This window comes from Rhodococcus sp. I2R (genome assembly GCF_020889545.1).
In the GTDB taxonomy this organism is placed as follows: Bacteria; Actinomycetota; Actinomycetes; order Mycobacteriales; family Mycobacteriaceae; genus Rhodococcoides.
This window is the reverse complement of sequence record NZ_JAHUTG010000006.1, coordinates 173,015-230,685: the sequence shown is the minus strand read 5'-3', so window position 1 is coordinate 230,685 and position 57,671 is coordinate 173,015. Positions and strand designations below refer to the sequence as shown.

Sequence of the window (57,671 nt, the reverse complement as noted above, 5' to 3'; positions counted from 1 at the left end):
GGACGCTGGGCCGTTCCCGACGGCATGTTCTCGGCCATCGGGACAGTGGCGACGACGTCCAGCGCCAGACCTACCTTGGCGGCGAGGATGACAGTGGCGACCACGGCGGCGGCGCCGGCCATGTCGGAGGTCATGTTCTCCATGCCGGCGGCGGGCTTGATGGAGATTCCGCCGGTGTCGAAGGTGATGCCCTTGCCGACCAGAGCGACCTTCTTCCCCTTCCGCTTGCCACCGGAATGGGTCATCCGGACCAGTCGGGGCAGGCGCGCGGACCCTTTTCCGACGCCGTGGATTCCGCCGTACCCACCCTTTTCCAGAGCTTTGTCGTCGAGTATCTCGACGTTCAGGCCGACCGCTGTGCCCAGCTCCTTCGCGCGCGCGGCGAAGGCTTCCGGATAGAGGTGGCTCGGCGGCGTGTTGACGAAATCGCGTGCAATGGCCACGGATTCGGCAATTGCCGTCGAGTGCGCCAGCTCGGCCTTGGCCTCACGGGATCGAGGACTGGCGACGAGCAACTCGACACGAGCAAGTGGACCAGCATCGGGTCCGGGGGCCGAGAGCGAGGACTTGAATTCGGTGAGGGTGTAGGCGCCGAGGAAGAATCCTTCGGCGGCTGCGCCCAGGTCGAGGGAGGACAGCGTGGTTGCCGCAGTCGACGTTCCCGCGAGGGCTCGCGCGGCAGTGCCTGCCGCACGTCGGATGCGTTCGGTGTCGATGTCCGCGGACTTGCCGAGACCCACAGCGAGGACGCTGCCGACATCGAGGGCCGCGGGGGCTGGAATGCGGGTGAGCTCGTCGGCCTTGCCGGTTGCACCGACCGCCTCGAACGAGTCGAGCAATTCCGAGGCCAGCGCATCATCGGAGATGTCGTCGGTGATGACGAGCTCGAGCCCGTCCTCACTGGTGCTCAACGCGACGACGAGTACGTCGACGTCCTTTCCGAGGCGGCCGGCCAGCACAAGCTCGGGTCCGAGGGTGCGGGGTGAAGTCGAAGGCACGGGGCAGCTCCTGATGGGGATCGATTGTGTCGGTCGAATCGATCGTAGTGACCGGACCCGGAGGTGATTCGTTCAACGGCTGCCGATCTCCGCTAGCGTTGCTCGATATGAGTGCAGAGGAACTTCTTCGCGGACCCGTCCACGTCGTTCACGCGGAACTGGGAGCGACATTCGCTCCGTTCGGCGGGTGGGAGATGCCGGTCTCGTACGCCGGCGTCGTCGCCGAGCACAAGGCGGTTCGGAGCACCGTCGGCCTCTTCGATGTCAGCCATCTCGGCAAGGTATCGATCCTCGGCCCCGGCGCGGCGGCCTTCGTGAACTCCTCGCTGACCAACGACCTCGGTCGAGTGGGTCCGGGCAAGGCGCAGTACACGTTGTGCTGCACAGAAACCGGCGGCGTCGTCGACGATCTCATTGCATACTTCGTCGGCGACGAGGAAGTGTTTCTCGTACCCAACGCGGCGAACACGGCGGCAGTTGTCGCGGCGATGACCGCGCATGCGCCGGCCGAAGTGCGAATAGTCGACCAGCATCGCGACTTCGGCGTGTTCGCGGTACAGGGTCCGAGTTCACAGTCCGTGGTCGAACAGCTGGGTCTGCCAGTGGACATGGAGTACATGGCTTTCGCGGACGCTCGGTGGGGTGAGATCCCGGTTCGCGTGTGCCGGACCGGATACACCGGGGAACACGGCTATGAGTTGATCGCCCCGTGGGCCGATTCCGAGGCGCTCTTCCGCGAGCTTCTCGCGGTCGTCACTGCCGCGGGCGGTCAGGCAGCCGGACTCGGTGCTCGTGACACCTTGCGTACCGAAATGGGATACCCGTTGCACGGGCACGAGTTGTCGCTCGACATCACTCCGTTGCAAGCGCGGTGCGGTTGGGCCGTGGGTTGGAAGAAGCCTGCATTCTGGGGGAAGGACGCACTCCTCGCGGAAAAGGAAGCCGGTCCGGCCCGTCAGCTTCGCGGCGTGAAAGCACTCGACCGCGGCGTCCTGAGGCAAGGGCAGACCGTCTCGCGCGACGGTGCACCGGTCGGCGTCACGACCTCGGGGACGTTCTCACCCTCGCTCAGCGTCGGGATCGCGCTGGCGCTGGTCGACACCGATTCGGCGTTGGCACCGGGAGACATCGTCGAGGTCGATGTTCGCGGGCGTGCCGTCAGGTGCGAGATCGTCGCGCCGCCGTTCGTATCGGTCAATACCAAGTGAGTGCACTCTCGTTAGATAGGATCCACCCCATGACAGGCGTCCCCGAATTCACCCGTGTGCAGCATCCCTCTCCGGCGCCGTCGGAGGCCCGGGACGCTGTACTGGCTGCGCCGGGGTTCGGGAAGTTCTTCACGGACCACATGGCGATCATCGACTACACCGCCGACAAGGGCTGGTACGACCCGACCATCGCGCCGTACGGGCCGATTCAGCTGGACCCGGCCGCGATGGTGCTGCACTACGGTCAGGCGATCTTCGAGGGATTGAAGGTCTACCGGCAGCCGAATGGCGACATCGCGTCGTTTCGGGTGAGCTCCAACGCCGAGCGGTTCCAGACCTCGGCTCGTCGACTTGCGATGCCCGAATTGCCTGCGGAACTGTTCATTGCCTCGATCGAACAACTCATCGCGGTCGATCATGAGTGGATCCCCGAAGCCGGCGGTGAAGACGCGCTGTACCTTCGCCCGTTCATGTTCTCGACCGAGGCCGGACTGGGAGTCCGGCCCGCCGACGACTACCGATACATGCTGATCGCCTCCCCGGCGGGGGCGTACTTCCCGCGCGGGGTCAAACCGGTCAGCGTGTGGCTGTCCACCGAATACGTGCGTGCAGCGCCCGGCGGCACCGGCGCAGCGAAGTTCGCAGGCAACTACGCCGCCTCGCTTCTCGCTCAAGCCCAGGCCAGTGATCAGGGGTGCGATCAGGTCGTGTGGCTCGACGCAATCGAGCGTCGGTACGTCGAGGAGATGGGTGGGATGAATCTCTTCTTCGTGCTCGGCTCGGGATCCGATGCTCGACTGGTGACGCCGTCGCTGTCGGGGTCCCTGCTCCCCGGCATCACTCGCGACTCGCTACTGTCCCTTGCGACCGATGCCGGGATTCCCGTCGAAGAGCGCCGCATCTCCACCGAGGAGTGGCAGAAGAAAGCTGAGTCGGGCGAGATCACCGAGGTTTTCGCCTGCGGTACCGCGGCCGTGATCACCCCTGTCGGCAGCGTGAAGTCCACGGACGGCGAATTCAGAATTGCCGACGGTGAGCCCGGTGAGATCACCCTTGCGCTGCGGGACACCTTGACCGGTATTCAACGCGGCACTTTCGCCGACACGCACGGTTGGATGACCAAGCTGGCGTGATCGGTGCGCGCTGCCGTTCGAGTCGTCCGAGATCAGGAAACCGCCACCCCTGAGATGTCGAGGCTCGCGGTCGACATCGAGAAGTCATTTTTCAGGAATGACTCCGACGAATCGTCGAGAATATGCAGCCAATCGCCGGGCAGCGGGGGCGCCATCGTTCCGGTCAGCGTGGATGCGTAGCTCGAATTTCGGTATCCCATAATGTCGTTATTCTTGTCGCGCTTCCACTGCTTGAAAAGCTCGCCCTGCTTCTCCACGTTGAATTCTGGATAGTCCGTGCGATCGACGAGATCGCGGACGTACGCCGTCTGGAAGTCGATCTCATCTGCCGCCGTGACGAGGATTTCCTCATTGCCCCGCCAGTCATCGATGTCCTTTTCTCGGACGTCGAAATTGGGAAGCTCGATACGGCCGAGAATGACGTCCCGCGCATACCAAGCTTGGGCGTCGAACATATTGAACGTGAAGTACTGGTCCTGCATGCCCAGATACATCAGTTTCGGGTTCTGCTGGAACGCGATTCCTTTGTAGATGTCGCGCGGGTAGAGGCGGTTCTTGGTCTGTAGCCTCAGCTCATCTGGCAGGAACGGAAAATTGTGCTGGTAGCCGGTGCAGAGGATGATGTCGTCCACCTCACGGGTACTTCCGTCCTTGAAGTGCGCGACATTGCCGTCGAGACGTTCCAGGAGTGGCACCTCGGAGAATGCTTCGGGCCAATCGTGCCCCATCGGAGCCGATCGGTAGCTGAACGTGACCTCGGTTGCCCCGTACTTGTAGCACTGTGTGCCGATGTCCTCGGCCGAATAACTGCTGCCGACGAGCAATAGGCGTTTACCCGCGAACTCGCGAGCGTCCCGGAAATCGTGGGCGTGCAACACCCGTCCCGAAAACTGGTCGAGACCTTCGAACTGCGGCGCATTGGGCGTCGAGAAGTGCCCGGTGGCGACGATGAAGTAGTCGAATTGCTCCGACTCGAGTTCGTGGCTGTCGTGGTTCATCACCGTGACCGTGAACTTTTCGCTCTCCTGCGAGTAGCTCACCCACCGGACGGCGGTGTTGAAGCGAATGTATTTGCGCACGTCGCTCTGCTCGACGCGGCCCATGATGTAGTCCTGCAGAACTGCGCGAGGCGGATACGACGGAATCGGGCGGCCGAAGTGCTCCTCGAAAGAGTAGTCGGCAAATTCGAGGCATTCTTTCGGGCCATTGGACCAAAGAAATCTGTACATACTGGCGTGGACTGGCTCGCCGTTTTCGTCGAGACCTGTGCGCCATGTGTAATTCCACATGCCGCCCCAGTCCTTTTGCTTTTCGTAGCACACCACTTCGGGTACTGTTTCGGGACTGGATGATCTTGCCGATTCAAATGCTCGCAATTGTGCGAGTCCGCTCGGGCCTGCTCCTAAAATCGCTACCCTTGGCGTCAAAATTAGCTCCCCTTTTTTGTTTGATAATCCCTCCTATTGTACGGCCTTGAATTCGCTTTCGATTATTGCGCTGACCTGCGGCGATAGAAAACAGGTGACTTGCATCTCAAGTCAGAACTCGTCCTTGACCGCGCCGTCCTCATCGAATCTTCACACAAACCCACCAGGGTATTTCACGGGACCGCTGTTGACTCGAGGGTGAGAGAAAGGGTGGTCTCGGCAATGAGACTTTGGAAGAAGACAGCAAGTGCGGTTGTTGCAGCGACGGCAATCGGCGTATCCGGATTCGGTATGGCGACGGTGTCGGCGCAGCCGACTCCGATTTCGCAGACCGGTCAATCGCTCTCCGAGCAGGAACGCTCGGATCTGACTCTGATGCGGGAAGAGGAAAGGATGGCCCGCGACCTGTACCGACAGTTCCACGACGCGTGGCAGGTTCAGATCTTCGACAACATCTCGACCAGCGAACAACGCCATTGCGACACAGTCGGGGTACTGCTCGAGCAGTACGGTGTACCGGACCCGTCGGCCGGACTGGCGGTGGGCGTCTACGCAGATCCCCAACTCCAGCAGCAGTACGACGCGTGGCTCGCCCAAGGATTGGCCACGGTCGAGGCGGCCTATGCCGCCGGAGCGGAACTCGAAGCCGCCGATATCTCCGGTCTGACGTCCGCCATGGAGGTCAGCGACGAGGATGCGATCGATCGCGTATACGAGAAGCTGCGTAAGGGTTCCGAGAACCACTTACGGGCATTCGAGGGTGCGGCATCGGGGGAACAGCACGTCGGCGGTGACCGCGGAAGTCGGGCCGGGCAGGGTCACGAGGGAAAGGGCGGGAACGGCCATGACCGCCAGGGTCATGGTGCGGCCGAATAGGCAACTGCAAGGTGAAGGTGGCACCGTGCCCGCGGCCGGGGGAGCTCGCGGAGAGCTCCCCGCCGTGGGCACGGGCGATTCCCCTGCTGATCGTCAGGCCGATCCCGGACCCCGGATCCTGGTCGACGCGGCGGCGCGCCGGGACGCGATAGAAACGCTCGAAGATGCGCTCGAGATCGCCGGCCGCCAGACCCTCGCCGGTGTCGGTCACCGATATCACGGCGGCGTCACTGTGGGCGGCGACATCGATGGTCACTGCACCGGAGTCCGTTGCGATCAGCGCGTTGCCGAGAAGGTTCGTCAGAACCTGGGTGATTCGATCAGGATCGGCTCGCACCGAGATACGACCGGAAAGTAACCGAACAGTGAGCGCCAGGCCCGTGTCATCGAACTGCGGGCGCATCCGGGCGGCGACATGTTCGACGAGACCGGACAGGTCGAACTCCGAGTACTGGAGATCGAGACGGTCCTCCTCGGCCCGCGACAGAGTCGACAGGTCGTCAGCGAGCCGGCGTAGGCGCCGGACCTCCGGTTCGATACGGCCGAGTTCGGACGAATCGAAGATGCCGTCGATGATCCCCTCCACATAGCCGTCGATCACGGTGAGCGGTGTTCGCATCTCGTGCGCAACCTCCGCCAGCAATCGCACCCTGCGGGCCTCGGTATCGGCGAGCCGGGTCGCGAGGTCGTTGACGTCGGCGGCGACCGAGGCCAGTTCCCGCTCGCCCGGGGACTCGATTCGATGCCGGTAGTTGCCCGCAGCGATGGCGCGGGTACCGGAGCGCACCGAACGCAGTGACCGGAGCAGGTGCCGGGACGCCACGAAACCCAGAACTGCGGCCGCGAGGACTCCGGCGAGCACACCGAGCAGTAGCGCGGTGGTGACGGCATCGGCCACGACGCCGCGCAACGGCGATTGTCCACCACCGCGCGCCTGACCGGAACCGAGTCTGCGACTTTCCTCGTCGAACAAAGCGGGGGCGGAGACCCGGACGACGATGAACGTGACCAGTGAGCCCACCAGCGCGACCACCAGATGCGAGGTGAACAACCGGCCCGACATGCTCCGCACGAGGGCGCTCACCGCAATTCTCCGGAGGGGGGAAGGAACTTGTACCCCACCCCGCGAACCGTACCGATGAACGCGGCGCCGCAGCGTCGTCGCCCAGAGCGCGGCGGATGCTGCGGATATGGACGTCGACAACGCGTTCGTCGCCGAAGAAGTCGCCGTCCCAGACGTTCTCGAGGAGTTGGCGGCGCGAATAGACGCGTCCCGGCGTCCGGGCCAGCGCGCTGAGCAGATCGAACTCGAGCGCGGTGACATCGGCATGGTGACCGTCGACGGTCACTTGACGTGCGTCGGCGTCGACGACCAATCCTGGAAAAACCAGACGTGTGGCCGCGGGTTCGGCGCCGCGGGTTCGGCGCAACACGGTGCGCACCCGAGCGACGACTTCCCGCGGACTGAACGGTTTGGTGATGTAGTCGTCGGCGCCCACTGCCAGGCCCACGAGCTTGTCCACCTCGTCCGACCGAGCAGTCACCAGCAGGACGAACACGTCGGAGAAGCTTCGTATCTCTCGTAGTACCTCGATACCGCCCAGGTCGGGCAGCCGGACGTCGAGGAGGACGACATCCGGCCGGCCCGACCGGACGAGGGCGAGTGCTTCGCAACCGGTCGCCGCCTCGGACACAGCGAAGCTTTCTGCCTCCAGATAGCCGCGCAGCAACCGGCGGATGCTCGGTTCGTCGTCCACGACGAGGATCTTGTGGGACACGGTTCCGGGTCACCGCCTTTTCCGAGGCTCAGCGAAGGAAGATCACCTGCACGCAGGCTGTCAGCGATCCGCAGTCACGCCCGACTCAACCGTGCGAGAACGTGATGCTCGGCAGCGCTTTGCGTAGCCATGCCGGGGACCACCAGGCGGCGTGTCCGGTCAGGCTCAGGGCCACCGGCAGCAGGATCAGTCGAACCAGCAGCGCGTCGAGCAGCACCGCGACACCGAGAATGATGCCCATCTCCTTCGGGGGCAACGGCTCCGACAGTGCGAAGGTGAAGAACACCGCCACCATCACTGCCGCCGCGGCGAGGATCACCCGCCCGGAATGTGCGAGTCCCATGATGTGCGCGACGTCCGGATCGCCGGATGTTTCGTAGTGTTCCTTGGCGGTGGAGAGCAGGAACACGGTGTAGTCCATCGCGATCGCGAAGATCATCGCGAAGAAGAACACCGGCCCCCAGCCGTCGAGGAAGCCCTGAGGCTCGAATCCGAGCAGGCTCGCACCGACACCGTCCTGGAAGATCAGCTTTGCGACACCGAACGCCGCGGCGGTCGAGAGCAGGCTCACCAGGGTGCCGATGAGCGCGATCAGTGGTGCTTGCAGAGCGACGAGAAGCAGCAGGAACCCGAGGACGAGGATGACTGCGACGATGACCGGCAAGTAGTCGTTGAGCGCCTGCTGTAGGTCGAGGTTCTCGGCAGGTGCACCACCGACCAGCGCACTGTCGGGCAGATCCGCGCGCAGCTGCGACAGTATGGTGCCCATCTGCTCATCCGAGGGATCGACGTTCGGGATGGCTTGAAGCATGACGTAGTCGGTGCCGTCCAGGGCAGGCTGCGGCGGGGTGACCATGGCGATCCCCTCGGTGCCGGCGGCGGCGGTTGCAGTCGCCTCGGCGTCGGCCGCCGGAGCAATGATTTGCAGCATGCCGGGTGCGCCTTCACCCATCTGCTCCTGGACCAGGGCGTAACCCTGGCGGACCGGGGCGTCTTCCGGGACGACCTCGATCGATGGCATGGCGACCTTCAGACCCATGACCGGCAGAGCCAGAGCGACCAGCACCAACAGCGCGCCGATCGCGAAGGGCCACGGATGCTTGTGCAGTATTTCGCCCCACGCCTCGAACTTCGGGGAGCGGTGCTTCTGACGCTTGGCGAAGGGGAGTGCGCCGGCGTTGACCTTGTTTCCGAGCTTCGCCAACACCGCCGGGAGCAGGGTCATGGAGGCGGCCAGGACGAAGAACACGGCGAGCATGATGCCTACGGCCATCGTGCGTACCGCTGGGGCTGGGACGAGTAGTACGGCGGATAGGCTCACCAGCACGGTTATCCCGGAGAGGACGATCGCCTTGCCGGCCGTGTCCATGGTCTCGGCCACCGCAGCCCGCGTGTCGGCGGTCTTGCTCAGCGCATCTCGGAAGCGGGCCACGATGAACAGGGCATAGTCGATGCCGAGGGCGAGGGCGAACATCATCGCGAAGTTCATCGCCCACACCGAGATCGGGGTCACCTCGTTGAGGAGCACGAGACCACCAGCCGAGGCCACCAGGCCTGCGATGGTCAGCAGTAGTGGCAATCCAGCGGCGACGAGGGAGCCGAAGGCGAGCACCATGATCGCCAGGGTCACCGGCCACGAGATCATCTCGGCCTTGATCATGGCATCGTGGTTGGCTTTGTTGAAGTCGCTCCACAGAGCGGAGGACCCGGTCGGATACACCTCGATGCCGTCACCCGAAAGTGCGGTCAGTTCGTCTTTGAGTTCGTCGACCGCCTTCACCATGTCGTCGGTGCTGGCATTCGCGCCGGCGATCATGATGCCGGTGTGTCCGTCGGGGCTGATCGACATGCCCGGCTGCGGCGGAACGATCTCACCGAATCGCGGATCCGATGCAAATATGGTGGTGGCCTCGGCGACCGTCTCCTGCATCGGGGCATCGCTGACCAGCAGCGTGTCCGAGTGCACTACCACCTGGACAGCGGCCGATGAGTTTCCACCGAAGTGTTCCTCGGCGAGCTCGCGTACCTGCACCGATTCCGAACCGTTGGCCTGCCAGCCAGCGCCGGCCAGTGAGCTGAAGACGCTCGGGGCAGCCGCGCCCAGGGCAATAAGCACGATCACCCAGACGGCGAATACCCATTTGGCGTGTGTTGCCATGGCTGCGCCCAGATGCGCCATCGGGCCCCCAAGCGTCGAGGGCAGTGCACCGCTCGCATTCTGCGGGGGTTTCGTTGGCGTCGAAAGACCGTCGCCGGGCTTGTTCTGGCTCATATGCGAACTCTCTAGACGGGTGGGTGCTGCGGGCATGGGGCGAGCACTGGGGGATCACTGCATCGCAGTCAACGCGCTTCAATGTATACCCCCCCGGGCTTAATGGGTTCGGTTCTTCCCGAACGCCGCACTCTCACCGCCCCGGGGTGAGCGGCACTTCTTGCCTCGTTTGCGCTACCGACACCTAGGCGTTCGTAGACGCCTTCTGCTCGGCAGAGTTTCGCGTGGACTGCAGCCATGTCGAGTCCCTTGATCTGGGTGATCAAGTCCTCGAGGGCGGCTTGGGGGAGGGCTCCGGGTTGGGCGTAGACGAGCACACCCTCGCGGAACGCCATCAGCGTGGGAATGGATTGAATACCGACGGCACCGGCAAGTTGCTGCTCCGCTTGGGTGTCGACCTTGGCGTGCACGATATCGGGGTGTGCCTGCGATGACTTCTCGAAAGTCGGAGCGAACGCCCGACATGGGCCACACCACCCCGCCCAGAAGTCGACGAGGACGATGCCCTTGCCGGAGACGGTGGATTCGAAGTCCGCGGCGGTGAGATCTGTGGTGGTCACGAGGTGGTCCTTTCGATGACGTGTATCAGGGAAGTTGTCGAGTCGGTCAGGCCGGGACGTGCGCCTCGGCCCATTCGTTGTAGCCACCGACGAGATCGCTGACCCGCCCGAAGCCCTGCGCGCGCAGCAGCGACGCCGCCACACTCGATCGCCACCCGCCGGCGCAGTGCACCACGATCGGCCGGTCGGTAGGTACTTGCTCGAGCCGAACCCGCAACTGCGCCAACGGGACCGCGATCGCCCCGGGAATAACCCCGGAGTCACGTTCACCCGGGTTTCGGATATCGACGAGGGTGACCGCGTCGGCGGCCAGCAGGTGGTTCAACTCCTGCACGGTGGTGCGCGGCGCGATGCGCACCAGATCGGCGAGCTCGGTCGGGAACACTCCGTCGGTACCGATGTTGAGATAGCCCGCAGCATTGTCCGAGCCGATCCGGGCGAGCCGCAGTGCCGCGTCTTGCTCCTCACCTGGGTAGGTGATCAGCACGATGCGCTCTCCGACCTCGGCGACCATGCCGCCGGTTTCAGCGAACCGGCCGTCGAAACCGACGTTGACCGAACCCTCCAGGTGTCCGGCGGCGAAGTCGTCGACGTTGCGGGCATCGAGCACCCGGGTACCGGCCTCGAGCTCGGCTCGAACCTGGCCGGGTGTCTGTTCCGGAATGAGGCGGGCCTGATCGAGCAACGGGTGCATCGTCTTGTTCAGCCCGGCATCGACCGAGAAGTACGACGGCGCCGCCGGCTGACCGTCGATCACCAACGCCACGAATGCATCCTCGGTCATCGGCTGCACCGACGGGTTGGTAGCCCGCTGTTCGCCGATGGTGGAGGTCAGCTCCTCGGACAAGTTCTTTCCGCAGGATGAACCGGCACCGTGCGCGGGCATCACCGTCACCGTATCGGGCAGGGTCAGCAGCTTCTCGTGGATCGTGTGATACATCGCCTTGGCCAGATCCGAGGTGGAGCTGTCGCCGATGTTCACCAGGTCGGGGCGGCCGACATCGCCGATGAACAGCGAGTCTCCGGTGAGAACCGCAGTGGGGGTGGCGTCGGGATGCTCACGCACCAGCACACTGATCGATTCCCAGGTGTGCCCTGGGGTGGACAGGATTTCCAGCTCGACCTCGCCGAGGGACAGGTGCTCGCCGTCGACAAGGCGGCGAATCGGGTAGGAGGCCTCTGCGGCTTCACCGAAACCGATCCACGCCCCGGTCGCATCGAGCAGTTCCAGATGCCCGGATACGAAGTCGGCATGGAAGTGGGTGTTGATCACACCCTCGATGGTCAGGCCCAGGCGCTGTGCGTCGTCAAGATATTCGGTGACGTCACGGCGCGGGTCGACTACGACTGCGCGGCCAGTGCTTTCGTCGCCGATCAGGTACGACGCATGCGACAGGCACTCGATGTAGTACTGCTCGAGAATCATCGCGGTTTCCTCCATGGGGTCGATTTCTCGGGGCTTGCTATGGACAGTTTGGCATATACCCCCTAGGGTATGTCAAGTACCCCCAAGGGGTATTGATCGAAGAGGGCCGGATACGACCAGAGGAGTTGCAGTGAAGGAAATTGACATCGCCACCTTCGCCGACGCGTGGAAGGCCGGTGCGCCGGTGGTCGACGTGCGAGAGGACTACGAGTACGTGCAGGCGCATGTGCCTGGCGCGCAGTGGATCCCCCTCGGTGAGTTGAGCGCCCGGGTTGCCGAGGTCCCCGACGGAGACATGGTCTACGTGATCTGTGCCTCGGGAAACCGCAGCCTGTACGGTGCCGACATTCTCAGCGGCGCCGGCCGCCGCGCCGTCTCGGTCGCCGGCGGGACAGGTGCGTGGCTGCGCAGCGGCAACCCCGCCGAGAAAGGCGGTACCCGATGAGCCGGGCGATATTGGAAAACCACACCAACCATGAGTGCTCCAGTTATGGACACAACTCCGAACAGGCAGGTCGATAAATGACCACAGAATCCGCCATCGCCGCCGAGTCGACCGCGTTGGTGCTCAACCGACTCCGTCGGGCGCAGGGGCAACTCGCTGGGGTGATCACGATGATCGAATCCGGTCGGGAATGCCGTGACGTGGTTACCCAACTCGCCGCGGTCTCGCATGCCCTACACCGAGCCGGCTTCAAGATCGTCGCAGCTCAGTTGCGTCAATGCGTTCTCGACGAAAAGGACAGCACCTGCTCCGACCGGCTGTCCGAGGAGGAACTCGAGAAGCTCTTCCTCACGCTTGCCTGACCGCCGCCGGCGGCGACCGAGTCCGTCTGTGCACTTGTCCCGAAAGTGAAGTGAGAGAACCGGCGCGGTACACGTGTGGTGTCGAACATCCGACCGATGGATACCCCATGGGGTATGTTGGCGCCAAACGCGAAACCTGAAGAACCGCGCCAGAGGTTCGGCGACGCAGACCGGATCCGAAGGGAGAGAATGTGGTTGCCGAGCGGCGAACGCACCGTCGTCACCCTCGACGCCCGATCCCAAACGATCGCGACCAGCCTGTGACCGCGGTTGCACCAGCGTTCCAGGTCGCCCTGTGGCGCCCTACCGGCGATGGCTGGCTCGCGCAGTTCACCAGGTTCGCGCTCGTCGGAGGGTCCAGTAATGCCCTCTACGCGCTCGTCTTCCTCTTCCTCACCGGATACGGATCCTTCGTTGCCAACACAGTCGGGGTCACTGTCAGCACAGTGCTGGCGAATGAGCTGCACCGCCGCCATACCTTCCGGGCCGCAGACCGAGTGCACTGGTTCGCTGCGCAATGGGAGGCAGGCTCGCTGGCACTTGTCGGGCTTCTCCTCAGCTCGCTGGCGCTCGCCCTGCTACATCTGTTCGTACCCGCTGCCACTGGAATGACCCAGGCACTTCTGGTGATCGCCGCCAGCGCAGTCATCGGAGGTCTGCGATTCCTCGCTCTGCGGGGTTGGGTCTTCGCCCCTGCAGGCAAACGTCGGGACACGGTGCGTTGACTCGATACGTGCGCTGACTCGATACGTGCGCTGACTCGATACGTGCGCTGACTGGATACGACGCCGACCGGAAAGGTCGAGGCTAGGGGCCTAGAAGAAAGCCGACCGCGACGATCATCGTGGTCGTTTCCACCGTCGCCCCGAGGACGTCGCCGCTGATCCCGCCGAACCGGCGCAAGCAATGCCGCACACCGGCCAGCACGACGATGAGCGCGAACGCAATCACCAGCGGTCCCTGCCACCACCGCTCGTCGACGGCCCACATCGTGGCGACGAGACCCGCAACGGTCCATATCGCTGCCACGAGTCTTCGCTGGGTTCCCGCGACGAGCGCTCCGAAACCGGTGTCCGAAGCGGCCGAGACGCCTCGACGGCACGCGAGAACAACTGCCACTCGGCCGGCGGTGACCGCGAGAACAATCGCCCACCAGGAGTGATCGTCGGCGAGCGCACCGAAAGCCGCCGCCTGCACGGTCAGGGCGAGCACGATGGCCGCGACGCCGAACGGGCCTGCGGTGCCCGACCGCATCACCTCTCGCGCCCGTTCCGGCGGACCGTAGCAACCCAGACCGTCGGCGGTATCGGCCAGGCCGTCGAGGTGCATACCCCGTGTGAGCAGTGCCAATGCGGACACCGCCAACAGGCCCGCCAGCATTGCGTGCACCGACGCGATCCCGAGAACCCACAGCAACAACGCGCTGACACCGCCGAGCAGCAGGCCGACGAGCGGCGTGCTCGCAATCGCCCTGCGGGCATCCTCCCGGTCGACCTCGTGCGGGCCGCGTACCGGCAGCACCGTCAGCCAGGACAGGGCCAGTCGCGGACCGTTGATCGCGCGGGTCACGGTGTGACCGAGACCCATGGTCAGTCCGTGGACAGCGCCGGGGTGTCGGTGCTGACCCCAGCGTCGTCGAAGGTCGACATGCCACTGAGCGTCGCGATCGCCGAGTGGACGAGATGCAGTGCCACCAGTGCACCCGATCCTTCGCCCAGACGCATGTCGAGTTCGAGGAGCGGCTCCATTCGGAGGTGGCGCAACGCAATCGAATGCGCGGGCTCGGTGGAACGATGACCCGCTATCCACCACTCGCGCGCGCCGCGAGCGGACTCCTCGGCGACGAGGGCCGCGGCAGTCACCACCAAACCATCCAGAACCACCGGTGTCCGGCGATGGGCAGCCTGCGCGAGAAAGCCTGCCATCGCAGCGATATCGGCGCCCCCGGCCACACGGAGAAGAGCGACGGGATCTTTCAACAACGGGCGGGCCCGGCGCATGGCGTCGCGAATCGCCGCGGTCTTGCGAATCCACCCTGCGTCGTCGACACCGGTGCCGCGACCGACAGCCGCGACGGGCTCGGTGTCGGTGAGGGCAGCGACCAAGGCCGTTGCCGGTGTCGTGTTGCCGATGCCCATGTCACCGGCGATCAGCAGATCGGCCCCGCCGTCGACTTCCTCGTCGGCGATGGCGCGACCGGCGTCGATCGCCGCGAGCACCTCGGCTTGGCTGAGTGCGTCCTCGCGGTCGATCGAGCCGGAGGATTGTCTGACCTTGTGGGTGCTCACCGAGGGGTCGGTGTCGCCATCGACGGCGATGTCGACCACACGCACCGACGCTCCCACCGCGTCGGCGAGCGCGTTGACCGCTGCGCCGCCCCGGATGAAGTTGGCCACCATCTGACCGGTCACCGCCGCGGGATAAGCGGACACTCCGTGCGCAGAGATGCCGTGATCACCGGCGAAGACCACAACCCGTGGCCGTGTCAGCGGGGCCGGTGGACAGCGGTCCTGGCAAGCGCTGACCCAGTCGCCCAGACCCTCGAGCCGGCCGAGGCTTCCTGCGGGTTTGGTCAGCAGACGTTGGCGCTGAGCGGCCTGCGTCCGCGCCTCCGACGACGGCGGCAACACCGGACGGAGCGGGTTCGAGTCCGCCGAATCCGTCGTCGGTTCGGTGGGTTCCGAAGAAGTTGTCACTGACGACCTTTCATCGAGTGGGACCGGCTTGCTCGCGCGTGTCCTTGAGCATCAGCGGCAATCCCGCCACCACCAGCACGACACGGTCGCACACCGCCGCGAGTCGACCGTTCAGCGAGCCCATTTCATCCTGGAACAACCGTCCGGACCGAGTGGACGGGATTACTCCCCAGCCGACTTCGGGACTGACCAGCAGCACAGTTCCGGTGCATCGAACGACCGCATCGACGAGGGCATCACCCTCCGGCGCGACGGTCCCGCGGGGCAGTGTCCAGGCGTCGCCGTCGTCGATGACGCCGGTGAGCCACGTACCCAGATCGTCGACGATGGTGACGTCCGCCTCGGCGCTCAACGTAGCCGGCAACGACTCGAAAATTTCCGTGGTCTCCCATGCATGCGGGCGTCGTCGACGATGCGCGTCGATTCGGTCCTGCCAGTCGGCGTCGTTCGGATCGCGCCGACCCGTCGCGACGTATCGGACGCGCCCACGCTCCAACGACGACGAACAACTCTGCGCAACCGACTCGGCGTACGCAGACTTCCCGGACCGCGTACCCCCGAGAACGAGCACTCGCAGCGGCTTGGGGGAGTGGTCCGGCCTCGCAGTCACAGGCGAGGAGACCTCACACCGCAGCGCCGCGCTCGACGCGGGGCTTGGGAGCGCGCATCTTCCGCAGCTGCGATGCCCGGACGAAGGCGTACCAGCCGAGCTTGAACCCACCGTCCGAAGTATCCGGGAACCGCTCCCGCACTCGATTGTTGATCTGACGGCCGATGTACACGCCTTCGATGACCATGAAGGCCATCATGACGAACATCGCCAAGGTGACGAAGGCCTGTACTTCCGGGCTCAGAAAGAGGGCGAAGATCAACAGCAGTGCCAGCGGCATGAACAGCCCGACGAGATTTCGTCGCGCGTCCACCAGATCCCGTGCGAACGCGCGGACGGGTCCCTTGTCGCGCGGAAGCAGGTACTTGTCCTCGCCGGCGAGCATCCGTGCGCGGCGATCCGCGGAAGATGCCCGGCGCTCCGCCGAGGCCTTCTTCCGATCGTTCTTGTTGCCGCGATTGGCTTTCCTGCGTTCGCGGGCTTGCTTGCTGGTCATCGGCGGTGGTGGAACCGGTCCACGCCGCCGCGCTTCGGCCTCGCGCCGCTTCGGCGTGGGACGACCCTTGCCGACGGACTCGACGGACGAGGCCTCGTCCGACGACGAGGTAGACGAGCTGGACGACTTCGAGTCGTCCCCGTCCGAATTGTCAGAGTTCCCGCGACGTAGCAACTTCACCCTCCCAGGTTATGGGATGTCGCCGACCGAACGAACATCGGCCACGTCGAAGCGTCGACGATTCGTTGCCGGGGCGGATAGCCGCGGCGTTCGGACATGCCGAACGGCGCGCCCACATTTACACTCCTGACGATGCGAGTGATGGTTGCGCCCGACTCTTTCGGGGAGACGCTGACGGCCAACGATGCTGCCCACGCGATCGCTCGCGGATGGTCGGCAGCCCGCCCGGGGGACGAGATGTGTATCGCCCCCCAGTCCGACGGCGGGCCCGGGTTCGTGGACGTGTTGGCCACCCGGCTCGGGACTGTTCAGGAACGCGAGGTCGAGGGTCCGCTCGGGAAGCCCACTCGAGCACGGTGGCTCCTCGACGGTAGTACCGCGTACATCGAGGCCGCGGCAGCGTGTGGTTTGGCGCTACTCGGCGGGCCGCCGACGACACACAGCGCGCTGTCCGCGTCGAGCCGGGGAGTCGGCCAGCTGCTGGCGGCTGCCCTCGAGATCGACGATGTCGATACCGTGTACGTCGGTCTCGGGGGGAGCAGTTGCACCGACGGCGGACGCGGGATGGTCGATGCGCTCGGTGGGCTCTCGGCCGCGGTGCGGCGCCTCGCGCGCATCGATTTGGTGGCGGCAACCGATGTGGAGAACCCCCTGCTCGGCGAGCAGGGCGCGGCGTACGTCTTCGGCCCACAGAAGGGTGCCGACGCCCCGTTGATCGAGCTGCTCGACGAGCGCAACCGCGACTGGGCCACCGCAATCGAGGTGGAAACTGGCCGTGATGTCGCGCAATCGGCTGGCGCCGGCGCAGCGGGAGGTATCGGCGCCGCGCTGTTCGCGCTCGGTGGCCGTGCCGAGCCCGGTGCCGCCGTGGTGGCCGAGGTCACCGACCAGGCGGGGTTGCTTCGGTCGGTCGACCTGGTCCTGACGGGTGAAGGCAAGTTCGACAGTCAATCACTACGCGGGAAACTGGTCACCCGCCTGGCGACAGCGGGCGCAGGAACTGGCGTCGAAACGATCGTTCTGGCTGGTCAGGTCCAGCTCGACCCGGATCAACTGGCCTCGACCGGAATCTCCCGCGCATACTCGGTCGCCGACTTCGCGGGCTCGATCGACAAGGCGATGTCCGAGGCCGGGCGTCAGCTCGAGCTGCTGGCGAACAGTGCAGCCGAGGAGTTCACGAGACTTAGCAGTCAATCCTGATGGCGGACCGATCAGGCCGGCGGGCCGCGAGACGGTGCTTCGGACGTGATCGTGAGGAATATCCGCAATCGGAGTACGGTTGAGTCGTTCACGGGTTTGGTACGACTGACAGGGAGAGCCCATGACCGTCTCGAACGAGACCATCACGCACAAGGTCACGATGACCGAAGCCGCGTCGTCGAAGGCCAAGGCGTTGCTGGATCAAGAAGGCCGCGACGACCTCGCGCTGCGCATCGCTGTTCAACCTGGCGGTTGCGCGGGATTGCGCTACCAGCTGTTCTTCGATGATCGCAGCCTCGACGGCGATCTCGCAGTGGACTTCAACGGAGTGACACTCGCAGTGGACCGGATGAGCGCCCCGTACGTCGAGGGAGCGTCCATCGATTTCGTGGACACCATCGAGAAGCAGGGCTTTACCATCGACAACCCGAACGCCACGGGCTCGTGCGCCTGCGGCGATTCGTTCAACTGACCTCGAGCACCGCACACCTCTGACCGGTACCCATTCCATCGGGTGCCGGTCAGAGGTCTGTCAGAAGCACAGCCGGGCGTCTCTGCCACCACGGAGTACCGAGCAGTAGCATTGGCTTTTCGTCCTGCTTCTTTTCCCGACTGGTTTTCTGCAGACCACCACCGAAAGGCCCAAGTACGTGACTCTCGCGGTATCGGGATCGATCGCCACCGATCACCTCATGCGTTTCCCGGGCAAGTTCGCCGAACAACTCGTCACGGACCAGCTTTCCAACATCTCGTTGAGCTTCCTCGTCGACGACCTCGTCATCCGCAAGGGTGGCGTCGGCGGAAACATCGCATACGCACTTGGGGTGTTGGGGGGCACGCCGCTTCTCGTCGGCGCAGTCGGACCCGATTTCGGCGAGTATCGGTCCTGGCTCGAGGCAAACGGCGTGGACTGTGGCGGTGTACGAATCTCGACTACTGCTCACACCGCCCGCTTCGTTTGCACCACCGACACGGACATGGCGCAGATCGCATCCTTCTACCCCGGCGCGATGAGTGAGGCCCGCGAGATCTCCATCGGTGAGCTCGCCTCGAAATCCCCGCTCGAACTGGTGCTGATCGGCGCCAACGATCCCGAGGCGATGATCGCCCACACCGAACAGTGCCGCCAGGCGAGCATTCCGTTCGCGGCGGACCCGTCACAACAGCTCGCGCGGCTCTCCGGCGAGCAAGCGATGGCGCTCATCGACGGCGCCACCTACCTGTTCACCAACGAGTACGAGTGGGGCCTCCTGCGTCAGAAAACCGGCATGTCCGAGGCCGAAATCGCGGCCAAGGTCGGGATCCGCGTCACCACACTGGGCAAGTCAGGCGTCGAGATCGTCGCCGAGGACGGAACGAGGACACACGTCGATGTCGTTCCCGAAACCAGCAAGGTAGATCCCACCGGGGTCGGAGACGCGTTCCGAGCAGGCTTCATGATCGCGCACCTGGCCGGAGCTTCGGTCGAGCGAGCAGCACAGCTCGGTTCGTTGGTGGCCGTATTGGTGCTCGAGACCACAGGCACGCAGGAGTGGACTTTCGTGCGCGACGACGCTCTCAAGCGACTCGGTGCTGCCTACGGCTCGGCTGCGGCCGCAGAGATCGGTGACATCCTGCCTGCCTGATCTCAGCAGCGGCACTCCGATCAGAGTTCGACCGGATAGGACGGTTCGGCGATGTTCGGAACGATCCTCTTCTCGACGAAGATGCCGTGCCACACCATGAAGACCAGTACGGTCCACAGTCGGCGACTGTGGTCGACGCTGCCATCTCGGTGATCGTTCAGCATCGCCGTGATGGCAGCCTTGTTCAGGATGTGATCGGTCTCGGACTCCGCGATCTGCTCGTGTGCCCAATCGAAGAGTTCGGTGCCGCGGAGCCAGTGACGAAGGGGAACCGGAAACCCGAGCTTCGCGCGGTGCAGGACATGTCCGGGAACAATCCCGTCCAGCGCCTGCCGGAGCGCGTACTTGGTGGTGTCCTTGGTGATTTTCTGTTCGAGGGGAAGCTTCTCGGCCACGGCGAACACCTCGGAGTCGAGGAACGGCACGCGCAATTCCAGCGAATTGGCCATCGTGATCTTGTCGGCCTTGACCAGAATGTCGCCCCGGAGCCAGGTGAACAAGTCGAGGTGCTGCATACGAGCGACCGGGTCCCATCCCTCGGACTGGGCGTAGATCGGCGCCGTCACGTCGGTGTGCGTCCATTCGGGGCGGAAATCGCGAAGCACCGAACGCAATTGTGCGTCGTTGAAGCTGCGAGCGTTTCCGTAGTACCGCTCCTCGAGCGTCATCGATCCGCGGTGCAGCAAACTCTTGCCGCGGGTGCCCTCAGGAATTCTCTCGCTCAGTGAACCCGCCGCGCGGCGGAGGCTCTTCGGGAGATACTCGAACGGCTTCAACGACAGTGGTTCGCGGTAGATGGTGTAACCGCCGAAGAGCTCGTCGGCACCCTCGCCGGAAAGAACGACCTTGACGTGCTTTCGTGCCTCCTTGGCGACGAAGTACAAGGGAACCAGCGCCGGATCGGCAACGGGGTCGTCGAGATACCAGACGATTTCGGGGATCGATGCTGCGAATTCCTCCGGGCCGACAACTTTGACCACGTGACGCGCGCCTATCGCCGCTGCCGATTCGGCTGCGACGTCGACCTCTGAGTAGCCCGCACGTTCGAAGCCGGTCGTGAAGGTGATCAATTTGGGGTTGTGGCGCATTGCAAGTGCCGCGATCGCAGTCGAGTCGATACCACCGGAGAGGAAAGCCCCGACAGTGACGTCGGCACGCATGTGCTTGGCGACGGAGTCCTCGAGGGCCTCCGCGATCTCCTGGTAGCGCGCCTTCTCGGATCCGGGGGTGAACGGCTTCACCGGGAACTTGGGGGTGAAGTACCGCGTCACCACAGGTGTCGTTCCGGGCGAGAGTGTCGCGAAGCAGCCCGACTCGAGTCGTCGAATCTCGCGGTGCAGGGTCTCGGGTTCGGGAACGTACTGCAGCACCGTGTAGTGCTCGGTTGCGCGGGGATCGAGGTCCGCGTCGATACCGACCAGGTCGGTCAGCTCGAGGAGGCTCTTCTTCTCACTACCGAACGCTGTACCGCCCGGGCCCGTTGCCAGGAACAACGGCTTGATGCCAAAGGCGTCGCGAGCGAGAAACAGTTCTCGCTTTTCGCTGTCCCAAATCGCGAACGCGAACATTCCACGCAACCTGCGGACCGCATCGGTGCCCCAGTAGTGGAACGCCGCGAGAATCGGTTCACCGTCACCCTCGGTGCGGAAGCTGACCCCATTCTCCCGGGACAATTGCTCGCGAAGCTCGAGGTAGTTGTAGATCTCGCCATTGAAGGTCAACGCGTAGCGCTCGGGATTTTCGGGCGGTCCCCAGCGGAGCGGTTGATGCGAGTGCTCGATGTCGATGATCGAGAGACGGTTGAAGCCGTAGATCACGTCCTCGTCGTGCCAGGTCCCCGGTTCGTCGGGACCGCGGTGACGCATGCAGTGCATGGCGGATTCGACGAGGTCCACACCTGCAGCGTCGGTGCCGGTCGATGTCAGTACACCGAGTAGTCCACACACAGGGTCTGCTACCTCGTTTCGCGGTTGAAAAACAGTGCCGTCGCGGTGACGTTGCCTGTCGTCGACCCGGCGGCTTGGAAAGTCCGAGTATGCCGCAGACACGGTGCGAGCGAGGTAACGACCCAACAGTGGTGCCGTGGCTCCTTTGGTCTACGCTGCGTAGTACTAGGGCATCCGCATGTGGAAACCCTCATTCTTCAGTGGTGAGCGATCAGGAAGGCGTGAACGTGGCGCAGAGTCGGATCCTTCGGCGAGCTGGGCTTACAGCATTTCTCGGCCTAGCCGCGTTGCTGTTGTCGGGCTGCTCCTCCTCCATCGACAACGACGTCCTGCGTTTCGGTTTTCCTTCGGGCATCACGCCTGAGGGTGAGTCGATTCGCGAGTTGTGGACGTGGTCGGTCATAGCAGCCTTGATCATGGGCGTAATCGTGTGGGCCTTGATCTTCTGGGTGGTCATCTTCCACCGCAAGAAGAAGGATTCCCCCGAGTTCCCTCGGCAGACGGCATACAACGTGCCCTTGGAGCTGTTCTACACCGCGGTGCCGTTCGTCATCATCGCAGTGCTCTTCTACTTCACCGTCGTGGTGCAGAACTACGTCGGTGAGAAGCAGTCCGATCCGGACGTCACCGTGGACGTGACTGCGTACCAGTGGAACTGGAAGTTCGGTTACCAAGCTGTGGACCTGAAGGACGGCGAGCCCAGGTACGACGGCGTCGACGTCGAAGCCCAGGCAGCAGCAGAGGCCGCAGCAACGCCTCCCGGCGGTGAAGCAGAGGGCAGCGAAGACGGCGAGTTCGTCCCCGGTGCCATCCACGGCGTCAACCCGCAGGACCTGTCCTACCTGCACTACAACAAGATCGAGACAGTCGGCTCGAGCGAGGAAATCCCCGTTCTGGTGCTGCCGACCGGCAAGCGGATCGAATTCGAGCTTGCGTCCTCGGACGTCGTCCACGGCTTCTGGGTGCCCGAGTTCCTGTTCAAGCGCGACGTGCTGCCGAACCCGGAGGAAAACCACTCGGACAACGTGTTCCAGATCACCGAGATCGAGCGAGAGGGCGCCTTCGTCGGTCGATGCACCGAAATGTGCGGCACCTTCCACTCGATGATGAACTTCGAGGTGCGTGCAGTCTCGCCCGAGGACTTCCAGGAGTACATCGACCTGCGCAAGCCCGAATCCGACGGCGGCGAGGGCCTGAACAACGCTCAGGCACTGGAAGCTATCGGTCAGTCACCGATCGCCACGAGCACCACCCCGTTCACCACGGATCGCCTGCAACGGTCCGAATCCGTCGCCGAAGGCAACTGACCCAGGAAGAATGCTGAAATGAAAATCGAAGCGAAGATCTTCGAGATCCTGACTGTCTTCTTTCTGATCGTCGGGATCGTGTACGCCCTCTTCACCGGTCTCTCACGCACGGGTGTCGAATGGGCCGGCGTTACAGCCATCGCATTGTCGGTCGGCCTCACGCTCATCATCGGAACCTACTTCCGATTCGTCGCGCGTCGTCTGGATACCCGTCCGGAGGACTTCGACGACGCCGAGGTCAGTGACGGTGCGGGTGACCTCGGCTTCTTCAGCCCAGGGAGCTTCTGGCCGATCCTCCTCGCCGCCGCGGGCGCAGTCGTCGCCGTCGGGTTCGCGTTCCTGCTCTGGTGGATGATCGCACTGGGCGTGGCACTTGTACTGGCCGCAGCCGCAGGCCTGGTCTTCGAGTACCATCTCGGACCCGAGAAGCACTGACACTCTCCAACACAACAATCGCAAACGCGCCGGTTGCCCGAAAGGGCAGCCGGCGCGTTTGTCGTTGACTCGCCAGTTATCGAAGAGACGCAGTGTCACCGAGGTGTCCGGGGGAGTTGCATTCGATCGCCTCGGACTGGGCCGGTCCGGGCGGGTCCGGGCGGGTCCGTGCGGGACCGAATGTCACATCCGGTCACTGTGAGTGTGCGAGGGCGGCATTGGGTCACCTGGGCGGCAGCGAATGTCACATTCGGTCACTCTGGGTGTGCGAGGGCGGCATTGGGTCACCTGGGCGGCAGCGAATGTCACATCCGGTCACTGTGAGTGTGCGAGGGCGGCATTGGGTCACCTGGGCGGCAGCGAATGTCACATTCGGTCACTGTGAGTGTGCGAGGGCGGCATTGGATCACCTGGGCGGCAGCGAGGCAAGGTCAAGCTGCCAGGCGGGGGAGGGGAGTGGATTGGGCCAGGTCCTGATGATGGGCTGTTGTTTCGATCGCTCGGGTCTGCGTAGGGATGGGCGTGCGGAACGGCGAACCGGACCGAATCGACCCGGGTACACGAAAAGGGCGGCACCTTGGTCAGGTGCCGCCCTTTCGTATCGACCGTCTAGCGCTCGTTGTCGACTTCCGTACGAGCCGGTGAGTTGTCCGATTCACTGCCCTCGGCACCGTGACCGTTGGAGTGGCCTTGGGAACCGTTGCCTTTGGAGCCGTTGCCGTACAGCGACTCCTGGTAGCTCCTGAGCATGTTCAGCTGTTCGAGCTCTCCATGATGCTCCGCATCCTCGAGGGCTTTGCTCTCTGCGACGGGGTCGGGACGGAACAGTGATCCCGAACCGGGCTTGCCAGCGGAACCGAGCTTGCTCATCTTCTTCGGGATTGCGGCGCCCTGGTACGGCAGTGGGATCGGGTGACCGTGGTCGTCCACCGGACCGAGTGGCTGGTGTACCTCGACGTACTGGCCGTGTGGCAGACGCTTGATGATGCCTGTCTCGATGCCGTGATCGAGAACCTGACGATCGCTGCGCTGCAAACCGATGCAGAACCGGTACGCCACGAAGTAGGCGATAGGCGGCAGGGTCAGCAGGCCGATACGCCCGATCCAGGTCATGGCGTTCAACGAGATGTCCAACTTGTACGCGATGATGTCGTTGATGCACGACAGCGTCAGTACGACGTAGAACGAGATGGCCATTGCGCCGATACCGGTGCGGACCGGCACGTCGCGCGGACGCTGGAGCAGGTTGTGGTGCGCATTGTCGCCAGTCAGCCGCTTTTCGATCCACGGGTAAGCGATCATGATCGCAAAGACGAGGCCCATGATCAACGCGACGGCAAACACTGCAGGGATCGTGTAGCGATCGCCGATGTATATCTCCCACGCCGGCCAGAGTCGCGCCATGCCGTCTGTCCACATCAGGTAGAAGTCCGGTTGAACGCCGGCGGATACCTGTGACGGGTTGTACGGACCGAGATTCCACACCGGGTTGATCTGGATGAGCCCACCCATGAGCGCGAGGATGCCGAATGTGACGGCGAAGAACGCGCCGGACTTGACTGCGAACACAGGGAGAATGCGAACGCCGACGACGTTGTTCTCCGTGCGACCCGGCCCGGGGAACTGAGTGTGCTTCTGGTACCAGACCAACGCCAGGTGAGCGGCGATCAACGCGAGGATGATTGCAGGAAGAAGTAGAACGTGAGCGACGTAGAGGCGCGGAATGATGATCGTGCCTGGGAAGTCACCGTCGAATATCAGCCAGTGCATCCAGGTTCCGATGATCGGGATACTCATCGTGATGCCGGAGAATGCGGCGCGAAGACCGGTGCCGGAGAGCAGGTCGTCGGGGAGGGAGTATCCGAAGAAGCCCTCGAACATCGCCAGGATGAGAAGCAAGCTACCGATGACCCAGTTGGCCTCACGCGGGCGCCGGAACGCACCGGTGAAGAAGATGCGCATCATGTGAACGATGATCGACGCCGCGAACATCAGTGCGGCCCAGTGGTGGATTTGCCGCATGAACAAACCACCGCGAACCTCGAAGGAAATATCGAGTGTGGTGGCGTAGGCGCGCGACATCGTCACACCGCGGAGCGGCTCGTAGATGCCGTTGTACTCGACCTCGCTGAGCGATGGATCGAAGAACAGCGTCAAGAACACGCCCGAGATCAGCAGGATGACGAAGCTGTACAGCGCGATTTCGCCGAGCAAGAAGGACCAGTGCGTCGGGAAGACCTTGTTGATCTGCCGACGAAGGCCCGGTGCGAGGTGATAGCGGCTGTCGACACCGTCGGCTTGCTTGGCCGCGAGGGTTTGCAGCGAAGGACTCATGAGTCACTCTCCAACGTGCGGTTGGGACGTTCCCAGAACGCGGGCCCGAGGGCTTCGACGAAGTCCCCGCTTGCCACGAGAAAGCCGTCCTCGTTGACCGTGATGGGCAACTGTGGAAGTGCCCGAGCAGCCGGTCCGAAAATCGGCTTGCCGTACTCGAGGGCGTTGAACTGAGACTGGTGGCAGGGGCACAGGATGCGGTTGGTCTGCTGTTCGTACAGCGAGGTTGGGCAACCCAGGTGCGTGCAGATCTTGGAGTAGGCGAAGTAGTCGCCGTAGTTGAAGCTCTCTTGGCCCTTGCGCTTGATCACCGTTGCTGCATCTTCGGTGCGCAGACGAATGAGCATCACAGAATTGCGAATACCTCGCAGCGACATCAGCAGTGCGTGATCGTCATCGCGATCCGCTTCGCGGAAGGGGTAAACGGTCTCCATAGCTCCGGCATCCAGATCCTCGGGACGCACCAGAACGACGTCGTGAGGTCGACCGGTATCGCGCCGAAGGTAGATCGTCTCTCCAGCGTAGCGCGGAGTCCAGCCCGAGACCCAGAGCGGAGAATCGTCGCCCTCTGCCCACGGATTCTTGATCAAACCGCCGAGGGGCATGATCGTCATGATTCCGAGCGCGCCACCGCCGAAGAGCAGTGACCGCTTGATCACCTTGCGGCGTCCGAGCGTCGAAGTTTCGAACGAATCGCCCAGCTCCGCGACGAGGGTCTTTCGATCGACCTCCGATGAGCCGCCATCGTGGCGATCCTGAATCGATACCTCTTCAGGGATGAACTTCTTGGTGAACTGCACTGCGCCCACGCCGACGCCGAGGATGGCGAGGCCCATCGTCAGACCGATCAGCGGGGTGTACAGCGAGTAGGCGCCATAGTTCTCGTCGCCGATTCCTGCGTACTCCCACGGCCAGAACAGGTAGATAGCGATGAAGGCCACGGCGGAGATGCCGGCGAGTGTGAACCACGCAGCAACGCTGCGCTCGGCTCGCTTCTCGGCCCGAGTTCCCTCGACAGCCCATCGGTTGCGGCGGTAGGCCACATCGACGTGGTCAAGGTTGGTACCCAACTCCACCAGTTGCTCACGGGTCATTCCCGCAAGCTCCTCGTCCGTGTACTGCTTGTTCACATCAAGCTTGTCGGCGTCGTTCTTATCGACACCGTCGCCGTGATCGCCGGCATTGCGTCCGGACTCAGCGTCGCTCATGACCTAGCTCCGATCCACATTGTTGCGCCGACGACGGCACCGATTCCAATGATCCAGATTGCGATCATCTCGGTGGCGGGGCCGAAGCCGCCGAGATCCCAACCACCTGCGGGACGAGTCTCCTGGGCAGATTTGACGTAGGAGATGATGTCGACCTTCTCCTCTGGCGTCAGTTGCCGGTCGGAGAACTTGGGCATGTTCTGCGGACCGGTGATCATGGCCGTGTAAATCTGCTGTTCGTTCGCAGGTCCGAGCGGCGGCGCGAACTTGCCGGATGAAAGCGCTCCGCCTTCACCGGTGAAGTTGTGGCACGAAGCGCAGTTGAGGCGGAACAGCTCGCTGCCGCGCGCAATGTCTCCGTCGGCGAGTGAAGATTGAGCGATCTCGCCGTTGCTCTCGCGTACGACGGTGGGTCCACCGCCGTTGGCCTGGATGTAGGCGCCGAGGGCGTCGATCTGCTTGTCGTCGAACTTCGGTGGCTTCCGGGTCGCCTGCGCTTCGTTTCGCACAGCGGGCATACGTCCTGAGGAAACCTGGAAGTACACGGCCGCTTCGCCGACGCCGATGAGGCTGGGACCGCGGTCCTGCACACCCTGCAGGTTCACACCGTGGCACGTGACGCACGAAGTGTCGTAGAGCTGCTTTCCCTCGCGAATCAACGCAGCGGAGTCCAGCTGAGCAGTGGCGACCTGGGGTGTCGGCGTGAGTGCCGAGGCGAGGAAACCTGCGCTGAGCAGACCCATCATGAGTACGAGAGTGCCGGTGACCCGGCGGCGCATTTTGCGTCCACGTCGGCTCTTGACGGCCGAGACGGACTCGGCTGAGCCGAGTCCGTCGGTGTTGCCACCGGATGCTGCTGGGGGAGATGAACTCATCTTCTATCCCTTGTCGTGTCGGGACGGACCGAACGTCGGGGGCTGATATCGAACGTCCGCTGCGGTTGGCGAAGTGAAAACAATTGAACTGCTCTAACGAATGAAGTAGATGGTGGCGAACAGAGCGATCCACACGATGTCGACGAAGTGCCAGTAGTAGGACACCACGATCGCTGCGGTCGCTTGGGCAGGCGTGAACTTACTGACCAGGGTTCGGGTAATGAGGAACACGAACGCGATCAATCCGCCGATGACGTGAAGTCCGTGGAAGCCGGTCGTGATGTAGAAGACCGATCCGTACACGCTCGACGAAATCGATGTTCCCTCGTGGACCATGTGGTAGTACTCGTAGCCCTGGCCGGCGACGAAGAACGCTCCCATCGCCAGGGTGATGATGTACCAACGTCTCAGTCCGAACACGTCGCCTCGCTCGGCTGCGAAAACGCCGAGCTGGCACGTGAACGAGGACGCAATCAACACCGCGGTGACCGGTACCGCGAGCGTCAGATTGAGCTCGGTCGGTTCCGGTGGCCAGTTTCCGTCGGCTTGCGCCCTCGCGACGAAGTACATCGCGAAAAGTCCGGCAAAGAACATGAGTTCGCTCGACAGCCACACGATGGTGCCGACGCTGACCATATTGGGGCGGTTCAGCGAGTGCACGCGTTGGGTGATTGCCGATCCTTGAGTCCCTACAGCGCTCGTCACAAAGAGAAGTATGACTGTTCGTAGTACCGGAGGCATACTCGGGTCCGATGTTGGCGCGTCGCCGATGTGCTCGGTTCAGGCGGCCCCGAAAAAAGCCCAGGTCGCGACCAGTGTGGCGACGGGCTGCGAACTGCGAGAAAGGCTTCCCTCATGGCAACGAACGCTGGCGCATCCTGGTTCCGGCGACTGTTTTCCCGGTCGACCAGGAAGGCGCTCGACCCCAGCCGGCCAGACCTGGTGATCGTGGCGTCGTCGTTCGATGACGCGGAGTCGTGTTCGGCAGCGCTGGATCGCGGGGCGAAGGAAACCGGGTGGCGGGTCGACGAAGAAGCAGTGTTCCGGCATCACCCCGTGCTGCCGGTGGAAACGGTTTCCGACGCCGCATCGGTGGTTGCGCAGGACGGTTACGAACTGTTGGATTCTCCGTCACCGGTACCGGAGATAGACGCGAGTTCGAGCAGGGTGGACGTGGCCGGCGGGGTCGAGGTGACTCTGCAGCGTGTGCAAATTCTGGACGCCCTGCACTGCTCACAGGAGCGCTCCCGGATGGCAGGTCTTGCCCAACGTAGAGGTGGAGTCGTCGCGGGCTGGGACGCGCTGCAACCAGGCGCACCCACCGCTGACTAAGCTTCTCCACGCAAGTCGGGAGGCCGCATCGACGAAAAGCCCGACGGTCGAGCGCCGGCGGTCGAGGGAGGCATGGGGATCGAATGACCGAATCGAAGAGCGGCGCACCGAGCAGGACGTGGAAAATGGTGCTGGGTGCGTTGACGTCTCATGCTGATCTCTCCAGCGAGGACACGAGCTGGGCGATGGACGAAATCATGTCCGGCAACGCCACGGCTGCGCAGATCGCTGCTTTCGGCGTGGCGTTGAAAATGAAGGGTCCGACGCCGGGAGAAGTTCGTGGACTCGCTGATTCGATGCTTGCGCACGCGACACTGGTGGATTGTGATCCGGTTGCGGTCGATGTCGTGGGAACCGGAGGCGACGGTGCCGACACGGTGAACATATCCACGATGGCGGCGTTGGTGGCGGCGTCCGCGGGTGCACGCGTGGTCAAACATGGAAACCGTGCCGCGTCCTCGCAGAGCGGCACGACGGACGTACTGGAAGCGTTGGGGGTCAAATTCGGCCTCGGACCCGCGGGCGTTGCCACCACAGTCCGCGACGTCGGGATCGGCTTCTGTTTCGCGCCGGTGTATCACCCCGCACTACGTTTCGCCGGGCCTCCCCGCAAGGAGATCGGGATCCCCACGGTGTTCAACGTGTTGGGACCCTTGACAAACCCGGGACGACCGAAAGCCGGGTTGATCGGATGTGCGTTCGCCCCCCTCGTCTCCGTGGTGGCCGAGGTGTTTGCAGAGCGCGGGGCCAGTGCACTGGTGGTGCGCGGTGACGACGGGTTGGACGAGATCACATTGTCGACGACGACGACCGTGTACGTGGTATCCGATGGCGCGGTGACCGAGGCGAAGATCGATCCAAGAGTTCTCGGGCTGGACCTGGTGCCGATCGAAGCACTGAAGGGCGGCAACGCAGCAACGAACGCTGCTATCGCGCATGCGGTGTTCGCGGGAGATCGGGGACCGGTGCGCGATGCGGTGTTGCTCAACGCGGCCGCGGCGCTCACGGCATTCGACGGGATTTCCGGTGGTATCGACCCGGTCCAGCTCGACGCTCGTCTTGCCGACGGTCTCGAGCGCGCAGCGCAGGCGATCGATACGGGTGCGACCACAGACCTCCTCAACCGGTGGGTGTCACGGTCCAACGAGCTCGACTGAGACGATCACTCTCCGATCGAGAAACCTGCCTCGATGTCCGCGCTGGAGTAGGACTGGAACGCGATGTGGGTCGCGGTGTTCAGTACCCCGGGCACCTTGTTGATGCGCTGAGTCACCACGTCGGCGATGCTCTGGTGATCGCGAACCTTGACCATGGCGATCAAGTCGACGTCGCCGGCGCAGGAATGCACCTCGGTGACACCCTCCACGTCGGCAACAGCCTGCGCTGTCTCCGGAATGGCGTGTGCCTCGGCGTCGATCATGACGATGGCGTTGATCATGGGGCTCCTTTGCAGCCGAGGAAGATCACGTGTCGATCACGTGCCGAGACCCGAGCTTAGATTGCCAGGCGCACTGTCGGTTCGTTCATCCCGCGTTCACGCCGGGACACTGTCCGTGCGACGCCGCACCACTGGCGCCATGCCCCGGCGCCGTTGATGGGTTCTGCATAACCATCCGTCGTCCGAACGATCCTGACGCCGTCCGAGTGCAGCCAGCGAGCAATCAGCGCGACTTCCTCGGGCGATGCGCCGCGGAGGGGAGTGGGGTCGGGAATTATGGTTTCCGCCCCGGCGACGATCGCTTCGACGACGGGCATCGGGTGCACCGTGCGAGGGGCCGTCGCGGCGGCCGTCAGCCGGCCGTGTCGTATCACTGCTAGTTCCCACCCGCCTGCCGAATCTTTGCGCGCGACGATCAACTCGGCAATGTCGGTGATCGAGGAGAGGCGGTGCAGGTTTCTCAGTACGTCGGCAAGGACTGCGAGTCGGTCGCGCATGCGTGCGGCCGATTCGAACAGTTCGGCGTCGGCGAGTTCGGTGATTCTGCCTCGAACTGCATCGAGGATGTGATCGTCACGGCCCAGCGCGAGTTCGCGGAACAGCGCCGGCGCGCTCTCGTACTGCTGGGCCGTGACGATTCCTGCGGTCGCTGCCGCGCATCCACCGACCGCCTCGGGTGGGCAGTTCTGGCCGTGGGTGGCGGAGATCGGTATCCGCCGCGTGCATGTTCGGATGCCGGTGAATTCAGCGATCAGGGCAGCGGCCGCAGCGCCGTCACCTCGAGCGACGAAGGGCCCGATCGAACCCGGGGTCGGTGCACGGACGAGGGAAAGTCGAGGGAACGCCTCGTTGGTGGCGGTGATCCACCACCCCTTCTTCGGAAATTTCGATCGTCTGTTGTATGGCGGGATGTGCGCGCTCAGCAACCGCAATTCGCGAACTCCTGCCTCGAGGGCATGCGCACACTCGACATGGTCGACGCCGACTGCCAGTCCGACCATCTCCTTCATCCGCCCGCGCGTTTCCGAACCGGTGAAGTAGTTGCGGACGCGCCGCTGCAGGTTGTTCGACGTGCCCACGTACAGGACCTCGTTTCCGGGCCCCTTGAACAGGTAGACGCCCGGGGAGCGCGGTAGGTGAGCGGCCAGTGTGCGCTTGGCGCGTTGTCCGGCCGAGACAGCTGGGAGGTAGTCGACCAGTTCGGCGTAGCTGTGCACGCCCTGATTGCCCACGCGCTCGATGAGGGCGTGCAGAACCTCGACGGTGGCGCGTGCGTCGTCGAGTGCGCGGTGGGTCGGCTGCGTACCGACCTGGAACAGCGAGGCCAGGGCCGACAGCTTCACCGATGGGGCCTCGTCGCGGGTGAGTACGCGACGCGCGAGCTTCACCGTGCACAGAACTCGAAACCTGGGCCAGGCGATATCGAGGCGTGACGCGGCGGCTTGGAGGAACCCCATGTCGAAGCGGGCATTGTGCGCGACGAGTACGGATCCACGCGCGAACTCGAGAAACCCCGGCAAGACTCGTTCGATGCGGGGCGCTCCGATCAGCATCGCGGTGGTGATTCCGGTCAGTTCCACGATGTACGGGGGAATCGACCGGCCCGGATCTACCAGTGTGGCGAACTCGCCGACGACTTCACCGCCGCGGACTTTCACGGCGCCGATCTCGGTGATCGCCTCGGTGTCGGCGCTGCCTCCGGTGGTTTCGAGGTCGACGACGACGAAGGTCGTCTCGTGCAACGGAGTGTCGAGTTCGTCGAAGCTCAGCTGGATCGGGAGGCTCACGATCGTGGACGCTAGCGCGGCCCACCGACAGTCCCTTGACAGTCCGCCGGCTCGGCGGTTCGTGTCGGTGCCTGTCGTTAGGTTCTCGTTCGACAGCCGGAATTCCGGGCTGACTCGATGAAAGAGATGAGGATCACATGATCGTCGACTGTGGTGATTGCAAGGTCCGCGATATCGCGTGCGCCGACTGCGTTGTCACGGTGCTCCTCGGTGCCCCGGGTCGGGCCGGCCGAGGCGGTACCGAGGCGGTGTCGAAGCTGTCCAAAATGGCTTTCGACCAGGAAGAATTGGGCGCCATGGACGTACTTGCGGACAGCGGCCTGGTGCCGCGATTGCGCCTCGTGGTGGACGCGAACGACCGGGTTGTGGGCGAGTCGTTATCCACTCGTGACACTGTGGCGAATCGGCATGCCATGTAGTGCAGAAGCGAACTGTTCACGCGCGTTGGGCGAGTTGGGGTCGACACAGGGGTATGCCATTTCGTAACCTTCCTGAGACCTTGCGGAGTCTCGCCAGTCCACACCGGAGTGGCGTCGCAAGTCACCGCCTAATCGGGCCGCTCGTGAGAGTGCCCGTACCGGGAACCCGATTTCCATTGGGGTGAATCCCGCTTAGTCGCCTTCACGGTGATGACGCGGGTAGGGCTGATCTTCCCAGCCCGAACCCGTCAGCTAACTCGGTCGGCGGATGAACGGAAGAAACGGAGCACAACTTTTCGTGGCGTCACATACTTCAACCCGCCCATTGCGTCGAATTCTCGTAGCCGGTGCGATCACAGCCGGTGCGGTCATTCTTCCCGCTGCCCCCGCAATGGCGGCCCCCATCACCATCCCCGGTGTCGGAACGTTCGAGATCCCCGAGATTCCGGGTATGCCGCCGCTTCCGGCTCAGGTTCCCGCACCTAACGCCCCGGCTCCGGTCGCACCCCAGGTGACGCCGGCAGCGAAGGCCGTTCAGGCTGCGGAGACGAAGATCGGCGCACCGTACGTCTACGGCGCTTCGGGCCCGGATTCGTTCGACTGCTCGGGTCTCGTCCAGTGGGCGTACAAGCAGGCCGGTGTCAGCCTGCCCCGTACCAGCTACGACCAGGCAGCCGCTGGCACGCCTGTCTCGAAGGCGGATCTGCGCCCCGGTGACGTCGTTTCCTTCTACGACGGTTCGCACTCGGGCATCTACTCGGGCAACGGCAACGTGATCCATGCGTCCACATCCGGTGTGCCGGTCAAGGTGGCACCTGTCGATTCCATGCCGTTCGACGGAGCGCGTCGCTACTGATTTTCGCGACCGCGTTTCATCACAGCACCAGAGCTCACCGACTCGTCGGCGCGCTCTGGTGCTGTTCTGTTTGGTTCGGTTCCTCCTCGATGGACAACACGGGTGGACACGATTGTGGCCGTTCCGTAACCTGACCGAGTCCGCTGAGTACCCGATTATTTCGATCGAATCCCAACAAATGGCGGTTTTCCGACCGAATTCCTGCCCGCTACCCACTACTCGTGGGTAGGGTTTTGTTTTTCGAACCGTTACGCTGGCCCCTCAGGCCTCCCAGGCAGAAACGGAGAGTCACCTTTCGTGGCGACACCGATAGTCAATCGTTCCAAGCTGAGCGTCCTCGTTGCGGCAGTGCTTGCCGTATTCCTGATCGCAGGTCAGGGAGCAATCGCGCACGCTCAGCCAGGTATCGACACTGCGTCCGATGCGCAGACCAGATTGGCAGAGCTCTCACGCGAATCGGAGCAGACCACGGAAGCTCTGCACAACGCGCAGATCGACCTCGATGCCAAGATTGCCGCGCAGCGTGACGCCGACGCTGCTCTCGCGGCGAACCAGGACGACCTCACCAGGGCGCAGCAGGCGCTCGCGGAGCTCAAGCCCGCCATGGACAAGGTCGCCAATGTCAACTATCAGGGCGGCCGAACCAATCGCCTTTTCGCTGTCATGGTCAGCGATTCGCCGCAGCAGCTACTCGACCAGATGTCGGCCCTCGACATCATCTCGGCCGAAACAACGCGTCAGGTAGAGCAGTTCAAGCAGGCCAGCGCCGACGCGGCGGCTGCGCAGGAGGCGTCGCAAGCGGCCGTCGATCTGGCTCGTACAGCCGCTGAGCAGGCCCGGGTGGTAAGCGACGATCTGCAGGCGAAGCAGAGTCAGTTGCAGGAACAAACTGCGGAGGTAGTGGCGAGCTACAACGCACTCTCCGGCGCCGAACAGGCCGAACTCGCCGGATCACCGCTACCGGAGGGCTTCGATCTGTCGAAACTCCTGTCCGGTCTTGTCCCCGGGTCCTCCTCCGGAGCCCTTCAGGCCGGTCTGACTCAGGTCGGCAAGCCGTACTCCTGGGGGGCTGCCGGCCCCGACGGTTTCGACTGCTCCGGTCTGGTGGTCTGGTCGTACAAGCAGGTGGGTAAGACGCTCCCACGGTCGAGTCAAGCGCAAGCGGCCGGTGGTACCGCGGTGGACCAAAAGGACCTTCAGCCGGGCGACCTCGTCCTGTTCTATCCAAACGCCTCACATGTCGGGTTGTACGCGGGCAACGGCAACGTTCTGCACGCGTCCACCTACGGTGTTCCCGTCAAGGTTCAGTCGATGGCGTCATACCCCTTCTACGGCGCTCGACGCTACTGATCTTCGGTAGTGACCCGGTCACGATTCTTCTCGGCGAGCCTGCTGTGCACGCTCCTCGTTTTCGCATCGGCGTGTAGCTCAGCTTCCCCGCCCAGCGAATCGTCGGGAGAGGACGGCTCCGACACTTCGACCACCACCGTCGTCAACCCCTACGAGCAGCAACGACGCGAGGGCGCCGAATCACTGCTCCGGCGTTGGTCGGAGGCAGTTCGAACCAACGACCAGGACGCCATCGCGGATGTGATCGACCCGGCGGCAGCTCCCGGTTTCCTCGCGGCGGAACTGCGCCGCGCCGACAATCTCGCCGCAGTGCCGCTCGACGAGTGGGAATACGAACTCGTGGACGAACCGGAGGTTCCCGTTCCGTCCGATATCGCCGGGCCGCTCGACGCCGCGGACGTCTGGGCGCCGTCGGTGACTCTCAGTTTCGCGGTCACCGGGCCCGACGTGGACCCGACTCGTCGACCGGTGTCGCTGCTGCTCGCGAAACGGGACGACGAGTGGCGGATCGTCTCGGACACCGTTGCTCGCGCGGATCGTCCGACGTGGCGCGGGCCTTGGGACTTCGGGCCGGTCAACGCAACATCCGTTTCGACCAGGGGCGGCACGTCCGTTGTAGTAGGACCTCCCGAGCATGGAGTGCTGATAGACCGGCTGGTTCGTGAGCTGCCTGCCGCTGTCGACGCGGTGTCCGACTTCTACGGCTCGGACTGGTCGCAGACCGCACTGATCTTTTCCTCGCGATCGCCCGAGGAATTCGCGGCCTCCGTCGGCGATGCACGAGCGGCCACCGACGTCGCGGCGGTCACGGTGTCCGACGCAATCCAACCGGATCGTCCGGTGTCGGGTCAACGGGTGGTGTTCGGTCCTGCCGCGCAGGACTTGCTCACCGAGTTCACGACCAGATCCGTTCTTCGGCACGAGCTGACGCACGTGGCAGCACGCGGGGACACCGTCGACGGGTCACCGACGTGGTTGCTCGAGGGGTTCGCCGACTTCTCGGGCTATCGCGGTTCCGGTGCCGAGTTCGCCGGACTTGCGCCGACGCTGAGTCGGGTCGTCGCCGCGGGTGGAGCGCCAACCGTGCTCCCGGAGGATTCGGACTTCACCGCGGGTGGGTTGCGGGCGACGTTGGCCTACGAGTCGGCGTGGTCGATCTGCGCCTTCGTGGTCGAGCAGTTCGGCGAGCAGGCATTGCTTGGGTTGTACGCGCAGCTCGCCACCGGTGCTAAAAATGCGACCGAAGTCGATGAGGCGCTGAGGGCAGCAACGGAGATGGGTACCCCGGAGTTCTTGCAGGCATGGGGGGCGTGGGTGCTGCAGCAGTCACGCTGACCTACGGTGGTGCAATGCCACGGACACTGCTGGTGACGAACGATTTTCCGCCGCGGCCCGGTGGCATCCAGTCGTACCTGCACAGCTTTGCCTCGAGGTTCCCCGAAGACGAACTGGTCGTGTACGCGCCCCGCTGGCGTGGGGACAGTCACGTGAAGTTCGACGCGCGCCAGCCGTTCGAGGTTGTTCGGCACCCGACGACGTTGATGCTTCCGACTCCGTGTGTTGCCCGCCGCGCGTCGCAACTCGTCCAGTCTCACTCGTGCGAGAGCGTGTGGTTCGGCGCGGCAGCCCCGTTGGCGGTGCTGGCGCCAACGCTCCGGCGTGCCGGTGCCGACACCGTCGTAGCCAGTACCCATGGCCACGAGGTGGGCTGGTCGATGATCCCTGGCGCACGATCGACGCTGCGCACCATCGGCAATTCCGTCGACACGGTTACCTACGTCAGCAAGTACACCCGCAGCCGATTCGCCTCGGCCTTCGGTCCCGAGGCGGCCCTCGAGCACGTGCCACCAGGCGTCGATACCGAACGATTCAAGCCCGACGCCGGTGCCCGCGCCGAGTTGAGGGCGCGGTACGGGCTGGGGGACAGGCCGACCGTGCTGTGCCTGTCCAGGCTTGTTCCGCGCAAGGGGCAGGACGTGCTCATCCGGTCGCTCACCGGCATCCGCAAGAGAATCGACGGTGCAGTCCTCGTCATCGTCGGCGGCGGGCCCTACGAGAAGACGCTTCGCGAGCTCGCACGCAGATCGGGTGTCGAGGAACATGTGGTGTTCACCGGAACTGTGCCGTCGGCGGAACTCGCCGCGCACCACACCATTGCAGATGTCTTCGCGATGCCCAGCCGTACTCGAGGCGCGGGACTCGATGTTGAAGGGCTCGGGATCGTATACCTCGAGGCGAGCGCCTGTGGAGTACCGGTGATCGCTGGAATGTCCGGTGGTGCACCGGAAACCGTGCTGCAGAACAAGACGGGCCTCGTCGTCGAAGGGCGATCCGTCGAGCAGATCACCGAGGCGGTCGCAAACATCCTCGGTGACCGTGCGCTGGCCGCGTCGATGGGTATGGCAGGACGCAGGTGGGTACAGAGCAGCTGGCGCTGGGACGTGCTCGCGGAAAAGCTACGCCGGCTTCTGTAGCAACTGGTGGCCGTCAGGCGTAGATCGCCTCGATGTCGTCCGCGTACGACTCGGTGATGACGTTTCTCTTCAGTTTCATCGTCGGCGTCATCTCCCCGGACTCCTCAGTGAAGTCGCTCGGCAGAATTCGGTACTTCTTGATGGCCTCGGCGTGCGAGACGGACTTGTTCGCCGCCGCAACTGCGGAGTCGATTTCGGACAGCAGATCGCCATCCTGCGCGAGATCGGCGGCTGTGGCGTCGGCGGGCTTGCTGTGGGTGGCCTTCCACTTGGACAGAGCATCCGCATCGAGAGTCACCAGAGCTCCGATGAACGGCTTCTGATCTCCGACAACGATGGCTTGACTGATCAACGAGTGCGCGCGGAGCTGATCTTCGAGACCGGCGGGTGAGACGTTCTTGCCGCCGGCGGTGACGATGATCTCCTTCTTTCGACCGGTGATGGTGATGTACCCGTCCTCGTCGAGTGAACCCAGATCGCCGGTGCGGAACCAGCCGTCGGCGAGGGATTCTGCGGAGGCGTCGTCGTTGCGCCAGTAGCCGGCGAACACCACGGGACCGCGCATCTGGATCTCACCGTCGTCGGCGATTCGCACGGAGTTTCCCGGTAGTGGACGGCCGACGCTGCCCACGCGTTGATTTCCGATGGTGTTGACCGCGAACGCGGCGCTGGTCTCCGTCAGGCCGTAGCCCTCGTAGATCGGGATACCGATTCCACGATAGAAGTGTCCTAGCCGTGCCCCGAGCGGTGCGCCTCCGGAAATGGCGAGTTGGCATCGCCCGCCGAGCGCATTTCGAAGCTTTGCGTAGACGAGTCGATCGAAGAGTGCGTGCTTGATACGCAGCGCCAAACCTGCTCCTGCGCTGTTGTCCTTCGCTTCGCTCCACGCGATGGCAGTCTCGGCCGCGGCATCGAAGATTCTGCCTTTGCCGTCGGCGTGGGCCTTCAGTTTCGCGGTGTTGTAGACCTTCTCGAAGACTCGGGGGACCGACAGAATGAAGTCCGGTTGAAAGGTGCCGAAAGTCGGTACGAGATTCGGTATGTCGCTGGTATGGCCGACGGTTGTGCCGGCGTCGAAGGCCGCGATGGTGACGGCTCGGGCGAGGACGTGCGCGAGCGGTAGGAACATCAGGGTTCGACTGCCCTCGTGGAGAAGCACTTTCAGCGATGTCTCGCGTATCCCATGGGATTCGGAGAGCAGATTGGCGTGTGTCAGCTGCACCCCTCTCGGCCGTCCCGTTGTTCCCGAGGTGTAGATCAGCGTTGCAGGATCAGTCGAACGCAGTGCGGAAACTCGTGCTCGAACCTCGTCGTCGGAGATGTTGGAACCGAGCTCGGTCAACTCGCGTATCGCGCCGGATTCGCCGGTGCCGCCGTCGATGTGGAATGTGCGCTGGACTGAAGTGGAGGCCGTGACCACCTCCGCCGTCTGTGCGGCGAGCTCGACGGTCTCGATGACGAAAAGCACCGGCTCGGCATCGGAGAGAATCCACTCGACCTGGCCGGTCGAGGAGGTTTCATAGATGGGGACCGTGACTCCACCTGATGCCCAGATCGCGTAGTCGATAAGTGACCACTCGTAGCGAGTTGAGGACATCAGCGCGACACGGTCGCCCGGCTGTATGCCTGACGCGATCAGCCCCTTCGCGACGGCTGTCACCTCGGTCGCGAACGTCTCGGCAGTGACGTCGGACCAGGTGCCCTCGTGCAGGCGACGAAACGCGATCGATTTCGGTGCAGCGGATGCGCGCGTGAACACCGTGTCGACGGCCGACGCACCGTCTTCCACGACGAATCGGGCGGGCGATGTGAACTCACGCACGGGTGACCTCCAGGAAAGAAATACAGTTAGCTCTACTCACGAGTAGCTCGGAGGTCTCACTGTAGAACCCGGCTGCGCGAGGCGAACGACTGCCTCGTGTGTGTCGAGTTTCGGTGATATGTGAAGCTCACAGGGTGAGCAGTGTGCAGGTTGCCGATCAGACCTTTGTTGCGGCCCCAGGATCGGTGGTGGCCGAAGCGCTGGCTCGACCGGACAGTTGGCGCGCCTGGTGGCCCGATCTGAGAGTGCGCGTCACCGACGATCGCGGCGACAAGGGCATCAGGTGGGCCGTCGACGGTGCACTCGAGGGCACAATGGAGGTGTGGCTCGAACCCATACCGGCCCTCGACGGTGTGATCGTGCACTACTTTCTTCATGCGGAGCCGGCATCGGGGCAGGCACGCGGTCTCGCTGACGAGAATCGTCGACGCAGGACTGCAGGTAAGGCGATGGCATTCGAGATCAAGCGACACTTGGAATCGGGGCGGGCTGCCGGGGAGCGACCCGGACATGCGTCGACCTGAGTGCCACTGTGGGGGTGGGTGGAGTTTTCGGCCCGTTCGTGTCCACCTCCGTTGTGCGTCCACCTGCCATCGTGTGAGATGAATGACGTCGCGCTACCGATGCGTGAACCGGTTTCGTGACCGCGGGCCCGGACAAGAAGAGAAGGGACACCGAGTAACAGCATGGCCGAGAAGACTCAGAGGTCGATCACGATCGATGCACCGTCCGCGCAGGTCATGGACGTGATCGCCGATTTCGATGCCTATCCGTCTTGGGTTTCGGCCGCGAAGTCGGTGGAAGTGTTGGCCACGGGTCCCGACGGCCGTGCCGACCGTGTCAAATTCGTGCTCGATGCGGGGATGGTCAAGGACACCTACGAACTCAGCTACCGGTGGGCACCGGACGGAAAGTCCGTGTCCTGGGAGCTGGTGTCGGGCGAGATGCAGAAATCCCAGGCCGGTTCGTACACGCTGGCCGACAACGTCGACGGCGGCACCGAGGTCACCTATCAGCTGACCGTCGACCTCAATATCCCCATGATCGGACTGTTCAAGCGCAAGGCCGAGAAGGTCATCACCGATACTGCGCTGAAGGAACTGAAGAAGCGGGTCGAAGGCTGAAAGACTCTCGCTCCGATGTCCGTACCGCTCTTCGTCTGTTCGTTGGGAAGGGTGGATCCGGCAAGACGACGCTGGCTGCTGCGGCGGCGGTGAAACATGCCCGCTCGGGCTCGCGCGCCCTCGTGGTCTCACTCGATCAGGCGCATTCCCTGGCCGATGTCCTGGGGTCGGTCACGCGATACTCCGCCGGTGACGTGGTTTCGGTCGAGCCGGGCCTCGATGCCCTCGAGCTCGACACCCTCGCCTTGGTCGAGGCGCGGTACCGCGCGCTCGGTGCGTTGCTTGCTGTCTCCGGCGCCGGTCACGAGCACGGCGTCAGATTCGGCGCAGTCGAGCCCGAGGAGATCGTGGGGGCACCGGGGGTGCAGGAGCTGCTCGGTCTGCAGCGCATTGCCGAACTCGTCGAGCAAGGCACGTGGGACACAGTTTTCGTCGATCTCCCCGCGACTGCGGATGCGCTCCGAACACTGCGGATGCCGGACCTGGTGGGTAGCTATCTCGAGCGGCTGTGGCCCCAGCACGATCGGATCGTTGCAGGCACAGGATCCGATCCGCGTTTGACAGTCGTCGTTGCGCTGGTGGAGCGGGTGGTCGCCGATGCCGACATCGTCCGTGGCCTGCTGTTCGACCACTCCCGAACCTCGGTAGCGATCGTGCTCACACCTGATTCGGTGGCACTCGCGGAGACCCGACGGACCCTGTCCGCGGCGGCGCTGACCGGGCTGCCCGTCGACACAGTCATGGTCAATCGGGTGTTGCCGAACTTGAATTCGGCGTCGACGACTCTGATCGGCACGCACGCGGCCGTGTTCTGGTTCGAAGGGTGGCGTTCGGCTCAGCAACATGTGCTCACGGAGATCGAGTCCGTCGCCCGAGGATACGAGCTGGTGGTGATCGAACTCACTCCGGGTGAACCGGTAGGGTTGGCCTCTCTCGGTAGTCTCGCGTTTCGGGGAGGTGCGGCGGATGCGCTCGATCGCTCCGTCGACGACGCTGCGAGCGGTGCCGAACCGGTGGTTGCGCGCGCGTCGGGCTCGGGTTTGGAATCGATTTACACGATGACGATGGTGCTGCCCGTCGTCGACCCGACGACGCTGAATCTCGGCCGAGTGGAGGATGACGTCATCATCGGCGCCGACGGAACCAGACACCGTGTCCGTCTGGCCTCTGTGCTGCGCCGGTGCACCGTGATCGGCGCCGAGTACGAAAGCGGCATGCTCACGATCCGGTTCCGACCGGACCCGTCCCTGTGGCCGGCGTGAGGGGCGGACTCTAGGTGGACAACCAACACTCCGACGTCGCGGCCGAGCTCTGGTCGCTCGCCGAGACCGTTCTGACGCGGCTGGAGCCGCTGTTGCGTCAGGCTGTTCAAGAGCAGAGCGAGCGCCCTCGGCAGGGATGCAGTTGGTGTCCGGTTTGCGCACTGGCAGCCCTGCTGAGGGGTGAGCAGCACGAACTGCTCACCCTGGTCACCTCAGAAGGTGCATCTGTCATCGCGTTGATCCGCCAGATTGTCGCGGAGCATGTGGACCCGGCGAGTCAGCCGTCCGCAGCGCAGAGCGAGGATCGGCCCGATGGCGCAACTCATGCCGACGAGCCGACTGTTGCACGCGAGCCGGATGAGTCGGTGATTCGACGTCCAGCATTCGAACCGATTACCGTTACCGTGAAAGATTCGACCACGTCGGATTCCCAAGACTGAGCACAGTCCACTCGCCCGATTCTGCGATAGGTCGGGAGAAGTTCGTACGCCGTTCGGGGGGGCGGCCGAGGAAGGTCGGAAATGAAGCGCTATCGGGAGTCCCTGACGATCGGCATCGACGTCGGGGGAACCAGTCTCCGCGCTTCGGTTGTCGATGCCTCGGGCCACGTCATCGATTCGACGCAGTCGCCGACTCCGCACTCCGCGAAAGCACTCGAACAGGGTCTCGACCGCGTTGTGTACGAGCTCTCTGCGCGGCACCCCGTCGACGCGGTCGGGTTGGCCGTTGCCGGCTTCATCAACTCGGATCGAACTTCGGTGCGGTTCGCACCACACCTGCCCTGGGTCGACACCCCGGTTGCGCGTCAGATGAGCGAGCGAATCGGCCTTCCTGTGCTTCTCGAGCACGACGCCAACTCTGCTGCCTGGGCGGAATATCGGTTCGGCGCCGCTTCGGACGGCCGAAACGTGGTGATGGTCGCGATCGGCACAGGCATCGGTGCCGCGCTGTTGATCGACGGGCGCATCTATCGTGGAAGTTATGGTGTCGCACCGGAACTGGGGCACATCCAGGTTGTCCAGGACGGCCGATCCTGCCCGTGCGGTAAGCGAGGCTGCTGGGAACGCTACTGCAGCGGAACGGCTCTCGTTGATACAGCCGTCGAGTTGCTCGCGGCCGATCGGGGATCGTCGACGATCTTGGCGCGCGAGGTGTTCCTCGACCCGGGCTCGCTCACCGGCCGACGCATCGCCTCTGCGGCGCAGGACGGCGACGAGATCGGCCGCCGAACCATGGAGGATTTCGCGCGTTGGCTAGGCATGGGACTCGCTATGGTGAGCGACGTATACGACCCCGATCTGATAGTCATCGCGGGAGGGGTGGCGACGTCGTCGAGCCAGTTCTTGGCCGAGGCGCGTGAGCATTACTCGCGCCTGTCCACCGGCGCCGGACACCGACCGCTCGCGCGCATACGGAGCACCCAACTGGGTGAGGCCGCTGGAATGATCGGCGCCGCGGATCTTGCACGGGCCGAGTTCTCCACACCTGCTGGCGGACGTAGGATGTGATGTTTGCCGCCACTTCGCAGTTCCTGTGGCTGGGGTCATAAACGGTAGGTACAGTTTCTTTTGGTTCCTCGCATCGGGAACGTTCGAATCCAGGAAGGGCGCCATGTGGTACTGGCTGTTCAAGTACGTCCTCATCGGCCCGATCTTGGCCGCACTCGGTCGGCCGACAATCGAAGGTCTGGAGAACGTCCCGGCCCGCGGACCGATGATCCTGGCCAGTAACCATCAGGCGGTTCTGGACTCGTTCTATCTGCCGCTCAAAGTGAAGCGGCGTATCACTTTCCTTGCGAAGAGCGAGTACTTCACCGGCTCAGGCCTCAAGGGTGCGTTCCAGAAATGGTTCTTCACCGCGGTCGGTCAAGTTCCCATCGACAGGACCGGTGCCGACGCCGCTCAGGATGCACTCAACGCAGGCAAGCGTGTGATCGAGTCGGGCAAGTTGCTCGGCATCTATCCCGAGGGCACCCGTTCGCCGGACGGTCGGCTGTACAAGGGCAAGACCGGTATGGCCCGGTTGGCGCTTCAGACCGGCGTTCAGGTTGTTCCCGTCGCAATGATCGGTACCGACAAGATGAACCCGATCGGATCAAAGGTGTGGCGGCCCACCAAGATCACCATCAAGATCGGAAAGCCGATCGATTTCTCGAGGTTCGAAGGACTCGCGGGCAACAGGTTCGTAGAGCGCGCTGTCACCGACGAGGTGATGTACGAGTTGATGCTGCTGTCCGGTCAGGAATATGTGGATGTGTACGCCGCTTCGCTGAAGAAGGCGGCTGACAAGCCTGTGCTCGATGCCGAGTCATCCGGCGCGAGAAGCTCTTCCGTCGATCCTGAGCGGCTACCGAACACCAAGGCGAGCTGACCGCGAGCTCTTCCGGCCCGTCGGTCGCGCAGAAGTTCGACCCCGCTCAGGAGCTCGGCACCGCCGGGTCGAGCTGTCCGCGTTCTGCCTGGGCGCCGGCGGGGTGCCCTTTGGGGACGAACGCAACCATGGTGATCGCTGCGATCGCCCACCACACGTATGACGATGCAGCGAGCTGGTCCACGATGGGCCAATCGATCCCGGAGAACCGTCCGTCGGCCACTCGCCACTGTGGAGCGACGTAGAACAGGACGACTCCGAAAGCGACGAAAGCCATCGCGAACGCGTTCCGGCTTCGGTATGCCAACGTCCCCAAAGCCACCGCGAACGGGATTGCCCACACCCAGTGGTGCGACCACGACACAGGGGAGACCAACAGCCCGAACAGTGCGTTGACGCCGAGGGCCAACGCGCTGTGATCGGTCGCGAACGCTCGTCTCATGGCGAAGGCTGCAACGGCGAGCAGAGCGCAGGCGAGAACGATCCACACAGCTGAACGCATCGAGTCGTGGAGTCCGAAGCGGGCCAGGACGCCTGTGATGCTCTGATTCCCGGGGTACGCCGGATTTCCGATGCGGTCCGAGTCGATCAGAGTGTGGGTCCAATACTTCACCGAATCCGAGAAGGTGGCGACGAAGCCGAGTGCGGTGAATGCGGCGAAGCTGATCGCGGCGATGGTTGCAGCGCGAAAGTCCTTGCGCAGGAGGAAGTACAGAATGAACACGGCGGGCGTCAGTTTCACCGCTGCGACGAGTCCGATGAGCGCTCCGCGGGGCCAGGGGGTCTTGTCGAGTAGGCAGTCCGCGGCGACGAATGCCATCAGAACGATGTTGATCTGGCCGAAGTCGAGTGTGGAGGAGACCGGTTCGAGAATCATCGACACGGCGAACACCGCTGCTGCAGCCCAGAGCATCAGCGAAGTCGGGGTGTAGCCCAGGGAACGCAGGGTCAACACGATCGTCACGACGAGCAGCGCCAACGACAGCGTTGTGACGAGCAGTCCGGCCCAATACAGCGACATGGCCGAAAGGGGACTGAACAGCACCGCCGCGATCGGCGGGTACGTGAACGGTAGCGACGTTCCCGATTCAGTGGTGGGGATACTGCCGTACAGCGGTGATCCGCTCGCGAAGACCTGGCCACCGATGCGGTACACATCGAGATCGAGGCGGTAGAAGTCGCCGAGGTTCGGTAAATCGCGAAGCGGGGGTAGCCCGAGGAGGTTGTACGTGACTCCGGCCAGGGCGCCCGCGACTATCACGACACACGCGAGAACGGTAGCGACGGACCGCAGCTCGAGCGGAAGGCGCGAGCGTGCCGGCGAGGAAGGTGTTGTGGTTTCCGGTGGCGTGAACATCGTTCCTTCTTCTGACTGCGCTGCGCGGTAGGTACCGACGCGAGGGATACGCTGTGTGCGTGCGTTATTTCTATGACACCGAGTTCATCGAGGATGGTCGCACAATCGAGCTGGTCTCGATTGCAGTGGTATCCGAGGATGGTCGAGAATTTTATGCGGTGTCCTCCGAGTTCGACCCGGAGCGCGCCGGTAAATGGGTCCGTCGGAACGTGTTGCCCAAGCTGCCGCCGTATTCGTCACCCTTGTGGAAGAGCAGAGCTCGGATTCGCGACGACCTACTCGATTTCCTCGTGCCGTCTCCCGATGCCGAGGTCGAGCTGTGGGCATGGATGGCCGCGTACGACCACGTGGCGCTGTGCCAGCTGTGGGGTTCGATGACCGAATTGCCGCGTTCGTTGCCGCGCTTCACTCGTGAGCTTCGTCAGCGCTGGGAGGATCAAGGGAGCCCGTACCTGCCCCCGGCACCAGACGACGCTCACGACGCGCTCGCCGATGCGCGGCACAACCTGGCGAGATTCGAGGCCATCGAAGCGTCATCGGCTTGATCGACCGAGCCGCTACCGGGAGCCGCGCGCCGAGCCAGGACGACGAGCGAATATCCTGAACAGGTGAACTGGACTGTCGACGTACCTATCGACCGCTTGCCCGATCTTCCGCCGCTGCCGACGACGCTGCGCAAGCAGTTGGACGATGCCCTCGCGAAGCCCGCGGCGCAACAGCCGTCGTGGGATCCCGCGCAGGCCGCCGACATGCGCAAGGTGCTCGAGAGCGTACCGCCGATCACCGTTGCCAGTGAGGTCGAGGCGCTGTCCGATCAGCTTGCAGCTGTCGCCAGGGGAGAGGCGTTCCTGCTGCAGGGCGGTGACTGTGCGGAGACGTTCGTCGACAACACCGAACCCCACATCAAGGGCAACATCCGCACCCTGCTGCAGATGGCCGTGGTGCTCACCTACGGCGCGAGTATGCCGGTGGTGAAGGTGGGACGCATCGCAGGGCAGTACGCGAAGCCGCGTTCGTCCGACGTCGATGCGCTCGGACTGAAGTCTTATCGCGGCGACATGGTCAACTCACTCTTCGCCGACGAGGCCGTGCGGCGGCACGACCCGTCGAGGCTCGTGCGTGCGTACGCCAACGCGAGTGCCGCAATGAACTTGGTGCGAGCTCTCACCGGCGCGGGGATGGCAGATCTGCACAAGGTGCACGACTGGAATCGCGAATTCGTTGCGAGCTCACCAGCAGGAGCCAGGTACGAGGCTCTCGCCGGCGAGATCGACCGGGGACTGCGGTTCATGGATGCATGCGGAGTGAAGGACCCGAATCTGGAGACAGCCCAGATCTTCGCCAGCCATGAGGCGCTCGTGCTGGACTACGAGCGTGCGATGCTGCGGTTGGACAACGCCGACGCCGACCACCCGAAGTTGTACGATCTCTCCGCTCATTTCCTGTGGATCGGCGATCGGACTAGGCAGCTCGACGGCGCACACATCGCACTTGCCGAGTTGATCAGCAATCCCATCGGACTCAAGATCGGGCCGTCCACCACGCCCGATATGGCGGTGGAGTACGTCGAGCGATTGGATCCGACCAACAAGCCTGGCCGGTTGACTCTCATTTCCCGGATGGGCAACGGAAAGATCCGCGAGATGCTTCCGCCGATCATCGAGAAGGTCCAGGCAACCGGACATCAGGTCATCTGGCAGTGCGATCCGATGCACGGCAACACCCACGAGGCGTCCACTGGATACAAGACCAGGCACTTCGATCGAATCGTTGACGAAGTCCAGGGCTTCTTCGAGATCCACAACGGACTCGGAACGCACCCGGGCGGTATCCACGTCGAGCTGACCGGTGACAACGTCACCGAATGCCTGGGCGGTGCGCAGGAGATATCGGATCTGGATCTGGCGGGACGCTACGAGACTGCGTGCGATCCGCGGCTCAACACCCAGCAGTCGCTCGAGCTCGCGTTCCTCGTCGCGGAGATGCTGCGAGGCTGAGCTCGGCTAGCCGAAGGCCCGCGGCAGGTGGCCGCTACGGCAAGGACACCACGGTCACCGACGACCCCGGGGCAACTCTGGAACCCGGCCCCGGGGTTTGCGAGACCACGAGGGAACCATCGGTATCGAATACCTGACGAACTTGCGCCTCCAAGTCGAGTCGCTCGAGAATCTCACGCGCCGACCCGGCGGATCGTCCCAGCAGCGACGGGACCGTGACGGCGTTGGACACCTGCATTCGAACGCTGCTACCGGCGGTGACGGTGGTACCGATCTGCGGCGATGTATCGATGACCTTGCCACCGTCGGTGTTCTCGTCGAACTCCACATCGGTGGCCGAAACCGAAATGCCGATCGACGCGAGGGTCGCGACAGCATCGTCGGTGGACATTCCCGCAACGTCGGGTACATCGACGGGGGGAGCTCCCTTCGATCGCAGCACCTGGACGGTGTCCCCGACCGACAGCACTGTCCCGGGCGGCGGATCGAGTGCCGCGACATCGCCTATCGGCGCGTTCGTGCTGAAGACCTCACCGCCGTCCTCGGTAGCGAAGGTACGTTCACGCAGCTCTTCCTCCATGGCGGCGACGTCGGTGTTCGGCGGAACCTCCGGCACGGTTGGCTGTCCCAGGGATACCAGCAGGAACACGGTCTCACCCCGCGCGACCCGTGACCCTGACGCCGGGTCGGTGCCGATGAGCATGTCGACCGGTGCCGTGTCCGAGTAGGTTCCACGAGATTCGCTCGCCAGATCCGCCGATTCCAGGGCGTTCTGTGCGCTGACGAGGTCGAGTCCGCCGACCTCGGGCACGCTTGTGTAGCGACCCGACCCCATCCACCAGCCGCCGACTCCGACGAGGACCGCGAGCAAGGCAACTATGGTGAGCCAGACGACGATTGCGCGGCGAGAGCGTTGCCTGTCGGCGACGAAGTCGGGGAACTCGTATTCTCGACGTCCGACTCGACGAGGTGGGCCTGAATGAGGTGGGACTGAATCGACGTCATCCTGCTCGTCGCGAGAGGTCGGCGCGGTGTGTACACGCGTGTGATGGGTGCCCGTGCCCGCGGATGCCGCGACGACTTCGGTTTGCGGGGCCCGGGGTTGTTCGCTCTCACGGTCGGCGAATGTGGTGGGGGCGCCCAACGCTGCGGCGCTTCGATGCCCGGCCGAGCGGCGAGGCGCAGGTACTCGGTACGGCGGTAACTGGAGCTCGGCGCATACTGCGCGAAGCGCCCGTGCCATTTCATCGGCGTTCTGGAATCGTGTCGCCGGGTCTCTCTCGGTGGCCCTGCGCACCAAATCGTCGAACTCGGGCGGCACCCCGGCGATGAAACCGCCCGGACGGGGGACGTCGTTGTCGATTCGCTGGTAGGCGATGGAGAGTGAGGTGTCACCGCTGAAGGGTGTACGTCCCGTCAGCAACTCGAACAGTACGACTCCCACCCCGTAAACGTCGCTACCGGCGTTGGCCGAACCGGTGGTGACCTGTTCCGGTGAGAGGTATGCGGCAGTGCCGAGGATGACGCTTGCCGATGTGGCATTGGAAGCGGCCACAGCCCGCACGAGGCCGAAATCCGCGATCTTCACATCGCCCGAGTCGGAGATCAGAATGTTCTCGGGCTTGATGTCACGATGGACCAGACCTGCGCGATGTGCGGTGGCGAGTGCACCGAGAACCGGTCCCACGACTGCGGCCGCAGCATGCGGCGGCATCGGTCCGCGTTCGCGAAGAAGCTCCCTGAGCGTCCCACCCTCGACCAGTTCCATGACGAGGAACGCGACATCCCTGTCGCGGCCATGATCGTAAACGGCCACCAGACCTGGATTGTTCAGCCGCGCGACTGCCCGAGCTTCGAACTCGAAGCGCGCCACGAACTGCGGATCCTCGGCGAACTTGGGGTCCATGATCTTGACCGCGACAGGCCGATCCAGTCGCGTGTCCAGGGCGCGATACACCGTGGACATTCCGCCGCGAGCGATCTGGGCGTCGATGCGGTAGCGCCGATCCAGCAGTGAACCCGCCGTTACGGATCCTCCGGACATCACCGTGGTGTACCTCCTCGAGAAATGAGCACCGAATCGAGCGCTTCGAGACGATGGTAGCCAGCGCAGGTATCGCCGTAGTCTCGGCGCAACGCACCCGGACTGTGTTTTTCGCATCCGAGGACCAACCAGTTAACGTTACTGCAGTGAGCGCTATCCCATACTCCGACGACGTGTTGGCTCCCTCGGTTTCACTGCTACAGCTGGCCGATGTGAGCAAAATTCTCGAGGTTCCCAAGGCCAGGGTCGAGCAGATGCTGCGTGACCGACAGCTCATCGCGGTCAAACGCAACCGAGTCCCCGGGGTCCCAGAGGTGTTTCTGAACACTCCCGGCAAGCAGATCGTCAAGGGCCTGCCAGGCTTGCTTGCCGTGCTCCACGACGGCGGATACCGAGACGAAGAAATTCTGGAGTGGCTGTTCGAACCGGACGACAGCCTTCCCGGCACCCCAATCGACGCAATGCACGGGGATCTGATGCGCGAGGTGATCAGGCGCGCACAGGCGATGGCGATCTGAGCCTGGTCCAACCGGTGGCCACGAGGCGGGGCCCGGCAACCGAGAGTCGACGCCATCCCGGCACCCGGGCCCTCTCCTGAAGAACCCGATAACCGCCGTCCTCGACCTCGCGGAGGATCCCGCCGTAGAGCAGGAATGCCGTTCGCATGCTCGACTGCACGCGCGGGTCCAACATCTCGATGCCAGGTTCGGCGAGGCGGTAGACCGCGCGGGTGTGCGCAATCAGGTGCGCCAGGGCTCGGGAGAGTCTCTGGTCGGTGCGCCCCGAATCGCGACAGTGCCGCAGCAGTGCCTCGTCGACGCCGAAGGCGGCCAATTCGTCGGTCGGCAGGTATATCCGATCCCGGTCGAGATCCTCTCCCATGTCTCGGATGAAATTCGTGAGCTGAAAGGCTTCGCCGAGGGCAGCAGCGGGCCCTTCTGCGTTCTCGCTGGAGGCGCCGAGGATGGGCAGCATCTCGAGTCCGATGACGGCGGCGGAACCGTACATGTATTCGCGGAGTTCGGCCATTGTTCGGTAGCGCGACCGGAAGAAATCCGTGCCGGGAATGTCCATCCGCATCGAACGGAAGAACGCATAGAAGTATTCGTGGGGGATCGCGTACCGATCCACCGTGTCGACGAGGGCCGTCAGAACCTGCTCGGAGGGACTCTCGCCCAGTACCGCACCGCTCAGTGCCGAGCGGACACGGTCCTCGAGCGAGTCGACTCGCTCGGCTGCGCGCCGATCCGCCGGCGCCAGAGGGGTCTTGTCCTCGGACGATTCGTCGACGAGCGAACCGTCGACGTCGACATCGATGATGTCGTCCACCATGCGAGCGAACCCGTACAGGGCGTGCACCCCCGCGCGCTTGTCCACCGGCAACAAACGCGTGGCCAGAAAGTACGTCTTCCCGTGGCGCGCGTTCAGGTCCCGGCACAGCCGGTAAGCACCGTGCAACGCCGGATCGATTCCGTCCAGTTCACCCACGGTCGGAAGGGGTCGTCTGCGATGTGGCACGGCTTTCCTCCGGAATCGATGTATGTGGGGGCTTTCCTCGCAGCCTCAATGGATCGACGGTGGTGAGTGAGAGAGCTGCCACGACCGCGGCGAAGGTGGCGAGGGCGACGTGGCCGAGGGTGTACAACCCGATCGAACCGTCGGGTCGGAAGACGAGCATCAGCCAGGCAGACAATCCGACCAGCACCATCAGCGTGCGCGTCGACAGGGCGAAGCCTGCTGCGAGGGCAAGCGGCCACGAGTAGTACCACGGCAGAGCTGCAGGGGAGAGTACGACGATGGCGACCAGAGCGACGACGATGCCTTTGACCGCGTCTCGCTCGGTGCGTCGGTAGAACCACCACGCTCCGACGATGATGATCACGAGAGCCAGGGCGCAAATCATGCGGGTGATCTCGAGGACGGGCCCGAGGTTGGTGTCCAGGAACCACGATGTGCTCACCGTGATCAGGTGAGCCAGAATCGTCGGCAACGACAACCAGTTGATGATCTTGGCGGAGCCGGAGAGCGCGGTGAGCCAGCCGATGCCCACACCTGCCACCAGCGACGCTGCGACGAACACCGCTCCGAAGACCCCGGCCCCGGTTCCGGCCGTCTTGAGGAAGGACCTCACCGGCGACATCGGGGATCTGTTCTCCGCGATCGCACGCTCACGTTCGTGAATCATCCAGATCCACACCATGAATGGCAGCGCGAGACCGGCCGTGGCCTTGATAGCTACGGCGACTGCGACGAGCGCAACACCGCCGACGTGCTTGTGTTCGAGAACCAGCACGATGCCGGCAGTCATGAGTCCGACCATCAGGAGTTCGTTGTGAACACCACCGATGAGGTGGATGAGTACCAGCGGGTTGAGGACAGCGAGCCACAGCGCGATCGTGGGCTTGCCGCCCATGTGCGTCGCCAATCTCGGAACTGCCCACATCATCAGCGCGAGGCCGGGAAGCATGGTGATGCGCAACAGCATCGTTCCTGCGATCACGTTGTCGCCGGTGATACTGGTGATCGCCTGACCGAGCAGGAGGAAGAGTGGTCCGTACGGAGCCGTCGTCGTCGTCCAGACATTGCTGACGTTGTCGAGGAGCAGGCCGGGATTGGCCACCGGACCCACCGCATACGGGTCGAAGCCGTCGCGCAGCAGCGCGCCTTGCGCAAGGTAGGAGTAGGCGTCCCGGCTGAACATCGGGACGGACAGCAGTAGCGGGGCTGTCCAGACGGGGACGATCCACCGAAGCTCGCTCAGTGTCGTGCGCCCGCCGAGGGTTGCGCGCCCGAGACGAACCCAGGCGACGATCATCAGCACCACACCGAGCCAGACGAGGATGGACGACAGTACGAGTCCGTGGCCGAACCGCAACCACGACAGGTGCATGATCTCGAGGAGCGGATCGCGGCGACGTACGCTGCCGGCGCCGAATCCGCCGAAGGTGATCAGCACTGCACCGATCAGGCCCAGAGCTGCTGCGTGACCTTCGGGGCTTCGGAGAAATAGCGCCAACTGGCGGACCGCTGACCGGTGCGGCACCGCCGACGGCTCTTCGTGGCCCTTCGGGGCGGGACGACTTGCGCCGGAGGCTGCTGATCGCGAGACCGAGGACATCGGTACGGTCATCCTCCTCACGGCCATACGGCAGGTCGGTCTGCGATTTCAGGGTTTCTTGCGGTCTCGGTATCGATTTGCAGAGCAGGGGGTGATGCCACCGACCCACGGCCGCAGTTTAGTGCGTGAGGCAAGATTCCCAATCATCGGCGGTTCGTTTCCTGTGCGTCAGGATCGGCCGACTATACGCTCGGCGGCAAGTCTGCCGGAGACGAGCACAGTCGGTACCCCCACTCCTGGGGTGGTCGAGGAACCCGCGAGCACCACGTTGGCCAGGCCCGCCACCATGTTCTTTCTGCGGAACGGACCGGTTTGCCGGAAGACGTGCGAGGACGAGAACGGACTGCCGTCGACCATTCCCCGATCAGCCCAGGTCTGCGGCGTGTCGACGTGGTCGATCGTCATCGAAGTCGCCCCGTGGTAACCGCGTTGTACCAATTCTTGCTGCAGTTCTCTTACGTAAGGCCCCTGAAGACGATTCCAGTCCAACGGTGCACTGCGCAAATTCGGGCACGGTGCGAGAACCGATACCGGTTCGCACAACTCGCCGTCGCGTTCGACGAGCAATGCGGAATCGGTCACGCCGGGGCGGGTGATCAACAACGAAGGGTCCGTCATCAGCGAGCCTCGGCCGCGGCGCGCGGTGATCCGATCGAATGTCGACGCCCACTCCGCACCGAAGTCGATGCTGTGGTGCGATCGCGCCGGCCAGGTCGCTGTCACCTCGGTCGGAACCGTGCCGTGGAAGACCACGGCCGACGGCGACACCGAACTGTAGCCGCGGCGTCGAAAACGCGACGGCGCACCTGATTCGTCGAGCAACTGGTCCACGACCGGAAGATCCGGCGTCAACACGAGCGCGTCACACTCGAAGTCTCTGCCATCGGTGGTTCGAACGGAGCTCACCCGGTCGTGCGAGCGCGTGATGTGCGAGACCTCGGCGCCGGTGATCACCGAACCCCCGTTGCGGCTGACCGCGTCCGCCATGCCCGCGGCGATCGATGCCATACCTCCCACCGGGAAATACACCCCGAGCGAGGTGTCCATGTGCGCGATAGCGCCGTACACGGCCAGTGCCTTCGCGGGAGCCATACCGGCATACAGCGCCTGAAAGGTGAACACGCGACGCAGCCGCTCATCCTTCAAGAACTTCTCCACTCGGGGTCCGAGACGACCGAAGCCTCCGAGCCGCGCCAGTGTCAGCGTGTCGCGCAACGCGGACGGAGTGGACACGAGGTCGAGCGGCGAATCGAAGTTCGAGTCGATGTATCGGTCGAACTCGGCATCGAAAATGGAAGCCAACCAGCGACGCAGCGCGCGATACCCCTCGGCTTCGGCGGCACCGCACGTGCGGGCGACCTCCGCGGCCATCGCGTCGGGGTCGGCGTAGACGTCGATGGAACTCCCGTCGGCATAACGGGTGTGATAACTCGGCGAGAGTGCAGTGAGTTCGATTCTGGGCGTGACGGTCTCGAAGTTCTCACCCACCGCTGCCAAAGCCGACTCGATGAGATCGGGCATGGTGAGCACACTGGCCCCGTTGTCGATGTCGTACAGCCGCGAGCCGTCCTCGGCCGACACCGGATAGATGCCGACACGACCGCCGACGAAGTTCTCGCGTTCCAATACGGTCACGCGCCTCCCCGCGCCAGCGAGATGCAGCGCGGCGGAGAGTCCGGCGAGCCCCGCTCCCACAACGACGACGGACTCTGTGGGGCCGGCTATCGAGTGCACGTGTGCCTTTCGGAAGATGTAGTCGAGGAAGAAGCGGTCTAGTACGTACGTTGTGTGGCCGCGATCGCCATGGCCCGCAGTTGCGCCGCTGCGCCGGGTTCGGTGGCACTTTCGGCGAGTGTTTCCAGTGCCCGGTCGGTCAGGTCCTCGATGCGGCGCTCTACGTCAGCCACAGCACCGATATCGCAAAGAATGGATCGAACATCGGCAATTCGGTCCTCGCTCAGGTCGATCGTGCCGAGAGTCGAGCGCAGAGTTCGTGCTGATACAGGCGAATCGCGGTCCGCCAATTTCATCCCCACGGCCATCAGAACGGTGCGCTTGCCCTCGCGGATGTCGTCGCCCGACGGCTTTCCGGTGACACCGGGGTCGCCGAAAACCCCGAGAAGATCGTCTCGGAGCTGGAAGGCCAGCCCGATGTCGGTGCCGAACGATCGATACGCAGCGGTCAGATCCGGCGCGGCATCGGCGAGAACCGCTCCGATCTGCAGTGGTCGTTCGACGGTGTACGCAGCGGTCTTGTACCGATTGACGCGCATTGCGGCATCGATGGTCTCGTCGAGTCCTGCCTCTGCTTCGATGTCGAGCAACTGGCCGCCGAGCACCTCGGTTCGCATCGCCGACCACACCGGTGAGACACGTGCGGCCGCCGCGTCGTCGATGCCCGACTCTCTGAGCATGTCGTCGGCCCAGCACAACGCGAGGTCGCCGAGCAGGATTGCGGCCGATTCGCCGAAGCGTTCGGAGGAGCCGGACCAGTTCGCACTGCGATGCCGGTCGGCGAACGCGACGTGCACGGTGGGGAAGCCACGCCGCGTCACCGAGGCGTCGATGATGTCGTCGTGGATCAATGCACACGCCTGGACCAGTTCGAGTGCTGAGCAGGCGCGAACGATCGACGCCGCGCCGTCGCTGGTGCTGTTGCCACCGGCACCCAGCCAGGCAGTCCAGGCGAACGCGGGACGCACTCGTTTGCCGCCGCGCAGAACGAACTCGGTGAGTTCGCGAACGGCCGTTACGTAGCGGTCGCCGAGCTCAGCTACCTGTTCGGTCCTCGAGGCGAAGAATTCGATCAGCGCAGCTTCGACGAGCTCGCGCGGCTTCGCCGTGCCCGCGCCGAGCACGGCGGCGGTGGTGTCGGTGGTGTCGATGGTCGCGGTTGCAGGGTGCGTGGGCAGTTTGCCGGACAGGGGATCCTCCAGTCGGACGCGAGAGAGCGATGCTGCATGTCCACTTTAGCCAACGCCGACGATGTACCCGGCCATGTGAGGCTGCCGTCGACGGTGTCACAGTGCGAAACTATGATTGCGGTGTGACATCCGAAGCCGTCAGGGGGCGGCCCAGCGCGGCGCGGCTCACCCGAACTCCGTCGATAGTGGACCGGCTTCGCGACGCCGACTCCACCAAGATCCCATTCTCGGTCGAGTTCTCACCGCCGAGAGACGAGGCCGCGGAGGCCAGGCTGTGGCGGGCTGTTCGCGAGTTCGAACAGATGCAACCGGCATTTGTCTCCATGACGTACGGAGCCGGCGGGTCGACCCGTGACCGCACTGTTCGGGTCACCGGGCAGATCGCCGAGGAGACCACGCTGCTGCCCGTGGCGCACCTGACCGCGGTGTCCCACAGCGTCGCCGAGTTGCGGTCGATGGTCGGCGCCTACGCGGACCGCGGAATCTCCAACGTCCTCGTCCTGCGTGGGGACCCGCCCGGTGATCCGCTGGGCCACTGGGACAAGCATCCGGACGGGGTCGAGTACGCCGAGGAATTGGTCCGTCTGGTCCGCGAGCTGGGCGATTTCCATGTCGGCGTCGCCTCGTTCCCCCAGGGGCACTACCGCGCGATCGACCTGGAACAGGACACCAGAGTTCTCGTCGACAAGCTGCGCGCGGGCGCCGAATACTCCATCACCCAGATGTTTTTCGATGTGGACGACTATCTGAGGTTGCGGGACCGCGTGGTGGCGTGCGATCCCGAGGAGGGAGCGAAGCCGATCATTCCCGAGATCATGCCGATAACCTCCCTGCGAACGGTTCGTCGGGCGCTCGCGCTGTCGGGTTCTGCTCTACCCCGTGAGATCGACGATCGTTTCACGGCCGCAGCGGGTACCGGTCCGGAGGAAGATCGCGCGGCTGTTCGCGAGGTGGGTATCGAATTGGCGACGTCGATGTGCGAGCGGCTCATCGCCGAGGGTGCTCCGGCGCTGCACTTCATCACGCTGAACTTCGCGCGGGCCACTCGCGAGGTTCTCACCAATCTCGGTGTCTGCGAAGCTCGAGTCTGACACCCTCAGAATTCCGTCGTCAGCGGTCTGCCCTTCCACGTGGTGGTGCCCAGGCGGTGGCGGCGAAACGACTCGATAGTGAGTGCGCCATAGATCGCCACGGACACCGGGTGCGCGGTCGCGCGAGCGACGGTCCGCAGCAAGGGTGTCGAGCCACCCGATTCCGCGTACCCCGCCGCGACGCGCGAGGAGACCGCGGCGCAGTATCCGAGCAGCCCCCATCGGCGCGTCGCTCCGGACCCGAAAAGTGCGGCTGCCGGCGGCAGGAGATACATGACGCTGATCGCGCCGAGCACCGAAGCAGACCCGAAAAGACCCCCGAACGCGTTCCACAACCACCGCGTGTACCCGTCACGCACCGCAGGCCAGCCGTCGTACATGCGACATCGGACGAATTCTCCACCGGCAACGAGAACGGTGCGTCGGCCCTGTCGGCGGAGCGCGCGAGCGATGTCGAGGTCCTCGGTCGGGCTCCCAGCCACCGAAACGTGCCCGCCGATCGATCGATACGCGTTCGCGTCGAACATCATGAACTGACCGCACGCCACCACAGTGGACGGGCGTGTCGACGCGTCGGCTGCTCGTATCGGAAGTGTCGACATCCAGGAAAAGCTCAGGAGCGGTTGTACAAGGGATTCGACAAGGGTGCCGGACAGTTGCCGCGGCCAGGGGCATAGCAGCGAGGCTCCGCTGGACCGAAGGGCCGAGGCTACGGATGCGACGGCATGGCTGTCGAGACGGACGTCCGCGTCGACGAATGCGATGTAGTCGACGCTGCCACGGTCGAACGCGCGTTCCGCGAGGATTCGGCATGCGGCGGCTTTGCCGGTCCAGCCCGGGGGTGGGTCCGTATCCGAACGGATCAGTTCGAACCGAGGATCCGCCGCCACCGCTCGTTCGGCGAGCGCGAAGGTGTCGTCGGTGGATCCGTCGTCGAGCACGAACACCTCGAGGTGGGGGCACCGTGCCTGTGCCCTGAGATCGACCAGAAGTGCTGGGAGTTTTTCTCTTTCGTTCCGGGCCGGGATGCAGATCGCGACGCTTTCGCGAGCGTCCGTCCGCGGCGGCGTGAGTCGGCGCATCGTGGTCGCATTGACGACCGAGAGCGCTGCGGATACCCCTGCTAGTACTGCGCCCGCTGCTGTCAGGCGTCGGATGACATCGGACGTGGCGCTCACGCAGACGAGTTGCGGCGCCGCACGGGGGGATTGCGGTTGACCCAGGCCATCGCTCCGACGATCGCAGCGACACCGATGGTCACTCCGCCTACGATTCCGGCCCAGCCGGCGAAACTGCGCGTATTGGGGTCGGGGTAGTTGACCTCGGCACGCATCGCGGTGATTTCTCCCGGGGGGAGCTTCCACGTGATGATGTTGTCGCCTTCACGAGTCCCGTTCGTCGTTCCGATACGTGCAGGAAAAGCGATGGTGAATTGAACATCGGAACCCTGAGTCGGGACCGACTGCAGGTCGGCATTGCCATCGAGGCTGACGGTGTCGCCGGAGCGCT

The 57,671-nt window shown here is 64.0% G+C and carries 52 protein-coding genes, 3 pseudogenes and 1 riboswitch (2 of these 56 running past the window's edge); of the genes and pseudogenes, 28 read left to right on the top strand and 27 right to left on the bottom strand.

Translation table 11 applies throughout. The annotated features are described in order from the left end of the window. Positions 1-998 carry the 5' portion of a leucyl aminopeptidase gene (locus KVY23_RS08435; RefSeq protein WP_230556038.1) on the bottom strand. The gene continues 520 nt to the left of window position 1, outside the view, so the window shows 998 of its 1,518 coding nt (coding positions 1-998); it begins with the start codon at positions 996-998; the stop codon falls past the left edge of the window. Between the two features lie 107 nt (positions 999-1,105). On the opposite strand from KVY23_RS08435, the gene gcvT reads away from it, so the two are divergent. Both gcvT and KVY23_RS08425 read left to right on the top strand, forming a co-directional pair. After that, positions 1,106-2,206 (top strand): glycine cleavage system aminomethyltransferase GcvT, encoded by a 1,101-nt coding sequence (gene gcvT, locus KVY23_RS08430; RefSeq protein WP_075840682.1) that lies wholly within the window; start codon positions 1,106-1,108, stop codon positions 2,204-2,206. Positions 2,207-2,235: 29 nt separating this feature from the next. After that, entirely contained in the window at positions 2,236-3,339 is a 1,104-nt protein-coding gene (locus tag KVY23_RS08425) for a branched-chain amino acid aminotransferase (protein WP_230556037.1), read from the top strand. Between the two features lie 32 nt (positions 3,340-3,371). Here KVY23_RS08425 and KVY23_RS08420 read toward each other — a convergent pair whose 3' ends face one another. After that, positions 3,372-4,766 carry an NAD(P)-binding domain-containing protein gene (locus KVY23_RS08420; RefSeq protein ID WP_230556036.1) on the bottom strand — a complete coding sequence of 465 codons (1,395 nt, stop codon included), beginning with the start codon at positions 4,764-4,766 and terminating at the stop codon, positions 3,372-3,374. 222 nt (positions 4,767-4,988) lie between these two features. Between KVY23_RS08420 and KVY23_RS25075 the strand changes: the two are divergent. Next, positions 4,989-5,465: pseudogene (locus KVY23_RS25075) on the top strand (DUF2202 domain-containing protein); the annotation flags it as partial. Here the strand turns inward: KVY23_RS25075 and KVY23_RS08410 are convergent. From KVY23_RS08410 to KVY23_RS08390, 5 genes and pseudogenes are all read right to left on the bottom strand, one after another. Then, positions 5,449-6,726, bottom strand: a complete 1,278-nt coding sequence (locus KVY23_RS08410; protein WP_230556035.1) for a cell wall metabolism sensor histidine kinase WalK — start codon at positions 6,724-6,726, stop codon at positions 5,449-5,451. The pseudogene KVY23_RS25075 and the gene KVY23_RS08410 sit on opposite strands and share 17 nt — an antisense overlap. A 118-nt stretch (positions 6,727-6,844) precedes the next feature. Beyond that, a pseudogene (locus KVY23_RS08405) lies at positions 6,845-7,399 on the bottom strand (response regulator transcription factor); the annotation flags it as partial. Between the two features lie 106 nt (positions 7,400-7,505). Continuing rightward, on the bottom strand, positions 7,506-9,599 hold the full coding sequence (locus KVY23_RS08400; RefSeq protein WP_230556082.1) for an MMPL family transporter: 2,094 nt from the start codon (positions 9,597-9,599) through the stop codon (positions 7,506-7,508). A gap of 277 nt (positions 9,600-9,876) precedes the next feature. Next, positions 9,877-10,252 (bottom strand): annotated as a pseudogene (gene trxA, locus KVY23_RS08395) (thioredoxin). Positions 10,253-10,298: 46 nt separating this feature from the next. Further along, positions 10,299-11,678, bottom strand: coding sequence for a rhodanese-like domain-containing protein (locus tag KVY23_RS08390; protein ID WP_230556081.1), 1,380 nt, complete (start codon positions 11,676-11,678; stop codon positions 10,299-10,301). Positions 11,679-11,808: 130 nt separating this feature from the next. On the opposite strand from KVY23_RS08390, the gene KVY23_RS08385 reads away from it, so the two are divergent. The 3 genes from KVY23_RS08385 (at position 11,809) to KVY23_RS08375 (ending at position 13,210) form a co-directional block, all read left to right on the top strand. After that, positions 11,809-12,123 (top strand): rhodanese-like domain-containing protein, encoded by a 315-nt coding sequence (locus KVY23_RS08385; protein ID WP_230556034.1) that lies wholly within the window; start codon positions 11,809-11,811, stop codon positions 12,121-12,123. 77 nt (positions 12,124-12,200) lie between these two features. Further along, the gene (locus tag KVY23_RS08380; protein ID WP_075840511.1) at positions 12,201-12,485 is read left to right on the top strand and encodes a metal-sensitive transcriptional regulator; all 285 of its coding nucleotides are present in this window, start codon (positions 12,201-12,203) and stop codon (positions 12,483-12,485) included. A gap of 260 nt (positions 12,486-12,745) precedes the next feature. Further along, positions 12,746-13,210, top strand: coding sequence for a GtrA family protein (locus tag KVY23_RS08375; protein WP_083668024.1), 465 nt, complete (start codon positions 12,746-12,748; stop codon positions 13,208-13,210). A gap of 82 nt (positions 13,211-13,292) precedes the next feature. On the opposite strand, the gene KVY23_RS08370 is transcribed toward KVY23_RS08375, so the two are convergent. The 4 genes from KVY23_RS08370 to KVY23_RS08355 all read right to left on the bottom strand — a co-directional run bounded on the left by KVY23_RS08370 (position 13,293) and on the right by KVY23_RS08355 (position 16,467). Beyond that, positions 13,293-14,072 (bottom strand): adenosylcobinamide-GDP ribazoletransferase, encoded by a 780-nt coding sequence (locus KVY23_RS08370; protein ID WP_230556033.1) that lies wholly within the window; start codon positions 14,070-14,072, stop codon positions 13,293-13,295. 2 nt (positions 14,073-14,074) lie between these two features. Then, positions 14,075-15,115, bottom strand: coding sequence for a nicotinate-nucleotide--dimethylbenzimidazole phosphoribosyltransferase (cobT, locus tag KVY23_RS08365; protein WP_230556080.1), 1,041 nt, complete (start codon positions 15,113-15,115; stop codon positions 14,075-14,077). Between the two features lie 76 nt (positions 15,116-15,191). Next, the gene (cobU, locus tag KVY23_RS08360; protein WP_230556032.1) at positions 15,192-15,791 is read right to left on the bottom strand and encodes a bifunctional adenosylcobinamide kinase/adenosylcobinamide-phosphate guanylyltransferase; all 600 of its coding nucleotides are present in this window, start codon (positions 15,789-15,791) and stop codon (positions 15,192-15,194) included. Between the two features lie 13 nt (positions 15,792-15,804). Beyond that, complete coding sequence (locus KVY23_RS08355) at positions 15,805-16,467, bottom strand: DUF3043 domain-containing protein (RefSeq protein ID WP_075840515.1); 663 nt, start codon at positions 16,465-16,467, stop codon at positions 15,805-15,807. A 132-nt stretch (positions 16,468-16,599) separates the two neighbouring features. Here KVY23_RS08355 and KVY23_RS08350 point away from each other — a divergent pair, with 132 nt between their 5' ends. The 3 genes from KVY23_RS08350 to KVY23_RS08340 all read left to right on the top strand — a co-directional run bounded on the left by KVY23_RS08350 (position 16,600) and on the right by KVY23_RS08340 (position 19,292). After that, positions 16,600-17,667, top strand: coding sequence for a glycerate kinase (locus KVY23_RS08350; protein ID WP_230556031.1), 1,068 nt, complete (start codon positions 16,600-16,602; stop codon positions 17,665-17,667). A gap of 121 nt (positions 17,668-17,788) precedes the next feature. Further along, entirely contained in the window at positions 17,789-18,139 is a 351-nt protein-coding gene (locus KVY23_RS08345) for an iron-sulfur cluster assembly accessory protein (RefSeq protein WP_019665976.1), read from the top strand. 178 nt (positions 18,140-18,317) lie between these two features. Next, complete coding sequence (locus KVY23_RS08340) at positions 18,318-19,292, top strand: carbohydrate kinase family protein (protein ID WP_230556030.1); 975 nt, start codon at positions 18,318-18,320, stop codon at positions 19,290-19,292. Between the two features lie 20 nt (positions 19,293-19,312). Here the strand turns inward: KVY23_RS08340 and asnB are convergent, their stop codons facing one another. Further along, positions 19,313-21,238 (bottom strand): asparagine synthase (glutamine-hydrolyzing), encoded by a 1,926-nt coding sequence (gene asnB, locus KVY23_RS08335; RefSeq protein WP_230556029.1) that lies wholly within the window; start codon positions 21,236-21,238, stop codon positions 19,313-19,315. 221 nt (positions 21,239-21,459) lie between these two features. On the opposite strand from asnB, the gene KVY23_RS08330 reads away from it, so the two are divergent. Continuing rightward, entirely contained in the window at positions 21,460-22,545 is a 1,086-nt protein-coding gene (locus KVY23_RS08330; RefSeq protein WP_230556079.1) for a cytochrome c oxidase subunit II, read from the top strand. Positions 22,546-22,563: 18 nt separating this feature from the next. Further along, positions 22,564-22,980 (top strand): cytochrome c oxidase subunit 4, encoded by a 417-nt coding sequence (locus KVY23_RS08325; RefSeq protein ID WP_206509702.1) that lies wholly within the window; start codon positions 22,564-22,566, stop codon positions 22,978-22,980. Positions 22,981-23,589: 609 nt separating this feature from the next. Here the strand turns inward: KVY23_RS08325 and KVY23_RS08320 are convergent. From KVY23_RS08320 to KVY23_RS08305, 4 genes are all read right to left on the bottom strand, one after another. Then, a complete protein-coding gene (locus KVY23_RS08320) occupies positions 23,590-25,314 on the bottom strand; it encodes a cytochrome bc complex cytochrome b subunit (RefSeq protein WP_230556028.1) in 1,725 nt (574 codons plus the stop codon). Continuing rightward, positions 25,311-26,522, bottom strand: coding sequence for a ubiquinol-cytochrome c reductase iron-sulfur subunit (locus KVY23_RS08315; protein WP_083668026.1), 1,212 nt, complete (start codon positions 26,520-26,522; stop codon positions 25,311-25,313). Before KVY23_RS08315 ends, KVY23_RS08320 begins: the two co-directional genes overlap by 4 nt. Then, a complete protein-coding gene (locus KVY23_RS08310; RefSeq protein WP_075840523.1) occupies positions 26,519-27,397 on the bottom strand; it encodes a c-type cytochrome in 879 nt (292 codons plus the stop codon). Before KVY23_RS08310 ends, KVY23_RS08315 begins: the two co-directional genes overlap by 4 nt. A gap of 93 nt (positions 27,398-27,490) precedes the next feature. After that, positions 27,491-28,102: a heme-copper oxidase subunit III gene (locus KVY23_RS08305; RefSeq protein ID WP_075840525.1), complete on the bottom strand. Its 612-nt coding sequence runs from the start codon at positions 28,100-28,102 to the stop codon at positions 27,491-27,493. A gap of 150 nt (positions 28,103-28,252) precedes the next feature. On the opposite strand from KVY23_RS08305, the gene KVY23_RS08300 reads away from it, so the two are divergent. Then, positions 28,253-28,729, top strand: a complete 477-nt coding sequence (locus tag KVY23_RS08300) for a hypothetical protein (RefSeq protein ID WP_230556027.1) — start codon at positions 28,253-28,255, stop codon at positions 28,727-28,729. Positions 28,730-28,812: 83 nt separating this feature from the next. Then, positions 28,813-29,886, top strand: coding sequence for an anthranilate phosphoribosyltransferase (trpD, locus tag KVY23_RS08295; protein WP_230556026.1), 1,074 nt, complete (start codon positions 28,813-28,815; stop codon positions 29,884-29,886). Positions 29,887-29,891: 5 nt separating this feature from the next. Here the strand turns inward: trpD and KVY23_RS08290 are convergent, their stop codons facing one another. Continuing rightward, positions 29,892-30,167, bottom strand: a complete 276-nt coding sequence (locus tag KVY23_RS08290; RefSeq protein ID WP_230556025.1) for an Lrp/AsnC family transcriptional regulator — start codon at positions 30,165-30,167, stop codon at positions 29,892-29,894. A 56-nt stretch (positions 30,168-30,223) separates the two neighbouring features. Next, on the bottom strand, positions 30,224-31,954 hold the full coding sequence (locus KVY23_RS08285) for a DEDD exonuclease domain-containing protein (RefSeq protein WP_230556024.1): 1,731 nt from the start codon (positions 31,952-31,954) through the stop codon (positions 30,224-30,226). A 137-nt stretch (positions 31,955-32,091) separates the two neighbouring features. On the opposite strand from KVY23_RS08285, the gene KVY23_RS08280 reads away from it, so the two are divergent. The 5 genes from KVY23_RS08280 to KVY23_RS08260 all read left to right on the top strand — a co-directional run bounded on the left by KVY23_RS08280 (position 32,092) and on the right by KVY23_RS08260 (position 37,053). Continuing rightward, on the top strand, positions 32,092-32,373 hold the full coding sequence (locus KVY23_RS08280) for a hypothetical protein (RefSeq protein WP_230556023.1): 282 nt from the start codon (positions 32,092-32,094) through the stop codon (positions 32,371-32,373). 115 nt (positions 32,374-32,488) lie between these two features. Continuing rightward, positions 32,489-32,656, top strand: a riboswitch (cyclic di-AMP (ydaO/yuaA leader). 15 nt (positions 32,657-32,671) lie between these two features. Further along, positions 32,672-33,229 (top strand): C40 family peptidase, encoded by a 558-nt coding sequence (locus KVY23_RS08275; protein WP_230556022.1) that lies wholly within the window; start codon positions 32,672-32,674, stop codon positions 33,227-33,229. Between the two features lie 297 nt (positions 33,230-33,526). Continuing rightward, the gene (locus KVY23_RS08270) at positions 33,527-34,579 is read left to right on the top strand and encodes an NlpC/P60 family protein (protein WP_230556021.1); all 1,053 of its coding nucleotides are present in this window, start codon (positions 33,527-33,529) and stop codon (positions 34,577-34,579) included. 9 nt (positions 34,580-34,588) lie between these two features. Beyond that, complete coding sequence (locus KVY23_RS08265) at positions 34,589-35,914, top strand: peptidase MA family metallohydrolase (protein WP_230556020.1); 1,326 nt, start codon at positions 34,589-34,591, stop codon at positions 35,912-35,914. Between the two features lie 14 nt (positions 35,915-35,928). Next, positions 35,929-37,053, top strand: coding sequence for a glycosyltransferase family 4 protein (locus KVY23_RS08260; RefSeq protein ID WP_230556019.1), 1,125 nt, complete (start codon positions 35,929-35,931; stop codon positions 37,051-37,053). Between the two features lie 13 nt (positions 37,054-37,066). On the opposite strand, the gene KVY23_RS08255 is transcribed toward KVY23_RS08260, so the two are convergent. Next, positions 37,067-38,875, bottom strand: a complete 1,809-nt coding sequence (locus KVY23_RS08255; protein WP_230556018.1) for a long-chain fatty acid--CoA ligase — start codon at positions 38,873-38,875, stop codon at positions 37,067-37,069. A gap of 134 nt (positions 38,876-39,009) precedes the next feature. Between KVY23_RS08255 and KVY23_RS08250 the strand changes: the two genes are divergently transcribed. From KVY23_RS08250 to KVY23_RS08225, 6 genes are all read left to right on the top strand, one after another. Continuing rightward, positions 39,010-39,399, top strand: a complete 390-nt coding sequence (locus KVY23_RS08250) for a polyketide cyclase / dehydrase and lipid transport (protein WP_230556017.1) — start codon at positions 39,010-39,012, stop codon at positions 39,397-39,399. 162 nt (positions 39,400-39,561) lie between these two features. Beyond that, positions 39,562-39,999 carry an SRPBCC family protein gene (locus KVY23_RS08245; protein ID WP_075840536.1) on the top strand — a complete coding sequence of 146 codons (438 nt, stop codon included), beginning with the start codon at positions 39,562-39,564 and terminating at the stop codon, positions 39,997-39,999. Further along, positions 39,996-41,261, top strand: coding sequence for an ArsA family ATPase (locus KVY23_RS08240; RefSeq protein WP_268994897.1), 1,266 nt, complete (start codon positions 39,996-39,998; stop codon positions 41,259-41,261). Before KVY23_RS08245 ends, KVY23_RS08240 begins: the two co-directional genes overlap by 4 nt. A gap of 14 nt (positions 41,262-41,275) precedes the next feature. After that, a complete protein-coding gene (locus KVY23_RS08235) occupies positions 41,276-41,701 on the top strand; it encodes a hypothetical protein (RefSeq protein WP_230556015.1) in 426 nt (141 codons plus the stop codon). A gap of 81 nt (positions 41,702-41,782) precedes the next feature. Next, entirely contained in the window at positions 41,783-42,769 is a 987-nt protein-coding gene (locus KVY23_RS08230; protein WP_230556014.1) for an ROK family protein, read from the top strand. 103 nt (positions 42,770-42,872) lie between these two features. After that, positions 42,873-43,631 (top strand): 1-acyl-sn-glycerol-3-phosphate acyltransferase, encoded by a 759-nt coding sequence (locus tag KVY23_RS08225; protein WP_075840539.1) that lies wholly within the window; start codon positions 42,873-42,875, stop codon positions 43,629-43,631. A gap of 46 nt (positions 43,632-43,677) precedes the next feature. Here the strand turns inward: KVY23_RS08225 and KVY23_RS08220 are convergent, their stop codons facing one another. Further along, the gene (locus tag KVY23_RS08220; protein WP_230556013.1) at positions 43,678-44,988 is read right to left on the bottom strand and encodes a glycosyltransferase 87 family protein; all 1,311 of its coding nucleotides are present in this window, start codon (positions 44,986-44,988) and stop codon (positions 43,678-43,680) included. 59 nt (positions 44,989-45,047) lie between these two features. Between KVY23_RS08220 and KVY23_RS08215 the strand changes: the two genes are divergently transcribed. Then, on the top strand, positions 45,048-45,533 hold the full coding sequence (locus KVY23_RS08215; protein ID WP_230556012.1) for a polyadenylate-specific 3'-exoribonuclease AS: 486 nt from the start codon (positions 45,048-45,050) through the stop codon (positions 45,531-45,533). Positions 45,534-45,596: 63 nt separating this feature from the next. Further along, positions 45,597-46,985 (top strand): class II 3-deoxy-7-phosphoheptulonate synthase, encoded by a 1,389-nt coding sequence (locus KVY23_RS08210; RefSeq protein ID WP_206509714.1) that lies wholly within the window; start codon positions 45,597-45,599, stop codon positions 46,983-46,985. A gap of 34 nt (positions 46,986-47,019) precedes the next feature. Here KVY23_RS08210 and pknB read toward each other — a convergent pair whose 3' ends face one another. Next, entirely contained in the window at positions 47,020-49,029 is a 2,010-nt protein-coding gene (gene pknB, locus KVY23_RS08205; protein ID WP_230556011.1) for a Stk1 family PASTA domain-containing Ser/Thr kinase, read from the bottom strand. Positions 49,030-49,175: 146 nt separating this feature from the next. On the opposite strand from pknB, the gene KVY23_RS08200 reads away from it, so the two are divergent. Beyond that, positions 49,176-49,547, top strand: a complete 372-nt coding sequence (locus KVY23_RS08200; protein ID WP_075840540.1) for an Rv2175c family DNA-binding protein — start codon at positions 49,176-49,178, stop codon at positions 49,545-49,547. On the opposite strand, the gene KVY23_RS08195 is transcribed toward KVY23_RS08200, so the two are convergent. The 4 genes from KVY23_RS08195 to KVY23_RS08180 all read right to left on the bottom strand — a co-directional run bounded on the left by KVY23_RS08195 (position 49,519) and on the right by KVY23_RS08180 (position 55,032). After that, entirely contained in the window at positions 49,519-50,517 is a 999-nt protein-coding gene (locus KVY23_RS08195; protein WP_230556010.1) for a phytoene/squalene synthase family protein, read from the bottom strand. The genes KVY23_RS08200 and KVY23_RS08195 overlap by 29 nt on opposite strands. Continuing rightward, on the bottom strand, positions 50,510-52,147 hold the full coding sequence (locus KVY23_RS08190) for an alpha-(1->6)-mannopyranosyltransferase A (RefSeq protein WP_230556077.1): 1,638 nt from the start codon (positions 52,145-52,147) through the stop codon (positions 50,510-50,512). The genes KVY23_RS08195 and KVY23_RS08190 overlap by 8 nt, the downstream gene beginning before the upstream one ends. A 168-nt stretch (positions 52,148-52,315) precedes the next feature. After that, positions 52,316-53,881 (bottom strand): phytoene desaturase family protein, encoded by a 1,566-nt coding sequence (gene crtI, locus KVY23_RS08185; RefSeq protein ID WP_230556009.1) that lies wholly within the window; start codon positions 53,879-53,881, stop codon positions 52,316-52,318. Positions 53,882-53,919: 38 nt separating this feature from the next. Next, on the bottom strand, positions 53,920-55,032 hold the full coding sequence (locus KVY23_RS08180) for a polyprenyl synthetase family protein (RefSeq protein ID WP_374108703.1): 1,113 nt from the start codon (positions 55,030-55,032) through the stop codon (positions 53,920-53,922). A 161-nt stretch (positions 55,033-55,193) separates the two neighbouring features. On the opposite strand from KVY23_RS08180, the gene KVY23_RS08175 reads away from it, so the two are divergent. Further along, entirely contained in the window at positions 55,194-56,162 is a 969-nt protein-coding gene (locus KVY23_RS08175; protein WP_230556007.1) for a methylenetetrahydrofolate reductase, read from the top strand. A gap of 5 nt (positions 56,163-56,167) precedes the next feature. Here KVY23_RS08175 and KVY23_RS08170 read toward each other — a convergent pair whose 3' ends face one another. Together KVY23_RS08170 and KVY23_RS08165 are read right to left on the bottom strand one after the other, a co-directional pair. Then, positions 56,168-57,340: a glycosyltransferase family 2 protein gene (locus tag KVY23_RS08170; RefSeq protein ID WP_230556006.1), complete on the bottom strand. Its 1,173-nt coding sequence runs from the start codon at positions 57,338-57,340 to the stop codon at positions 56,168-56,170. Beyond that, positions 57,337-57,671: the end of a DUF3153 domain-containing protein gene (locus KVY23_RS08165; RefSeq protein WP_230556005.1), read on the bottom strand. Its footprint extends 364 nt past the window's final position; the window shows 335 of its 699 coding nt (coding positions 365-699); its start codon lies off the right edge, out of view — the gene reads right to left on this strand; the stop codon is at positions 57,337-57,339. The genes KVY23_RS08170 and KVY23_RS08165 overlap by 4 nt, the downstream gene beginning before the upstream one ends.

Bases quoted from the DNA above. Each gene is read 5' to 3' on its own strand.
- KVY23_RS08325 (WP_206509702.1), top strand. From the start codon at position 22,564: ATGAAAATCGAAGCGAAGATCTTCGAGATCCTGACTGTCTTCTTTCTG.
- KVY23_RS08380 (WP_075840511.1), top strand. From the start codon at position 12,201: ATGACCACAGAATCCGCCATCGCCGCCGAGTCGACCGCGTTGGTGCTC.
- KVY23_RS08220 (WP_230556013.1), bottom strand. From the start codon at position 44,988: ATGTTCACGCCACCGGAAACCACAACACCTTCCTCGCCGGCACGCTCG.
- KVY23_RS08190 (WP_230556077.1), bottom strand. From the start codon at position 52,147: ATGTCCTCGGTCTCGCGATCAGCAGCCTCCGGCGCAAGTCGTCCCGCC.
- trpD (WP_230556026.1), top strand. From the start codon at position 28,813: ATGACCGAATCGAAGAGCGGCGCACCGAGCAGGACGTGGAAAATGGTG.
- KVY23_RS08290 (WP_230556025.1), bottom strand. From the start codon at position 30,167: ATGATCAACGCCATCGTCATGATCGACGCCGAGGCACACGCCATTCCG.
- KVY23_RS08350 (WP_230556031.1), top strand. From the start codon at position 16,600: ATGCGAGTGATGGTTGCGCCCGACTCTTTCGGGGAGACGCTGACGGCC.
- KVY23_RS08310 (WP_075840523.1), bottom strand. From the start codon at position 27,397: ATGAGTTCATCTCCCCCAGCAGCATCCGGTGGCAACACCGACGGACTC.
- KVY23_RS08245 (WP_075840536.1), top strand. From the start codon at position 39,562: ATGGCCGAGAAGACTCAGAGGTCGATCACGATCGATGCACCGTCCGCG.
- KVY23_RS08320 (WP_230556028.1), bottom strand. From the start codon at position 25,314: ATGAGTCCTTCGCTGCAAACCCTCGCGGCCAAGCAAGCCGACGGTGTC.
- KVY23_RS08225 (WP_075840539.1), top strand. From the start codon at position 42,873: ATGTGGTACTGGCTGTTCAAGTACGTCCTCATCGGCCCGATCTTGGCC.
- gcvT (WP_075840682.1), top strand. From the start codon at position 1,106: ATGAGTGCAGAGGAACTTCTTCGCGGACCCGTCCACGTCGTTCACGCG.
- KVY23_RS08400 (WP_230556082.1), bottom strand. From the start codon at position 9,599: ATGGCGCATCTGGGCGCAGCCATGGCAACACACGCCAAATGGGTATTC.
- KVY23_RS08315 (WP_083668026.1), bottom strand. From the start codon at position 26,522: ATGAGCGACGCTGAGTCCGGACGCAATGCCGGCGATCACGGCGACGGT.
- pknB (WP_230556011.1), bottom strand. From the start codon at position 49,029: ATGTCCGGAGGATCCGTAACGGCGGGTTCACTGCTGGATCGGCGCTAC.
- KVY23_RS08345 (WP_019665976.1), top strand. From the start codon at position 17,789: ATGACCGTCTCGAACGAGACCATCACGCACAAGGTCACGATGACCGAA.
- KVY23_RS08390 (WP_230556081.1), bottom strand. From the start codon at position 11,678: ATGATTCTCGAGCAGTACTACATCGAGTGCCTGTCGCATGCGTCGTAC.
- KVY23_RS08300 (WP_230556027.1), top strand. From the start codon at position 28,253: ATGGCAACGAACGCTGGCGCATCCTGGTTCCGGCGACTGTTTTCCCGG.
- KVY23_RS08370 (WP_230556033.1), bottom strand. From the start codon at position 14,072: ATGGGTCTCGGTCACACCGTGACCCGCGCGATCAACGGTCCGCGACTG.
- KVY23_RS08425 (WP_230556037.1), top strand. From the start codon at position 2,236: ATGACAGGCGTCCCCGAATTCACCCGTGTGCAGCATCCCTCTCCGGCG.
- KVY23_RS08230 (WP_230556014.1), top strand. From the start codon at position 41,783: ATGAAGCGCTATCGGGAGTCCCTGACGATCGGCATCGACGTCGGGGGA.
- KVY23_RS08280 (WP_230556023.1), top strand. From the start codon at position 32,092: ATGATCGTCGACTGTGGTGATTGCAAGGTCCGCGATATCGCGTGCGCC.
- KVY23_RS08260 (WP_230556019.1), top strand. From the start codon at position 35,929: ATGCCACGGACACTGCTGGTGACGAACGATTTTCCGCCGCGGCCCGGT.